The sequence below is a fragment of the Kitasatospora sp. NPDC036993 genome, assembly GCF_055607525.1.
The window spans coordinates 292,906-346,446 of record NZ_JBVJRP010000003.1; the positions used below are offsets into that span (position 1 = coordinate 292,906).

The window sequence follows — 53,541 nt, forward strand, 5'->3', positions numbered from 1 at the left end:
ACCCACAAAAAAACACCTCGAGGAGCCCGCCGCCCACAAACACGAAACCCCGCCAGGGGTCGCCAACCCCCTCCACCCCCCCCCCCGCCCCACTGCCGTTCCCGCGCTCCGTAGGATCCCGGCATGCACCGCACCCTGACCGACCTCGCCCGCTGCCTCTACGGCGACGAGTACGGCCCCACCCCCGCCTGCGAACTCAGCCGGGAGCACGAGGAGTTCCACTTCATCGAACGGCTGACCTTCGCCGACGCGGAGGAGATCCTCACGATGCCGCGCACGCTCTGCCCGCACCTCGTGGACGGCTACCTGCCTGTCCGGCTCCGCAATCTCGCCTACCGGCTGCTCCTGCTCCAGCGCCCCGACGATCCGGAGCTGATCCGCGAGGCGGCCGACAGCCTCCACCTGCACGGCCCGGACTGGGACGACATCGCCGAGGAGCTGAAGCAGCGCGCCGACGCACTTGAGGCGCAGTGAGCGTCAGGGGCGACGAACGGGACCGTGGTCACCCTCGGGCTCGCGGGTGAGGACGGCGAGCAGGGCCGGGTCCGCGTAGACCTCGGCGCTGTGCTTCCACTGGGTGAGCAGGAGCGCGATCGGGACGAGCTTGTCCGGGGTCACCGCGTTGCGCACCGCTTCGATCAGCTCCGCGAGCAGGGTTTCGATGTCCTCGTCGGGCAGAAAGCTGCTCCACGACAGGACTTCCGGAAGTGCTCGACGCAGGGCCACGGCATTCTCGACCCGGACCAAGTCCGCGAGCAGGCGGCAGTCGTGGACAGGAGGTGCCGGGCGATCCGGGTGGGATCGCCCGGCAGCCTTGCTCATCCGGACGGGTGCCCGGCGGCCTGCCGGAGCACCGCTCGCAGGAGAGCTTCCGCGCTGCCCGGGGTGGCCGCCCAGAGCCGCATCTCGGCGTGGGCGGCCTGGCGGCGCGGACTGATGGCGCGGACCGGACGGGAGAACTGGGCGCTGAGGCACCACCACATCTCGATACGGGCCCAGGTCAGGCGCAGCCCGGTCACGCGGGGTCCGCCACACGAAGATAGACCGGGTGGGCGGACTCGACGCCGATGTAGGCCATCGCGCGGACCGCGCCGAACTCGACCAGCTGGTGGGCGATCCGGGCGGCGGAGGCCTCGCTGAAGTAGTCGGCGAGGTATCCGGCCTGGTCGTCGTCCAGCGGGAGCCGGGCGAGGCCGGTGCGGATGGCACCGAGGGCGTCGGTGAGCCTGGTGAAGGTGGCGACTTCCGTGACGCCCTTGATCTCGGCCGAGATCGGGAAGGGGAGCTCGACGTTCACTTCGCGCCCCCTTCGATGAGCGCCCACATCGCCTTGCCGATACCACCCTCACGCGGGCAGCAGCCCCAGTCGGAGGCGAGGAGGGAGACGAGCAGGAGCCCGCGCCCGGTCTCCTCGAACTCCGCGGTGGAGTGCGAGAGGGAGGGCCGGCTGGCGTCGGCGTCGTGCACCTCGATCCGGAGCGATTCGGGCTGGAGGTCGAACCGGACGAGGACGAGCCGCCCCGGCGGGGTCTTGGCGTGGAGCACGGCGTTGGCGACGAGTTCGCCGAGCACCAACTCGCCGCTGTCGACGAACCGTTCGCTGCCGGGGTGTCCGGCGAGGAAGGTGCGGAGCAATCGGCGCGCGGCGCCGGCGGACTTGTACTGCTTGGGCAGCCACCACGAGCACTCGCCCGCGGGGATGGACGGCTTCTCCGGCATTTCGGGCACGACAGCGCCCCCTCCAACTTCGGCTCGCAGCGAACACGATGGCCCGGAAGTGGCATGGGAATGCCCGGGTGGCCACCCGTCACGATCGCCGTGCGCGAGCAACGGACTACTACCCGTAGTCTGCGCAGGGCTCTCCATAATCTGCAAGACTTCATTTTGGGGTATTCGAATGCATTCACTCGTCTGGTTGACGTTCATTGCGAAGCGAGCACGCAGGTGCTTTCATTTCGAGCGCTGACGGTGCTTCATACTGGATGCCAGGAAGGGGAAGGCCATGCCGGAGGGGTCAACTGGATCAACGGTGCCGCGCAGGCAACTCGGGCGGTACCTGCGTGATCTGCGCAACCGATCACGGCTCACCGTGCGGGCGGCAGCGCGCCGGCTGGAGTGGTCGGAAGCGAAGATGTGGCGCATCGAGACGGGGCAAACGTCCCTGCGAAGCCTCGATGTCGAGGCCATGTGCAAGGTCTACGGCGCGCCCGCCGAACTGACCGAGGCCCTGATGGGGCTGGCGAAGGAGACCAAGGCCCGGGGCTGGTGGCACGCCTACGGGGATGTGATCCCCGAGGGGTTCGATCTCTTCATCGGACTGGAGGAGGCGGCTTCGAAGATCGCCTGGTACGAGAGCGAGTTGATTCCCGGGCTGTTGCAGACCGAGGACTACTCGCGGGTGATCATGCGGGCAGGCCTGCCACACGAAGACGATGCCGAGATCGAACGGCGAGTTCACCTTCGTTCGACCCGCCAGGTTCTTCTCACCAGGTTCACCGATCCGCCGATCTTCGATGTCGCACTCAACGAGGCAGTACTGCGGCGTCCCGTCGGCGGCGGCGAGGTCATTGCCGCACAGCTCACCCATCTGCTGGAGATGGGCGAGCTTCCCAACGTCACCATCAAGGTCGTCCCGTTCAGCGCGGGGCTGCATCTGGGCGTCACGTCGGGCCCGTTCGGGATTCTGCGCTTCCCGCTCAACGGCGACGGCTCCGAGACGGAACCGCCGACCGTCTATGCGGACGGATTCACCGGCGACCTGTACCTGGACAAGCCCAACGAAGTGGAACGCTACGACGCCGCGTTCACGAACATCTGGGAGACAGCGCTCAGTGAGCAGGCGTCGAAGCTGCTGATCTCCGAAGTGGCAGGAAGCTATGAAAACGACTGACCTGACCGAAGCGGTGTGGTTCAAGTCCAGCCGCAGCAATGCACAATCCGCCTGCGTTGAGGTCGCCTTCCTCAACAACGGCATCATTCCCGTCCGCGACTCCAAGGACCCCGAGGGGCCGGCACTCGCCTTCCCCACCGACGCATGGGCGTCCTTCGTCACCGCCATCAAGACCGGCGAACTCCCCAGCACCTGACCGACACTGCGCGAGAAGTCGGCCCGGCCGACTTCTCGCGCACAGCACCGCAGCAAGCGAAGCGGTGCGTCGGAGAGGCATTCTTGACCGTGCCGACCGGGCGGCCGATAGTGGTCCGACGCCCACGCACCTGTTCGGATTCCACGTCAGACGGGAAGCGGTCATGCAGACGCCGGAACCATCCGCTCGGCCGAGCCGATTACCGTCGCTGACCGGCATGCGGTTCGTCGCGGCGTTCGCCGTCCTCGTGTCCCACCTGGCCGGCCAGCTCGTCGGATCGATCCACCCCGGCCTCCCCTACCTGATCACCACTCTCGGGCCGGTCGGAGTGGCGTTCTTCTTCGTGCTCAGCGGCTTCATCCTCACCTGGGTCGCCGACCCGGACGACACCGCCGTCCTGTTCTGGCGCCGACGCCTGGTGAAGATCTTCCCGAACCACCTGACGACCTTCGCGGCCGCCGTGGCGCTGATGGCCGCCGCGGGCATCCCCATCATGGCGATCAACACGATCCCGCCGCTCCTGCTGGTCGAGCCCTGGATCCCCAACTTCGACGCCCTCGGCGGGCTGACCGGTATCAACGTGCCGAGTTGGACCCTCGGCTGCGAGCTGGTCTTCTACTTCGCGTTCCCCTGGCTCATCCGCCTCATCAGGCGCATCCCACCGCCCCGGCTGTGGCCGTGGGCAACAGGCGTCGCCGCCGCGGTCATCGCCGTCCCGTTCGCCGCCCAGCTGCTGCCGGCGCGGCCGGCCACATCCTGGGACCCGGCGATCGCGGAGCTCCAGTCCTGGTTCGCCTACAGCCTGCCCTTCACCAGGATGCTCGAATTCGTCCTCGGCATCCTGACGGCCCGGATCGTGGTGTCGGGAAAGTGGATCCGCCTCGGCATGACACCGGCCTTCCTCCTCACCGTCGCCTGTGTGGTGCTCCAGTCCCACCTGCCCGGCGTGTTCCGGCTCTGCGCCGGACCGACCGCGTTCGCACTCGCCCTGGTGATCGCCGCCGGCGCCGCCGCCGACGTACGCACGGCACGCACGCCCTTCAGCGGACGGACCATGGTGTGGCTCGGCGAGATCTCCTTCGCCCTCTACCTCGTGCACTACCTCGTCATCCAGTACGGCCCGATCGATGCCGCGCACGCCACCGGCGGGACGGCGACCGCCTCCCCGGCGACGAGGCTGGCGCACATCCTGCTCACCGTCGCGATCAGCCTCGTCCTCGCGGCGGCCCTCTACACGCTGGTCGAACGCCCGGCGGTCCGGCGCTTCAGCCGGCCGCGAGGCCGCCGCACGGACCTCGCGGACCCCACGGACCTCGCGGACTCAGTGAACCCCGCGGGCCTCGCGGACCCCGCCCGGGTCCGCGAGGAGGGCCGGCCCCGTACGCCTCGGCGCGATGCGCCCTCCCACAGCCTCCCTGGAGCCGTCACCCATGACGAAACGCCGTCCTGATCCGGCGTCCGAATTACCCTGTTTCCCGGTCGCCCGGCCGGATTCCCGCCCCCTCGACCCCGACGAGACCTACGCCCGGCTGCGCGCCCACGCGCCCGTGTCACCGGTGCGCTGCCCGGCCGGGATGGATGCCTTGCTGGTCAGCCGGTACGAGGACATCCGCGCCGTGCTCGCGGATCCACGGCTGAGCTCCCGCGGCGCGGGGTCGATGCACATGCTGCCCTCCTACGACCGGCGCGACCCGCCTCCGGGCTCGATGATCCAGCTGGACGGGGAAGAGCACGCACGGCTGCGACGACTCCTGATCGGCGAGTTCACGGTGCGACGGGTCGAGGCGCTGCGACCGTCCGTCCAGCGGATCACCGACCGGCGCATCGACGCGATGCTCGCCGGGTCGAGCGCCGACCTGGTACGGGACTTCGCGCTGCCGATGTCGTCGCTGGTGATCTGCGAACTGCTCGGCGTGCCCTACGACGACCACGAGGCCTTCCAGCGCGACAGCGAGGTGCTGATCGGCTTCGAGGCCGACGAGGCCACCCGCGACGCGGCCACCCGCCGGCTGGAGGGCTACCTCGGTGAGCTGATCACCCGGCGCCTGGCCGAGCCGCAGGACGACCTGCTGAGCCGGCTGATCGTCCGCGGCCAGGAGAGCGAAAGGCCGCCGACCGTACCGGAGTTGGCCACGCTCGGCGTGCTGCTGCTGGTCGCCGGGCACGAGACGACCGCCAGCATGATCACGCTCAGCGCCCTGGTGCTGACGGCGGACCCGGACCGGACGGCCGCCCTGCGGGCCGCTCCGGAGACCATCGGCACCGCCGTGGAGGAGCTGCTGCGCTACCTGTCGGTGATCCAGTTCGGACTGTTGCGGTACGCCACCGAGGACGTCACCGTCGGCGGCACCCCGGTGGCGGCGGGCAGCTGGCTGGTCGCCGCGATCCCGTCCGGCAACCGGGACGAGGGCGTGTTCCCCGCCCCGGACACCGTCGACCTGCGCCGACCGTCCCGCGCCCACCTGGCGTTCGGATTCGGTCCGCACCAGTGCATCGGCCAGCAGCTGGCCCGGATGGAGCTCCGGGTCGCGCTCACCACACTGCTGCGCCGTCTGCCGGGGCTACGGCCGGCGGAGCCGTTGGCGCCGTCCGCGTTCAAGCACAACGACATCGTCTTCGGCCTGCGGAGCATGCCGGTCACCTGGTGACGTCCGGGGGCCGGAGGACGTCGGACTCCCCGACACCTGATCAGGTCCGCGTGAGAAGTCGGCCTGGCCGACTTCTCACGCGGTCACCGCCCCGGGCAGCCTCTTCGCGCGGGGCTCCGCGCCGGTTCGGCGGCCGTCGCAGCGGCGGCTGCTGCCAGGCAGGCGATCAGGCAGCGGGTGACGGGGTGGCGAACGGCGCGCAGCAGGGCGGCTGTTGCCTCGGGGCGGGTCATCGGGGCTCCTTCACGCGAGGGGGTACGGCCGTCGGGGGCCGCGTCGGTCGACGTGGCCCCCGACGGAACGGACGGGACGGTGGACGGCCTCACGCGGCCGGGGCCCCCGGCCGCGGGGTGCGCAGGGTGGCCACCGCGAGCAGTGCGCCGGCCACCGCGATCGCCGCGGCGCCGATGAAGGCCGCCGAGAACCCCGAGGTCAGGCCCTCGACGGTGGTGTCAGAGGTCCGCGCGCCGGCCAGGGCGGTCATCGCGGCCAGGCCGAGCGCCGAGCCGACCTGGTAGCCGGTGTTGACGATGCCGGAGGCGAGGCCGCCGTCCTCCGGGGGCGCGCTGGAGATCGCGGTGCCGAGGGAGGGGATGAAGGCGAGCGCCATGCCGATCGCGGCGAGCAGCGAGGCGGGCAGCACGTCGGTCCAGAAGTTGCCGTCCGGGCGGGCCAGCGAGAGCCCGGCCAGGCCGGCGCCGAGGGCCAGCATGCCGGTGACGACCAGGGCCTTGGGGCCGAAGCGGACGATCAGCCGGGGCGCCGCGGTGATCATGACGGCCATGATGGCGACGGTCATCGGCAGCAGGGCCGCGCCGCCGGCGAAGGCGCCGAGGTGGAGCACCTGCTGGAGGTAGAGGTTCAGGAAGAACCACATCGGCACCCAGGCCGCGGCCAGCAGGAACTGGGCGAGGTTGGCGGCCCCGAGGTTCGGCACCCGGAAGATGCCCAGCCGCATCAGCGGCTCGCGGCGCCGGCCCTGGATGACCAGGAAGGCCGCCAGCAGCAGGACCGCCCCGGCCAGCGTCAGCAGGGTCGGCGCCGAGGCCCAGCCGGCCTCCGGGGCACGGACGACGGCGTACACCGCGGCGGCCAGGCCGGCGGTGACGGTGAGCGCGCCGATGACGTCGATGCCGCCGCTGCGCCGGGGCGCGGAGGGCATCAGCGCGGGGGTGGCGAGCAGCGCGACCAGGGCGACCGGGATGTTGATGTAGAACACCCACGGCCAGCTGACGTACTGGGTGATCAGGCCTCCGAGAAAGACGCCCGCGGTGCCGCCGGCCGGGGCCGCCGCGCCGTACAGGGCGAAGGCCTTGGTCAGCTCCTTCGGGTTGCCGCCGAAGAGCGTCATCAGCAGGGTGAGCGCCGAGGGGGCGATCAGTGCGGCGCCGAGGCCCTGGACGCCGCGGCCGGCCAGTTCGGTCGGGACGTTCTGGGCGAGGCCCGCGAGCAGCGAGCCCGCGCCGAGGATCGCCCAGCCGGCGCTGAACAGGCGGCGGGCGCCGAGCAGGTCGGACAGGCGGCCGCCGAGGAGCAGCAGCCCGCCGAAGGCCACCACGTAGGCGTTGAACACCCAGGACAGGCCCTCCTGGCCGAAGCCGAGTTCGTCCTTCATCTTGGGCAGGGCCACCCCGATGATCGAGGTGTCCATGATCACGACGAACTGTGCGGCGGCGATCAGCGCGAGCGCGCGCCACCTCCGGGGGTTCGGCCCGGTGCTGTCGGTTGCCATCTCTTACTCCCTACCCGTTGGGGGTATAGGTCGAGGCCGGGGCGGCCTCGGCGCGATCGGTGGTCGTCAACTCCAGCACGGGCATGGCGAATGCACCCGGCGGGACGACCCCGGTGAGGACGCCCTGAACATACCCTAGGGGGGTAAGGTTTATCTATGAAGGGGCCGGCGGGAATTCCGTGCTCACCGAAGGGGTTTCACCGCGCGTCAGAGAGCCGCTCGCGGTGTCCGCCGGGGAACGGCTGCTGATCGCCGGTGCCGCCGGTGCGGTCGGCGGACTGGCCCCGCAGATCGCCCGGGCGCGGGGCGCCGAGGTCGACGCCCTGGTCTCCCGGGACGCCCAGATCGCCTTCGCCCGCGAGCACGGGGCGCAGCGCGTCTCCACCGACCCCGCCGACTTCCCGCGCCGCGGCTACGACGCGGTCTTCGACACCTTCGGGGCCTTCCTCACCGAGGCGGTCGCGGACGGCGGCCGGTACGCGTCGATCGCCACCCAGGCCGGCCCGTCCCCGACCTCTCCGCCCGGGGCGTGCGCACCACCGTCCACCAGGTGCGCGAGGACGGCGCCGGGCTGGCAGAACTCGCCGGGCTGGTCGACCCCGGCGCCCTGCGGCCGCGGGTGCACGCCGCGTACGGCCTCCAGGAGGTCCGGGCCGCCCACGAGCGATTCCGCGCGGGCGGCCTGGACGGGAAGATCGTCGTGACCTTCTGATCCTCTGCCCCGTGGGCCTTCCGGCTCCTTCGGGGCCGGGGTCAGCCGCCCGGCCGCTCCGGCGGGAGCTCACCGGCCCGGTCGACGGCGGCCTTGGCGAGGACCGCCGAGGTGCCGACCACCGTCCCGTCCGGCCCCGCGTCACCGGCCTCGGCGAGGACCGTGCGTTCGCCGAGGAACGCGTACGTGGTCCGGTCGAAGATCCACTGGGTCTGCTGCCCGTGCGCCGTACGGGCCACGGCGACGCCCTCGCGCCCGGCGGCGTCGACGGCCGAGGCGACCACCGTGACCCCCGGGATCCGCTCGGCGGCCCGGTAGAGCGCGGCACTGACCTGCGGCGGCGCCCAGGTCTCGGCAAGCAGGTCGCCGATCGCGGTGAACGCCCGCTGGTCCGGGTCCTGGCCCCCGCCGCGGGTCTGTTCCCCGATCAGCTTCAGCAGGGCGTCCGGGTCTGTGGGCAGTGAGGCGACGTACGCGTGGGTCGGATCACCGATCGACGGGCCGCTGCCGCGCGAGTCGTCCGGCCCGGTGGACTCCCCCGGCCGGCCGAGGTGGAGCACCGGTCCGCCGTCGCCGAGCCCGGTGTCGGGCCCGCCCTCCTCGCGCAGCAGACCGGGACGGCTGCCGTCGGCGGACAGCCAGACCCGCCGGGCGTGCACGGGAGCCATCGTCACGGGACCGCCTGCCGCGCTCTGCGCCGCGTAGGCGACCCTGCTCTCCACGTAGACGAACTGGTCGGCGCGGACCGCCGGCCGCTCCGCTCCGGCGGCGGCGAGCGCGATGCGGTCGAGGAGCAGCGCCGCCTCGGGCGCGCCGGTGGCACCGCCCCCGGCCACCGTGCGGTCGGGCCCGGCCGGTCCCGGGAGGTCCACCGTCACGGCGCCGACGATCGCCAGCGCGCAGGCGATCACCGGCACCACGATCCGGACCGGGCGCCGGTACCAGGCCGGAGGCCGGGCGACGCTCCGCCGCGGCTCGGCGGACGCGACCTTGCCCAGCAGTTCCTCCTTCAGCAGCCGGTGGCGATCCGCCCCCAGGCCCGGCACCGCCGGCGGCGGCAGCAGGCCGGTGAGTTCACGGCGTTCGGACTCCTCGGACGGGCACTGCGTTCCGCGCCGTGGGGTGGCGTTCATCCGTGGCTCTCCTGGATCGACGGGATGGACCGGACCGGTCGGACCGGCCGGGCCTGCTGGACCTGCTGAACCGACGGCAGCGACGGGAGCGACGGCCGGAGCGCGGACCTGCGGCCCGGCACGGGCGGGGCGGTGACGGCGGAGGGCGTCCGGCTCTCCGCCGCAGAGGACCTGCCGGTCCCGGCGTCCCGGTAACGCACCTGCACGGCCCCGGACTTGACCCCGGCCGCCGCCCTGGCCCCGGCCCCGGCCCCGGCCTTGGCCCCGGCTCCGGCCGCCGCCTCGGCCTCGGTGAGCTCGCGCAGCCGGGCCCGGGCCCGCGACAACCGCGAGCGCACGGTGCCGACCGGCGTACCGAGCGCCTCGGCCGCGCTCGCGTAGTCCAGCCCCGCCCACACCACCAGGGTGAACACCTCCCGGTCGCGGCGCCGCAGCCGGGCGAGCGCGCGGTGCGCGGCACGCAGTTCGTCGACGTCCGCGAGGTGCGCGACCAGGTCGTCGGCGAAGTCCGGGACGGAGCCCCGCTCCGGGATCCTGGCGAGCGCGACGTCACGCCGCCGCCGGGCCCGGGCGTTGCGGCGCATGACGTTCGTCGCGATCCCCAGCAGCCACGGGCGCAGCCCGTCCCCGTCGGGGTGCAGCTTCTCCCGGCCCCGCCAGGCCTCCAGGAAGGTCGTCGAGACGACGTCCTCGGCCTCCGCCCAGTCGCCCGTCACGCGCAGGGCGTAGCGGTACAACACCTGGGCGTGCTCGTCGTACAGCTCGCCCAGGGCGTCGCGGTCGCCGCGGCGAAGACGCGTTCTCATGAGTGCTTCCACACTCTGCCCTGCCCGGTCCGCCGCCCGGGTTCCGGTGACCTGCGCCACAGTAGCCGTCCCGCCCTCGATGTGGCCCTGATCACAGGAACGCCCCCGTCCGTCCGAACAGTACAGAGCATGAGCGCACCTTCCGCATCCCGTTCCGTCTCCCGCCGGAACGCCCTCCGGGCCCTGGCCGTCACCGCCGTACTGGTCGGCACCTCGACGCCGGCCCTCGGCGGCACAGCCCTCGGCGGCACGGCCCTCGGCGGCACCGCCTTCGCCGCCGAACCGGAGACGTACACCCTCACGATCAAGCACCTGGACCGGGCCGGCCAGCCGGTCCGGCCGTACCGTACCCATGTCGCCGGGATCTTCGAGGCCGGCCCCGAGCGGGTCTTCGCCGAAGAGGAGGTCGACGCCGCCGGCGTCACCACCGTACGGCTGCCCAAGGGCCGGTACCTGCTGGACAGCACCCTGAGCTCGGGCGGCCCGGGGACGGGTGCCCCGTACTGGACGGACTGGATCGTCCAGCCCCGCCTCGACCTCGACCGGGACACCACCGTCACCGTCGACGCGCGGACCACCGCCCCCGTCGACGTCCGGCCCCCGGACGGCGCCGCGCGCTTCCGGCAGAGCGCGATGTTCGTCAAGGTCGCCCACGGAGGTGTCAGCAGGACGGCCAACGTCGGCAACGGGTCGACCAACCTGCGCGTGGCCCACCTGGGGCCCGAGGCCGAAGCCGGCGCGGTGAAGCAGTGGTTCGACTCCAACTGGGAGACCGACGGCGGAGGCTACGTGCTCGGCCAGACCTTCACCGGCACCCGCGCCCTGACCGGCCTCACCCGGTACTACTCCGCGCGGGAGCTGGCCACCCTGACCATCCGCGGCGCCGCCGGACCGGGCGGCACCGGCGTCGGCCTGTACTACCTCCAGGCGACCGACGGCCCGACCATCGGCGTCAGCGGGAACATGAGGACGCCGGGCAGCGCCACCTTCCACGTCACGCCCGGGCGCGGCACCTGGGATCTCGGCTACACCGCCCCCGGCCCCGAGGGCACGGCGCCCCGCTACTACTCCGCCGACCGGCTCGCCGTACGGGCCGGGGCCACGACCACCCAGACCTTCGACGGCCCGGTCTTCGGCCCCGCGCTCACCGACCGCCCCGCCGTCTCCCGCGACGGCGACCGGATCACCGCGGACGTCCCGCTGCTCGCCGACGGCGACGGCCACGTGCCGTCCGCCCCGGCGTTCGACACCGCCTACACCTCGCTGTACCGCGACGGCGCGCTGGTCGGCGCCGCCTCCGGCACGCCAGGACGCGGCGAGTTCACCGTGCCTCCGGGCCAGGCCTCGTACCGCCTGGCCACCACGGTGACCCGCAGGAACGCGGCCGGCGCCACCACCCGGGTGACCGCGTCCTGGACCTTCGCCTCGGCCACCACGGCCGGCGCGGCCCCGGTCCCGGTGAGCGTCGTACGGTTCACACCCGAGTTCGGCCCTGACGGCACCGCGGCCGCCGGCAGCCCGATCCGGATCCCGGTCACCGTGCAGGGCGCCGCCGCCGACGGCCGCACCCGCTCGCTGACGGTCTCGGCCTCCACCGACGGCGGGGCATCGTGGACCCGCCTCCCGCTCGAAGCGGGCGCCGTCACGCTCCGGAACCCGGTGGCGGGCACCGGCCTCTCCCTGCGCGCCGAACTCACCGACACCGACGGCAACACCCTCGACCAGACCGTCACCGACGCCTACCGCACCCGGTGACGGCGGCGGACGCCTGAGGCCGGTCCCCTCCTGGAGGTCACCCGGCGGGTGGCCGGCCCTCTCCACTCTGCCCGGATACCCGCAACAGGACTGCCACAGAACGGTGTTGACCGCCACGAACCCCCGCCCACCCGGGCCACGGCGAACCCTCGCTATTACCCTGGGGGGGTATGGTATGTTCTGAAGTGAAGCAGCCGCCCGGGCAGTCCGGCCGGCGCCGGACCCTCACGACAGGAGCACACCCATGAGCGAGACCACCGTCACCGTCGAGTCCGCCGCCACCGAGGCCTCCTCCTGCTGCGGCTCGTGCGGCACTGACGCCGGCCCGGCGCCCGCCGCCGAGTCCGCCCTGACCTCGGTCTTCCAGGTGAAGGGCATGACCTGCGGCCACTGCGTCTCCTCGGTGACCGCCGAGCTGAAGCAGCTCGACGGCGTCACCGAGGTCGCCGTGGACCTCGCCACCGGCGAGGTCACCGTCGGCAGCACCCTGCCGCTCGCCGACTCCGACATCGCCGCCGCCATCGACGAGGCCGGCTACGAGCTGGTCGGCCGCCTCGCCGGCTGACCCCCCGAGTCGGCCCGGACGGGCGGGCACCATCCCGCCCGTCCGGGCCGACTCCCCCGTCCGCGCCGCCGGTAGAGTGAGGCCACTCCTCACCGCACAGGAACCGGAGGCGGCCATGGCCAGCTACAGCTCCCACAAGGACGACTTCCTCAAGCGGCTCCGCCGCATCGAGGGCCAGATCCGTGGTCTCCAGCGCATGGTCGAGCAGGACACCTACTGCATCGACATCCTCACCCAGGTCTCCGCCGCCAGTCGCGCCCTCCAGTCCTTCGCCCTCCAACTCCTGGACGAGCACATCGAATGCTGCGTCCGCGACGCGATCGCCGAGGGCGGCCAGGAGGCGGGCACCAAGATCCGCGAGGCCAACCAGGCCATCGCCCGCCTCGTCCGTTCCTGACCCCGGGACGACACGGCAGCCCGACCGCACGCCCGGGGCCCGGTGGACAACTCTGCTGGGCCCCGGGCGTCTTCGCCGCCCACGGGTACGGGTCGGGGGTATCCTCGCCCCTCACCGGCCACCCCGCCGAGGGCGCCCGCACCGACGGCGGAACCTCAGCCCCGGGCCCGCTCGTCCGCGTCGGCGAGCCACAAGTAGACCGCCCCCAGCCCGAGTTCGATCGCCATCAGCACCAGCTGGAACCAGTGCGGATGCCCGGCCACCACGATCGCCAGCACCCGCCCGAGGCCGCCCAGCAGGAACACCGCCGCCAGCCACCGCACCGCCCGGGCCGGCACCTGCGTCTGCCGGGCGGCCCGGGGCATCGAGGGCATCGAGGGCATATCATCGGCGCGTAACGGGAGAAGCAGCACAAGCGCCCAAAGTACTGTGAAAATAACACAATTGGATGCTCTGACTCTCCTCGCCCAGCCGGACCTCCGACCCCGCGAAGGGACCCATGGACTCCGCCGCAGCCGACACCAGGACCACCCTCCCCCCACTCCACCGGCTCCCCACCACCCCCGCCCAGCCTCCGCACCCCACCACCCTCCCGGACGGCACCCCCGCGTGGCTCGTCACCCGCTACCACGACGTCCGGCAGGTCCTCGGCGACCCCCGGGTCACCCGAGCCGACCTGCATGACGTCGGCACCGCGGGCGCCACCGCCGACGTGGCCGCCAACCCGGCGTCGCTGTTCAACCAGGACGGGCCCGCCCACCGCCGGCTGCGCGGCACCGTCCAACGGGCCTTCACCCCGCGCGCCATCGCCGGCTGGCAGCCCTGGGTCGCGGCCGCCGTCCAGCAGTCCGTGGACCGGCTGGTCGCCGCGGGCCCGCCCGCCGACCTGGTCCCCGCGTTCGCCCGGCCGGTACCGTTCGCCGTCACCACCCGGCTGATGGGGCTCGACGGGGACGGTCCTGACCACCTGGACGAGGACCGGCTGCTCCGCTGGACCCGCGCGCTGCTCGCCCAGGGCGGCGAACCGGCCGCGGACACCGAATCGCCCGCGGGCACCGCACCGGCCGCGGACGCCCAGTCCGAAGCCGAGCCCGACCACACCGACACCCTCGCCGAATTCGGTGCCTTCATGGGCGAGTTGGTGGCCCGTCGGCGCCGCGAGCCCGGCGACGACCTGGTCAGCCGGCTGGTCCTGGCCGCCGACCAGGACGGCGGCGTCCCCGAGGACTCTCTCGTCTTCCTGGTCGCCGGACTCACCGCCAGCGGCAACGAGAGCGTCGCCGGAGCCCTCGCCAACGCCCTGGTCTACGTGCTCGGCGAACGCCCCGGCCACTGGCCGCGGCTCGCCGACCCGGGCATCGCCGAGCGCACCGCCGAACGCCTGCTGCACTACATCCCGCTGGGCGACGACGAGGCCACCATCCGCCGTACCACCGCACCGGTCGAGGTCGGTGGCGTCACCATCCCGGCCGGCTCGGTGGTCGCCGTCAGCCTCGGCAGCGCCAACCGCGACCCGGCCGTCCACCCGGACGGTCTCGAAGCCGACCTCGGCCTCCCGCTCCCCGCCCCCACCCTCGCCTTCAGCGCGGGCCCGCACTACTGCATCGGCGCCTGGCGGGTCCGCCTGGAGATGCGCGAGTCACTGCTCCGTCTGGCCACCGCCCTCCCCGGCCTACGCCTCACCACCCCGGTCTCGGAGCTGACCTGGCAGCTCGGCGGCACCACCCGCAGCCCGGCCCGCCTCCCGGTGGACTGGTAGCCGCCCCCGCGAACGCGGTCAGCGCCCCGCCCGGCGTCAGCCGTCGGGCGGGGCGCCCCCGAAACCGCTGACGGACACCCCCGTCGCCGCTCGCGCACCCGGCGTCAGCCGTCCAGCAGCGCGCGCTCCCACGCCTCCCGACGCTCCTCGACGTACTCGGCGTCGGTGCGCCAGACCTCCCCGTGCCCCTCCGCCCACAACCTCGCCCAAGGCTGGACGCCACGGCCGGCCCGGTCCCGCAGGAAGTCGTGCATGGCCAGCGTCCGCGGCCCCAACAGGGGCACCAGGGCCCGCCGTTCGCCCTCGTCCAGCCCGTAGGCGTCGACGAAGACCCGCAGCCGGGCCGCCGCCACGGCATCGGTGCGCCGCAGGCCCGGCTGCGCCGACAGCGGCAGGAACCCGTGCAGCGCGTACGCGAGGTCCCAGAGCCGGGTGCCGGGGGCCGCCGTGTCCCAGTCGATGAAGGACCACCGGTGCCCATCCCCGCCCACCAGGTTCCACGGGGCCAGGTCGTTGTGGGCGATGATGTCGGCGGGGCCGTCGGGCGGCATCAGCACCTGCCAGCGGGCGTCCGGCGGGGGCGTGAAGTCCCGTACCGCGTCGTGGAACCCGCGGATCAGCCGGGCCACCCCGGCCAGCCGCTCGGCCGGGTCCAGCAGGTCGAAGCGGTCGGGCCAGACCACCCGGCCCGGCTGGTACGTCAGCACCTCGCGCCCCTGCCCGTCCAGGCCGAGCGGGCGCGGCGCCGCCCGGAACCCGGCCGCGTGCAGGTGCTCCAGCAGCGCGTGCACCGCGGGCGTCCACGGCCCGGCCGGGCGCCGCACGGTGTCCCCGACCCGGACCACTCCGGTGTTCATGTTCCCACCGCTCAGCGGCAGTTCGTCCTCGCGGCCCGCCCCGGCCGGCCCCTCTCCCCCGCTCATCCGAACAGACCCTCCCCCAGCGTCCCGCCCGCCGGCACGCCCGGCAGCACGTACGCCACCGCCGAGGCCGTGTGCTCGATGAAGGCGTTCAGGGAGTCGCGCGCGGCCAGCCGGTTCTGGACGCGGGTGAACTGGGCCGGGTCGCGCACGAAGGCGCAGAACAGCAGCCCTCGGTCGTCCGGGCCGTCGTCGTAGCTGTAGCCCCGCCGCAGCATCCGGGCGCCGCCGTCCAGCCGGGGGCTGGAGAGGCGGACGTGCGCGGTGGCCGGGAGGACGTACGAGCCGTCCGGGTTCTTGGTGTAGATGTCCGGCTCGTCGTGCTCCGCCGTACCGGTCAGCGGGGCGCCGTCGCCGAGACGGCGACCCATCACCTGCTCCTGCCGGTCTCCGGGGAGGGCGGCGAAGGCGGCGGTGTCCATCCGGATCCGGCGGTAGACCAGCACCGTTCCGTGCTCGTGCGGCCCGGGCGGGCCCCAGACCCACTGCCCGGCCTCCGGCTCGACCGGGTTCGCCGTGCCGTCCTTGAAGCCGAACAGGTTGCGCGGGGTGGCGCCCCCGGCCGTCCTGGGCAGGAAGCCGGACTGCGTCCACCGCACCGTCGCGCCCGCCGTACGGGCCGCCGCGACCGCCTGCTCGGCGGCCACGGACAGCGGCCAGCGGTCCGACGCGCACAGCTGGACCACCAGGTCGCCGCCGCCGCGCACCGGGTCCAGCCGGTCCCCGGGGAAGGCGGGCAGCTCGGTCAGCAGCCCTGCCGGAACGTTCAGCCCCAGCCGGGCGGCGAGCCCGGGACCGACCCCCAGCACGCTGTTGAACCCGGCGGGCCGCCCGTCCCGCAGCCGCGGATCCGCCACCCCGGCGCCCGCCGCGGCGGCCAGCACCCTGGTCAGCTCCCCGAGCAGGGCGCGCAGCGCGGCCCGGCCGTCCGAGGTCGCGGCGGGTGCCAGGTCGAGGGCCAGCAGCTGGGTGGCCGGCTGCTGCGGGGCGATCACCCCGGCCTGCCGCTCACCGTGGAACGGCACGATCGAGGGCTCCGACGGCGGCGGCGCCGCCCGGCCCGATCCGTCGCCCCTCGCGCTCCCGCCGCCCAGGGCCAGCGCGGCGGCCCCGGCGCCGAGCCCGGCGGCCGCCACCGCCCCGCCCGCGAGCAGTCCTCGGCGCCCCACCCCGCCCCCCGCGGTCGGTGGCTGGTCCGGCTCCTTTGCGGCTTCGGCATGCATGGAGCACATTGGAGACGATAGAACACGCCGTATGCAACTTTTGACCACACGTCACTTTCGTTCCGCCACGACGCCCTCACGCGGGACCCCGGCCGTCAAGCGCCTGCCCGTCCTGCTCGCCGCCGCCGTCCTCGCCCTCTCCGGCTGTTCCTCCGGCGGCTCGTCCTCCTCCGACGCCAGGCACCCCGGCGGCACGGTCGTCCGGGTCCCGCAGAACTTCCCGACCATCCAGCAGGCCGTGGACGTCGCCCGCGAGGGCGACACCGTCCTGGTCGACCCGGGCACGTACCGGGAGAGCGTGCGCCTCACCAAGCCCCGGGTCGTGCTGCGCGGCACCGACCGCAACACCGTCGTCCTGGACGGCGGCCTGAAGCTGGTCAACGGCATCACGGCCTCCGGCCCGGGCTCGGTGGTGGAGAACCTCACCGTCCACGGCTACCTCGCCAACGGCGTGCTGTTCACCGGCGTCACCGACGAGAAGCTCCAGCAGCACGGCGCGGGCGGCTCCGCCTACGACCCGCTGGACACCGTCCGCTTCCCGCCCCTCCAGGGCTTCCGCGCGGGCAACGTCACCGCGTACAACAACGGCCTGTACGGCATCTACGCCTTCGACGCCCGCGGCGGCGTCATCGAGGACTCGTACGCCTCCGGGGGCGCCGACTCCGGCATCTACGTCGGCCAGTGCAAGCCCTGCGACACCCTGGTGCGGAACAACACCGTCGAGCGCAACGCCGTCGGCGTCGAGATCACCAACGCCTCCGACAACCTCACCGTGGTCGGCAACCGGATCACCGGCAACCGGGTCGGCGTCACCGTCAACTCCAACGACCTCGAAGCCCTCGCCCCGCAGCACGGCGCGGTGATCGCGGGCAACGTCGTCACCGACAACAACGCCGCCGACACCCCCCAGCAGGCCGACGGCGCCTGGGGCATCGGCATCGGGATCGGCGGCGGCACCGCCAACCAGGTGCAGCGCAACCTGGTCCAGGGCAACCGCGCGGCCGGCGTCGCCGTCACCGACCCGCCCGGCCACCCGGCGAGCGGCAACCGGATCGAGGGCAACCGGGTCACCGGGAACGGCACCGACCTGGTGCTGGCCTCCGTCGACCCGGGCAACTGCTTCACCGGCAACCAGCCCGCCGTCCAGAGCCCGGACGGCCTGGAGACGCTGGCGGGCTGCGCCGTCCAGGGCCGGACCGCCCCGCCGTTCGGCCGTACCAGCCCCGTCCAGTCGCCGCCCGGCGTCCCGTTCAGCCAGGTCCCGGCGCCGCCCGCCCAGCCGTCGCTGCCGGATCCGAGCGCGCCGGGGCGGCCGGCCACCGACCTCCCCGGTCCGGTCGACGCCGGCGCCTACCCGCTGCCGGAGTCCGCAGACGCCCTGCCGAAGCACTGACGGGCACTGACGGGCACTGACGGGCATTGCCCGTGCCCACCCCGCAACCCGGCCGTGCGGCATGATCGGTGCGACCGTCGGACGATCCGGTCATCCGCCACGGGGAGGGGGCCGCATCAGATGTCCGAGGCCTGGACCACCGACCTCGTCCTGGGCTGCGCCGTCCTGCTCGGCGCCTCCGTCCAGCGACTCGCCGGCATCGGCTTCGCCCTGGTCGCCGCGCCCGTCCTGGTCCTGCTGCTCGGTCCCGGCGACGGCGTCACGCTGTCGAACCTCGCCGCCGGCGCCATCAGCGCCGCCGGGCTGCTGGGCAGTTGGCGGCAGGTCCGGCTGACGGCGATGCTGCCGCTGGTCCTCGCCGCGGCCTGCACGGTGCCGGCCGGAGCCTGGGTCGCGGCGCGGGTGCCGGCCCCCGCGCTGCTGATCGGCATCGGCGTCCTGGTCACCCTGGCCTCGGCGCTGGTGCTGCGCGGGGTGCGGGCGGCCGCGCTGCGCGGGGTGGGCGGGGCCCTGGTCGCGGGCGCCACCAGCGGGTTCATGAACTCGGCCGCCGGGGTGGGCGGCCCGGCCGTCTCCCTGTACGCCGTCAACACCGGCTGGACGGCCCGGGAGTTCCTGCCCAACGCCCAGTTCTACGGCGTACTGGTGAACGCCTTCTCGCTGGCCGCCAAGGACCTCCCGGCGCTGTCCGGGGCGGCCTGGTGGCTGGTGGCCGCGGCACTCGCGGGCGGCGCGGCGGCCGGCCGGCTGCTCGCCGCCCGGGTGCCGGAGACCCGCGCCCGGCAGGTGGTGCTGGGCCTGGCGCTCGCGGGCGGGCTGACCACCCTCGCCAAGGGCTTCTCCGGGCTCGGCTGACCGCGCCGGCCCGCGGCCGCCGGCATCCGCCGCCGCCGGCCCGTCCGCCCGGAAACCCGCCCGAACCGACCGAAACCCCACCCGACACTCCGGACGGCACCGGACGAGCCCGACACCCGTGCCGACACGGGCAGTTCGGGATACCAGCGACAGTTCGGAATCCGCCCGAACAGTACTCCGCGGACATGACATACTGCGTCGGTGACCTCAGCTGACCTGGCCGCAAAACCGTCCAAAAGCCGCCCTCAACTGGGTCGGAAGTTCCACCTGTTGTGGTCCGCGTCAGCGATCTCCTCGGTCGGCGACGGCATGCGCGACTCGGCCCTGCCGCTGCTGGCCGTCGCCGTCTCCGACTCCCCCGGCGCGGTCTCCGTGGTCTCCGTCGCGGCGTCCCTGCCCTTCCTGGTGATGTCGCTGTACGGCGGGGTGCTCGCCGACCGGGCCGACCGGCGGCGGCTGATGTGGACGATCGACGCCCTGCGCGCGGTCGTCGTCCTCGCCTTCGCCGGCTGGGTCCTCCTCGCCGACCCGCCACTGGTCGCGCTCGCCGCGCTGGCCTTCGTGCTCGGCTGCGGCGAGACGGTCTTCTCCAACGCCGCCACCTCGGCCGTCCCCGAACTGGTCCGCCCCGACCAGCTCGACGCCGCCAACGGCCGGATGCAGGCCAACATGCTGGTCGGCGGGAACCTGATCGGCCCGCTGCTCGGCTCGGCACTGTTCGCCGTCGCCGTCGCCTCTCCCTTCGCGGTGGACGGCCTCTCCTTCGCGCTCGCCGCCGTCCTGGTCGCCGCCACCGGCCGCTCCACCACCCCGCGCACCCGGACGGACCGCTCGGTGCTCACCGAGATCCGCGAGGGTGTCGACTGGCTGGCCCGCCACCGCGAGGTGCGGATGCTCGCCGTGCTCTCCACCCTCGGCGCGCTGACCTGCTTCATGGGCACCACGATGATGGTCCTGATGGTCACCAAGGTCATCCACGCCCCCGCCGCCTCCTACGGCATCGTCCTCGCGGCCGGCGCGATCGGCGGCACCGCCGCCAGCACCCTGGCGGGCCGGCTCAGCCGCCTGCTCGGCCGGGGCACCCGGATCGCCGTCGCCTTCCTGCTGATGGGCGTCTCACTGATCCTGATGGGCCTGAGCACCTCGGTGGCCGAGGTGGCCGCGCTGTACGGCGTGATCGGCTTCGGCATCGTCACCTGGAACATCCAGGCGATCTCGCTGCGCCAGCAGGCCGTGCCGAAGGAACTGCTCGGCCGGGTCAACAGCTGCTACATGCTGCTGACCCGCCTCGGCATCATGGCCGGCGCCGCCCTCAGCGGCTGGATCGCCTCCACCGTCAGCATCCGCACCCCGCTCTTCGTCGGTGGCGGCCTGCTGCTGGTCCTGCTGGTCGCGGTGCTGTTCCTGCTCCCGCGGATGACCGCGATGGAGGCCGCCCCGGCCGCCGCGCCGGAGGCCGCGCCGAAGGACGACTCCGCCGAGACCGGCTCCGCCGAGGGCCAGTAGGTCCCCGCCGCTCCGCTGGGGCCGCGTCTTCGGGCAGGCCGAACGGCCCCGCGCCGGAACCCGGTTGACCTCCGACCGCACTCCGACCCCACTCCGGGGCCCGGCACACCCGCCCCTCGAACTGACCATGGACAGCTCAAGCCACCGTCGGTAGCATCCTCTTGACGGACCGACAGATCCGGGCCCGCCGCCTCCGGCGCGGTCCCTGGCGGCCCGCACCGGGTGCCGCGGCGATGCCGCGCCCCCGCCCCCGAGCCGGGCGCCGGATCGCTCCCCCGTCGATCCGGCGCCCTTTCGCGTTCCCCCCCCGGCATCCCGCCGGCCGAACGGCTACCGCGCTCCGGGCACCGAGTGGTGGATCGCGGTGATCGTCGCTGCGGCGTCGAAGCCGAGCACCGGGTCGGGCCGGCCGGACAGGAGGCCCGCGTAGAGCGGGCGGTAGTGGGCGACCTTCCGCCCGGTCCGGCCGTCGGTGCCGAAGGTCGCCAGCAACTCCCCCTCCCGGGCGGCGAATCCGGTCATGGCCGTGTGGTCGATCCAGATCTCCACACCGGACCGGCCGAGCACCAGGCTGCTCTCCTTGCTGCTGGATCCCGTCAGCCAGCTGCTGCGCAGCCGGGCGGTGCCCGCCTCGCCCCGGGAGCGGAACCCCACGGTGCACCACGCGCTCGCACCGCCGTCCGTCTGGCTGAGGCCGGTGAGTCCGGTGAGTTCGACGAAGCGGGTGAGCATGCTCAGCTGGTTCACCCCCGAGTCCGTCCAGCTGGAGACGTACGAGGCGAAGGCCGCCTCGCTCCGCAGCACGTAGGGGTCGTAGAAGGCCGAGGTGATGGCCGTGACCGGCCCCCAGTCCGGGTTCGCGGCGATCAGCTCCGCCGCCCAGTCGACCTCCGGAGAGAACGCGAAGTGGTGGGCGGTGAACACCCTGCCCCGCACGTCGGCCCTGCCGTCCAGCGCGCGCAGCGCGCCGAGGGCGGCGCGATCGTGCACCAGCGGCTTCTCCACCAGCACCCGGGCCGTGGAGCGGAGCAGGGACAGCTCCGTCAGCTCGGCGTGCGTCTCGGTGGGTGTCGCGAGGACCAGCAGGTCCGGCTGGTGCTCGTCGAGCGCCGTGGCGAGGTGGCCGTAGTGGCGCGGCGCCGAGCCCCGGAACGCGACGGGCGTCACGGAGCGCGGATCGACCGTGAACTCCAGCTCCACGTCAGGCCGTTCGGCGAGGACGTCGAGATGGGTCCCGGCGATGACGCCGACCCCGACCAGGCCCACGCGTACCCGTTCGGTCATGAGTCCCTCTTCCCCTCGTCCGCTCCGGCCCCGCACCCCGGGGCTCCGGCGACTCGTCGTCGCGCCGCCACCTCGGCACACCGGGCCAACGATACGGCCGGGCCGTCGCCCCGCCCGCCCCGCGGGCCGTGCGCCACCGCCTCGCGGGCGGGGCCGTCAGGCGCCCGGCGGGGTTCCGCCGGGCACCGGTGGTGGGCCGGGCCCGGCCCGGGTCACGGGGTGCGTACCGTCACTGGGTCCGTTCCGTCACGGCGTCCGGCGCCGCGACGCCGCCGGCCGAGGCGGTCGCGAGGCGGCGCGCCGGTGTCGGTGCCGGTGCCGACGTCGCGGAGTCGGCGGCCGTCGGCGAGGGCCTGCCGACCGGCTTGGCCGGGCGCAGCAGGACCGCGCAGGCGAGGGCGGCGAGCAGGACGAGCGAGGCGGAGACGACGAGGCAGAGCCGCAGGCCGTCGAGGAAGGAGTCGCCGAGGGCGCCGAGGGCCGGTCCGGTGGCGGCGCCGAGGTCGAGTCCGGCGACGGCGCCGAGCCCCTGGTCGCGGGCGGTGCCGAGGACGAGGCTGCCGGTCTCGGCCGGGAGGCCGGCGTCCGCGAGGTGTCCGGGCAGGGCGTCGAGGGCGCGGGTGGTGAGGAGGGCGCCGAGGACGGCGGGGCCGAGGGCGCCGCCGACCTGGCGGAAGGCGTTGTTCCCGGCCGCCGCCATGCCGGCCAGGTGGTGGGGGACGGAGGAGACGGCGGAGGCGGTCATGGGGGCGAAGACGGCGCCGAGGCCGAGACCGAGCAGGACGAGTCGCCAGGCGAGGGAGCCGTACGAGGTGTGGGCGTCGAGGCTGGTCAGCGTGAGCAGCGCGGTCGCCGTCAGGACCAGGCCGGTGGTGATCAGGACGCGGGCGGAGACCCGGTGCATCAGCCGTCCGACGGGGATGCCGACCAGGAGGGAGGTCCCGGACACCAGGACCATCCGCAGTCCGGCTTCGAGCGTGCTCAGGTGCTGGACCAGGCCGAAGTACAGGCTCAGCACGAAGAAGAAGCCGATCAGCCCGAGGAAGCTGATCATGGCGACCAGGGCGGTGGCGGTGAAGGCCGGACTGCGGAACAGGGCCAGGTCGAGCATCGGGCTGGTGCTGCGGCGCTCGACGAGGACGAAGGCGACCGCGCCGAGCGCGCCGAGCACCAGGGCCGCCACCACGGCGGGCTCGCCGAAGCCTTCGGCGCCGCCCTCGATGACGCCGTACACGACGGCGGTGACCGCGACGGCCGCGGTGATCTGCCCGGGCCAGTCGAGCCGGCGGCCGTGCGGCGCGCGCGAGTCGGGCAGCAGGAACGCCGCGACGACCAGCACGGTCAACGACACCGGGATGGGCAGCAGGTAGATCCAGCGCCAGGCGACGTGGTCGAGCAGCACGCCGGCGATCAGCGGACCGACGGCGAGCGAGGCCAGCAGGGACGTCGCCCACAGCCCGATGAACCTGCCCCGCTCCCGGTGGTCCGGCACCGCGTGGCTGATCAGGGCGAGCGTGGTGGGCAGCAGCGCCGCCGCCCCCAGGCCGGAGAGCGCCTGCCCGGCCCACACCACCTGCACCGAGTCCGCGGTCAGCGCGATCGCCGCGCCGAGCGCGCAGAAGGCCATGCCGGCCTGGAAGACCCGCTTGCGGCCGTGGACGTCGCCCCACACGCCGGTGGTCAGGATGAGCGCGGCCATCGGCAGGACGAACGCGTCCGGCACCCAGGACAGTTGGGCCGTCGTGGCGCCCAGGGCCCGCTGGATCGCCGGCAGGCTCACCGACACGGTAGTCACGGGAAGGTAGGCGACGAAGACGCCCAGGCAGGCCAGGACGAGCGTGACGGCCCGTCCGGCCCTGGGGTCCTGCACCGTTGCGGAGTTCACGAGGACGTTCCTTCGGCTGCGGAGGGTGCCGCGCGGGCACCCCTGTGCTGGATGAGCGCCGCCGTCCGGCGCGCGCCCTGCTCCGGGAGCGGGCACACCGGCGGAGCCGCCGCTGTCCGCGCCGTCCACCGATCACCCGCGGAGCCGCCGACCAGCTTCGCCCCGGGGCCGCCGAACCCCCCAGGCGATCCGGCCCGGCGTTGCCAAGCCTCCATCCGGCCGGTACACCGTGGCAGGATTCCTCCATGCCCGACGATCTGGACCGCAAAATCATCCACGGACTCCACTGCGCCCCGCGCGTCTCCTTCCGCCGCCTCGGCGAGGTCGTCGGGGTGTCCGAGCAGACCGTGGCGCGCCGCTACAACGCCCTGCGCCGCAGCGGCGTCCTGCGGGTCGTCGGGCTGGGCAACCCGGCCGCCCACGGCCAGGCCGAGTGGATCGCCCGGCTGCGCTGCCGCCCGGACGCCGTGGGCCCTCTCGCGGAATCCCTCGCCCGCAGGCCCGAGGTCGCCTACGTCGGCGTCGTCTCCGGCGGGGAGATCGTCTGCATCATCCGCTCACCCGCGGGCACCGCCCGCGACGACATCCTCCTGCGGCAGCTCCCCAGGGCCGCCTCCGTCCTCGACCTGAGCGTCGACCTCGTCGTCCACGCCTTCGGCAGCCCGGACACGGCAGGCTGGACCGGCGCGGAAGGCTCCCTCACCGACGACCAGGTACGACGGCTGACCGAGGACCGCCCCGTCCCCGGCAGGCCCCCGCTCGCCCCGGGCGACGAGGACCTCCCCCTCCTCGAAGCCCTGGCGGAGGACGGCCGGGCCTCGCACACCCGCCTGGCCGAGCTCACCGGCTGGTCCAAGCCGCGCGTCGCCCGACGGCTGGAGGCGCTGGAAGCCACCGGCTCCCTCACCTACGACGTCGACGCGATGCCCGAACGCCTCGGCTACGAGCTCAACGCCGCCCTGTGGCTCCAGGTCGACTTGTCGCAGCTGCACCGCATCGGCGAGGAGATCAGCCGGCACGTGGAGTGCGCCTGCGCCTTCGCCGTCAGCGGCCGGCACAACATCATGGCCATCGTCATCTGCAAGGACACCCCCGACTTCTACCGCTACCTCAGCAGCCGCGTCGCCCGCATCGAGGGCATCAGGGGCTACGAGATCAGCATCCGGGTGCGCCGCCTCAAGCAGTCCGTCTCACTCATCCACCACGGCCGCCTCGTCCACCCCACCCACGCCTGACCCCGCCGCACTCCGCCACCACCTGGCCGCCACCCCAGGACGACCCCGAGCGAGCCGTCATCCCCTCCCCCGCCCAGGTCCGGGACATACGCACCGCCGGCGACGACACCTTCCGCCTCGTCACCGACCTGATGAGCGGCTGCGGCATACGCAACGGCGAGGCCCTCGCCGTCAGCATCGACAACATCGTCGCCGACGACGTCTTCCTCTCACCACGCACCGTCTCGACCCACCCGTACCAGCCCTGCCACTGGCGCATACGGCCGGCACGGCCTTCGGCACGACGGCAGACCGGTCGCCGCCCTGGCCGCCGCCCTCGGGTACTCCTCGGAGAACGCCTTCGGCAACGCCTTCAAGCGCGTCACCGGAAATGGCCCCGCTCCACTGCCGCCGCGTGATCCGAGAGGGTGCCGCCGAACCGTCATCGCCCTTCGGGCCGTAGCCCCTTCGCGCCCGGTCCGGCGGTGCGCCGAAGCACTTCGACCCGCGACCGCCCCGCCCTTGCGGACGTCATCCACCGATGGTGGCCCCGGCCACCGGACCGTCAGGCGCCGGCCGGTCGGACAGCTCCGTCCACAGGTCGAGAAAGGCCCGCAGCGGCAGGCTGGGCCGGGTACCGGCTCGCCACACGAACACCTTTCGCAACCGGATGGCGGGCTCCAGCGGCACCACGGTGAAGCGCCGGTCGGCGGCGAGGACCGGACTCGCCCTGGAGGTCAGGGCGATGCCGATCCCCTCGGCGACCAGGGCGAGCTGGAGGGCGACATCGTTCGTCGCGCAGGCGATGTCCAGCCGCAGCCCCGCCGTGGCGAACGCCTCGCGGACGAACGCGTGCGCTCCGCTGTCGGGACCGTAGCTGATGACCGGGCCGCCGACCGCCTCGCAGAGGGCCATCGGACGGTTCGAGGGCCGGCTCCCGGCGGGGAGGACCGCGACGATCCGGTCCTCCAGAAGCACCCGCGGGGCCACCCCTGCGGGTTCGCCGTCCGGCGGTCCCGCGACCACGGCCGCGTCGATCTCCCCATCACGGACCTTCGGATGCGCGTGGTGCCGGTTGTGGTCGTCCACCCGCCATCCGCAGCTCATCCCGACCACGAGGTTCCCCAGCAGGATGCCCGCCAGATCGGCCGCCCGGCGGCCGGCGAACACCGCGCGATGGGCGACATCGTGCCCGAGCAACGCCAACTGGCCCAGCACGAAGGCGAACAGGGGCGCGAGGAGCAGCTGCCACCAGCTCGCGCCGATCATCGCGAACCACACCAGCAGCAGCCGGTGGTCCCGCGGCGCCCGCCGGATGGTGGTGGCCCGGCTGTTCGCCCTGCCGGGCCCGGGTGGGGTCGGCAGGGTGAACTACCGGGCCGCGCACGGCATCGGCGGCAACGTCCGGCCGCAGCGTGCCCTGGAAGGGATCGCTCCCCCGTGAACGACCGCCCCTGCCGCGCTCGTCCTTCGCTCCGCCGGCCTGTGGATTCCTCGCCTGGCTCGGTGCCGCCACCGCGATCGTCACGGCGGTGTCCGATCAGGATCCGGACGCCGCCGCAACTGGACCCCGGAGGTTAGGCGGCCGTCACCGATGCGAGGCCGCACGCCGCGATGGGAGCTTTCGATTCGACGAGGGCCGGCCGGCCTTTCGGGGAACCCGCGATACCGGAGACTCACATGGCAGCCAATGGCATCACCTACACCGGCCTGGACGCACTGCTCGCGCCCGAGAGGTCGGTCCTCCTGCTGATCGACCACCAGGGCGCGCAGTTCGCCGGGACGCACAGCATGGACCCCAACCTCGTGGTCAACAACGTGACCGCTCTGGCGAAGGGCGCCAAGCTGTTCGACGTACCGACGATCCTGACCACGGTCGTCGAGGACCGCGGTGGCCGGATCATCCGGCAGATCCAGGACGTGTTCCCCGAGCAGAAGCCGATCGACCGCACCACGATCAACACCTGGGAGGACCAGCGGGTGGTGGACGCCGTCGCCGCCACCGGCCGCAAGGACCTCCTCATAGCCGGCCTGTGGACGGACATCTGTCTCGCCTTCCCCGCGATCCACGCCATGGCCGACGGCTACCGGGTGTTCGCGGTGACGGACGCGTCCGGCGCGACGACGGTCGAGGCGCATGAACGCGGCGTGCAGCGCATGATCCAGGCGGGCGTCATCCCGACGACCGCCGGGACCGTCCTCGGGGAGTGGCAGCGCGACTGGGCGCGCGAGGCGACCGTCCCCGGCATCAGCCAGATCATGTTCGACCACGGCGGCAGCTTCGGCACCAGCCTGGCCTGGGAGCTTCAGCTCCTCGGCAAGGACTGACGACTCACACGTGGACGCGGTGGGCGGCGCCGAGGTACCGCCCACCACGCCCACGTGGTCATGTGGTCATGTGGTCAGCGGCAGATCGCGCAGTTGGCGGCGAGAGGTGATGCCGAGCTTGCGGAAGATGTTCCGCAGATGGGCGTCGATGGTGCGCGGGCTCAGGAAGAGCGCCGTGCCCACCTCCTTCGATGTCGCCCCCGTGGCGACCAGCCGGGCGATCTGGAACTCCTGAGCAGTGAGGCGGGTCGGCGCGTCACCGACCCGCTTCCGCGCGCGGGCGCCGGTCGCGGCGAGCTCACGGGCGGCCCGCCCCGCGAACGCCGCCGCCCCGAGCACGGACAACTGCTCGTACGCCGCCTGTAGCTCCACCCGCGCTTCGGACCGTCGGCCTTCGCGGCGCAGCCATTCACCGTAGACCAGTCGGGCTCGCGCGACATGCGGGGCGCCGTCGCAGCGGCCGAGACGCTCGATCGCCTCCTGGTACAGCTTCTCGGCGGTCGGCCCCTTGGTGAGCAGGGCCCGTGAGCGCAGCTCGGTCCCGAGCGCCCACTCGGAGCCGCTCGCGGCCGTGCGCTCGGACAGAAGCTCCATGACGGGCTCCGCGAGATCAGGGCGTCCGGCGTGCGTCGCGGCCTCGATGAACTCCACGGGTATCCAGGAGTGGAAGCTGATCTCATCGAGGTCGGCTGCTGCTCGGCACGCCTCCAGGGCAGCGTCGTAGCGGCCCAGGCCGTTGAGCAGTACGGTCCGGGCGTACTCAGTGGCGCTGAGGAGCCGTCCCTCGCCGCGCGTTTCGGCGTCACGGGCGGCGATGTCGGCAAGCCGGGCGGTGCGCCTCTCGTCGCCGCGCCAGGCCGCCACGGTGACGTCGACGTGGATCACGGCCGGGGTGCCGAGTTCCGCCGCGATCGCGTGCGCCTCGTCGACCAGCGCGGCGGCGTTGGCGAACTCGCCCGCGTGGACATGCGCGAGGGCCCGGTAGCTCAAGGCCACGGGCAGTTCGGCGAGCATGCCCGCGCTGCGCACCAGTTCGAGCTGACGGGAGGCCAGCTCCCGCCATGCCGCGTCGTCCCACAAGTCCATCGCGGGACCGCAGGCCGCCCACAACTGGCCCACGTCGTACGCGTCGCGTCCCGCACCGCGCCGGTAGATGTCCACGGCCTGGCGCAGTTCGGGAACCGCCTCCGTGTACCCGTCCCTGACCTGGGTGGTCAATCCGTCGAGCAGCCGGTCGAGCGGGCGCGGATCCGATGGGGTGGGGCTCATGGCACGGGCGGTCTCGGCGATGTCGAGCATACGGTCAGCGGTGGTGAACCGGCCGACGAACACCGCTGCCGCAAGGGACTCGAGGAATACCTCGCGGGCCGACAAGGTGTCGAGCGGTGCCATGAACCTGGCCGCTCGAAGCAGCTTCTCGACCGCGGCGTCGTCCCGGTTCCTGTCGAACGCCATCCGCGCGCGCAGCATGGCCACCGTGGCACGCTGGAGGCCGTCGAGCGGTCCGGCTTCCGCCATGGACAGCAGGGACAACGCGGAGTCCGCGGCGCCGCTGTCACGCTTGGCACACGCGGCGACGACGGCTCGCACAGCGCGGCGGGCGGGATCCGGCGTCAGATTCGCGGCCTTCTCCAGGAAGGCCGCCGCGGCGGCGACGCCGCCGCGGGCCCGGGCCCGGTCGGCCGATCGTTCCAGCGCCGCGGCGACGTCCTCGTCCGGCCTGCACGCAGCCTGCGCGCAGTGCCACGCCTTGCGGTCGGGCTCGGTGTCCGTGATGGCCTCGGCCAACGCACGATGTACCGTGCGGCGCTCGTCGAGGGCAGCGGACCGGTAGACAGTCGAACGCGCCAGCGGATGGTGGAATCGCACCCGGCCGCCGATGGCCACCAGGCCGGACTCCTCGGCGTGCGTCACCGCGTCATCGGGTACGCCGAGTTGCTCCGCCGCCGCGTCCAGAAGCACCGGGCTGCCGGTCGGATCGGCCGCCGCGATCAACAGCAGGGTCCGTGTCCCGGCCGGGAGTTCGGCCAGTCTCGCCCGGTAGCTCGCCTCGACCTTCCCCGAGGTGGGCGACGCCGCGGGCAGCGCGAACCCACCGGCGAGCTCGGCGGTGCGGGGCAGTTCGAGGAGGGCGAGCGGATTGCCGCGCGCCTCGGCGATGATGCGGTCGCACACGGCACCGTCGAGAGGCGCGTGGATCTGCGACGCGAGGAGCCGGCGGGCGTCGTCGTCGGCCAGTCCGCGGAGCGTCAGTTCGGGCAGGCCCGCGAGTTCGTGGCGTTCGCTCGCGTCGCGCTCGGCGAACAACAGTGCCACGGGTTCGTCCTGGAGCCGGCGCGCGACGAAGGCCAGGGCCTGCGCGGATGCCTGGTCGAGCCAGTGCGCGTCGTCGACGACGCACAGCACAGGCTGCTCGGCCGCGGCCTCGGAGAGGAGGTTGAGCACCGCCAAGCCCACGTGGAAGCGGTTGGGTACGCAGTCCGTGGACCGTCCGAACGCCCCGTCGAGTGCCTCGCGTTGCGGCGCGGGCAGCCGTTCCTGCCAGTGCAGAGCCGGCTTGCAGAGCTGGTGAAGCGCGGCGAACGCGAGTTCCGACTCGAATTCGGCGCCGACGGCGCGCAACACCTTCAGGCCCGGTGCCGTCGGGGCATGGTCGATGAGCGCGGTCTTCCCGATGCCCGGCTCTCCCCGCACCACCAAGGCGCCGCCGCGCCGGGACCGAACGCCGTCGAGCAGCCGATCCAAGGCGTCCGACTCGCCGCGTCGGCCGAGGAGCCCCGGATGGCCGATTCCCGGGCGGGATCCCCTCATCAGAGGGCCCGTTCGGTGCACACGTCGATGTCGGCCGACGGCGCAACCGACGGTGTACACGTCCTCTCGGCCCAGGTGCCGACACGTACCGGTGCAGCACGGTGTCGGCCGTCCAAGTGGGTTCTGCCGACGCGAACACGGGCTCCGCCTGCGGGTTTGGCCATAGAACTCCCTTTCGCTCCCGAATGCGACGCGAGCCGACGCGAGCCGACGCGTCTTGAGAGTCCCACCGGTCTTGTTGACATGTCAACAAGTAGCGATGGCCCTGCCTGTGCCTAGCCCCACAGACGCTCCGGCATCCCGTGCCCCGCTCCGAAGACCCACACCCCGGCTACCGGGCCAGGGCCGCCCAGCCCATCTCCAGGAGAACCGATGACGCCACCCGCACCCCGCGAACCCCAGACCACGAACCCCGGCCCGCCGCCGCCCTTCGACCCCGAGCTCGCCCCGGCGCTCGCGCCTCTGGCGGCGGTCCTGCCGCCGGCGATCCTGCCGTCCATGATCTCCTCCGTGCGTCATTCCATCGCCGGCCGGCGGCCGTCGGACGAAGACCTGGCGCGCGGCGGAGCGATCGAGGTGCGGGAGCACCGGATCCCGGGCCCGCCCGGCGCACCTGACGTCTCACCGCTGATCTGCCGCCCGCGTACCGCCGACTTCCCCAGACCGGCCGTGTACTTCACCCACCTGTGGCCGGGCGGATTCCATGGCTTCGACGCCATGGCGCCGGAAGCGGCACTGTCCCAAACCGCCCGCGCGGCCCGGCTGCGCCGGGTCCTGTAGACGTGCTCCGGTCCGGCCGGCCCTTCCCTCGGACACCGCGCGAAGCCGCTTGAGGGCCTCCGGCTACGATTTCCGAACCAGTGGACACACACCCAGAAGAGTGACCTCATGAACGAACCACGCTGGCTCGACGTGCGTGAGGCGGCTGTCTGGAAGAAGTACCGGGACCTTCAGCGCCAACTGCAGAGCGCTCTGGACCGGCAGCTCGCCCACGACTCCGTGTTGTCCGGAGCCGACTACGCGGTGCTCGTCCCCCTGTCCGAGTCGCCGGGCGACGTCCTACGGGCCCGGGAGCTCCAGGTCGAGCTGGGCTGGGAACGGAGTCGGCTGTCGCATCAGATAAGCCGCATGGAGACGCGCGGCATGGTCGCCCGCGAGCCGTGCGAGAACGACGCACGCGGCTCGATGGTGCGGATGACCGCCCAGGGCCGGGCCGCGATCGAGGCCGCCGCGCCGCAGCACGTCGAGACCGTCCGCCGCTACTTCTTCGACCCGCTCTCCCACGACGAAGTCGAAACGCTGGGCGTACTCCTCGACCGGCTCCTCGGCTCACTTTCACGCGAGGCGGACTGACGTTCCTCCGGCCGCCCCCTCACCTGGCTGATCACGACGCGGTTCCCGCACACGCCGCACGGCGCCGCACCGGATCGCGCCGCCGGCAGAGCCCGCGCAACCCCGCCGCATAGGCGACCGTCACCGATGCGAGTCGGCCGGGACACTGCGAGGATCGGCTGTGACAGACCTGAGTGAGGAGTCGGGATGAGGATCACCGTTGTGGGGCGAGGCCGTGTCGGAGGCGGCCTGGCCAGTCTGTGGGAGAAGGCCGGCCATGAGGTGACCGGTCTTGGCCGCGCCGGCGGCGACGCGGCCGGTGCCGACGTCCTGGTGGTCGCGGTGCCGGGCTCGGCGATCACCGACGCGCTGGCGCGGGTGTCGGGGCTGGCCGGGCAGGTGACCATCGACGCCTGCAACCTCTACGGTCCGCGGGACGACTCCTTCCCTTCTCTGTCCCACCAGGTGAAGTCGATCGTCGGCGGACCGACCGCGAAGTCGTTCTCGACGAACTTCGCCTCGATGTACGACCGGATCGAGGCGCAGCGCGTTCGCCCGGGCAACCTCTACGCCGCCGAAGCGTCCGCGCGGGAGACGACCGAGCAGTTGATCCGGGATGCCGGCTACGACCCCGTCTTCGTCGGCGACCTCGATCCCGGCGCCCGCCTGCTCGAAGACAGCTCAGCACTCACCCGTGCGCTGGCCGGACAGCTGGGCCCCTTCTTCTACCGCTACGGACGTTCCGGCGAGCTGTGAACCATCGCCTTCCGCGACACGTGTCCAAGGGGCAAACCACCCCGTGGCCACCGCCGCGATCACCGGCAGCACCACCTCCGGCCTCCCGGAGCGACCTCGGTCGGGCCTAGCCACACAGCTCATCGCAGCCTGCCCCGTTTCCTGAGCAACGATCGGTCGCCCGCCTCGTCCTTGTCCTGGTGCATTCCCAGGCGGGCCTGGGCGTCGTAATGGTTCACCAGCGCGGTGTCGGGCGGGTACGAGGCGGCCGTGGCCGTGTCGTACCCGGCGGCCCGAAGGCGCTGCGTCGCAGACGGACCATCCAGTCGGGGAACGCGAGGACACGGGCGCCGTTCACGTCGGTGGCCTGCCGCGTGTACCGGTACGGCTGCCAGTGCCAGCCCAGGCATGCGGTGCGCACGGACATCTGGTGGCCGCGGACCGTCGCGGCGCGCAGGGGGACCGGGCCTCGCACCCACTCGTGGAACCGGTCCGTGATCCACTTCTGCTCTCCCATGGGCAGCCGGTTCGGGATGTGGGTGGCGCCCGGGGCGATGTCTCCGGCCCCTCCGTTCGCCTCGGTGCCGCTCATGCCGCGGCCTCCAGGTCCAGCAGCGCGGTCTTGGCCTCGACTCCGCCGATGTAGCCGCCGAGGGTGCCGTCGGTGCGCAGCACGCGGTGGCACGGGACGACGATCGGCAGCGGGTTGGTCGCACAGGCCGTGCCCACCGCCCGGACGGCCTTGGGGTTGCCGACGAGTTCGGCCATGTCGCGGTAGCTGCGGGTCTGCCCGTACCCGATCTCGGGCAGATGCGTCTGCACCAGGCGCCGGAACCCGCGCGACAGGGACAGGTCCAGCGGCACGTCGAAGACCCGGCGGCTGCGGGAGAAGTACTCGTCGATCTCGCGAGCCGCCCTCTCCAGCCGCCTGGGCGCGCGCAGGATCCGCGGGCTGAGCTTGTGGCTGAGGGCTTCCAGAACCTGGTCGTGGTCCTCACCGTCGAACGCCACGCGGACCAGCCCCTTCGGGGTGGCGGCGAGCAGCAGCCTGCCGACGGGCGAGTCGATGGTCGTGTAGGCGACATCGATCAGGTCGGCCTGCTCGGCGGCCTGCTCCAGACGGAGGTGGAGTCGGCGAAGAGCGTCGGCGTCCACGGGTGTCGCCAGCAGGACGGCCGTGTCGTCATCGTTGCGCATGTCGCTCACGACGATGCTCCTTTCGTGATCGCTCCCGGATAGTGTTTCCTGAGATTCTTCAGCCCGTCCGCAGCGGCCCTGCGAGCCGCCTCGACGGTGCCGCCGAGGATCTCCGCGATCTCGGCGTACGCCAGCCCCGCCACATACCGGTAGGCGATGGCCTGACGCTGCTTGCCGGGCAGTTCCTTCACCGCGGCCCACAGGCCGGTGTCCTCGGCATCCGGGACGCCCTGTCCTCCCGACGCTTCCGGTACCTCCTCGACCGGCAGGGGGTTCCGCTTCGCGGCGCGCAGCACGTCGATCGCCTTGCGGTGCGCGATCGTCACGAGCCACGCCTCCACGTTCGCCGTCTCCGGCAGATCGGGATAGGCACGCATGGCGGCCAGGAAGGTCTCCGACCACGCGTCGTCCGCATCGTGCGGGCCGAGGACGACCCGGCAGACGCGCAGCACGGTCGCGCCATGCCGCACAACCACGCTCTCGAACGGTTGTTTCATGTCCATCCCAGTGAAGACGTACGTGAGGTGATAATCGTGAGATTCCGCTTCAGAACAATCGTCCGGCGTCGCCCGCGGGCGGCTCCTCGAGCTCCAGCAGCGCCTGCTTGCGCTTCAGCCCGCCGGCGTACCCGGTCAGAGCCCCGGTGGAGCCGACGACGCGGTGGCACGGGACGAAGATGCACAGCGGGTTCGCGCCCACGGCCTGTCCGACCTGCTGCGCGAGACCACGGCCCCCGACCTGCTCGGCGATACGGCCGTAGGTGGTCGTGTCGCCGCACTGGATGCTCTTCACGATGTCCCAGACGGCGTGCTGGAACGAGTCGCCCTCGGCCGCGAGCGGAAGATCGAACTGCCTGCGGCGCCCCGCCAGGTAGTCGCCCAGCTGACGGACCGCTTCGTTCAGCAACGGGTCCGTCGCGTCACCGACCTCGGGGCCGAACGCCTCCTGCGGGGGCCGGCGCATGTGCTGCCCGAAGTACAGGCCGGTGACCGCCTCGAACCTGGCGACGATCGTGATCGGCCCAAGGTACGTCTCGATCTCGACATGCCGAGTATTCATCTGCCTCTCCCTTCTCCTGGCAGGTAGACGCACGGCACCCGCAGAACGTGAGATCGCATCCGGATCCGTCCAAGCCAGGGCGGTGTGCTGGTCAAGCAGCGCGCGGGCCTGGCCGTAGGAGATCTTCAAGGCCCGCCGCGGGCCGCCGCAGGCTGCTGCCGACTGTGGTTTGCGGGTTCAGTTCGCTTGGCGGGGCCAGCACGTCATCATCTGATGGGGCACTACACCACCGAGATCCTCCCCGGCCCCAGCTAGCCGACAGCGTTCAGCCGGACACCACCCGTACCACGTCTCCGCAGGTCAGCGCACTCTCCCCCGCGCCTTCAGCGGGATGTCGGGCAGCGCCGGGGCCGCCAGCCGGTCGCCGGCGTAGCCGTGCACCTCGCCGAAGCGGGTGCCGGACTCCCAGTCCTCCCGCGCCCGCGCGATGTCCTCGGTGGAGCGCCCGATGAAGTTCCACCACATGACGATCTTCTCGTCGAAGGGCTCGCCGCCGAGCAGCAGGACGGCGGCGTCGCCGTGGGCGCGGAGGGGGAGGTCGGGGCGGCCGCAGCCGAGGTAGAGCATGGAGCCGGGTTCGACCGGGACGCCGTCGGCGTCGACGCGGCCGGTCATGGCGAGGACGGCGTACTCGAAGTCGGGGACGAGCGGGAGGCGGAGCTCGGCGCCGTCGGTGAGGGCGAGGTCGGCGCCGACCAGCGGGGTGTGGGTGGTGCCCGGCGAGGTGGCGGTGTCGAGGGTGCCGAGGATGACGGTGGCGCGCAGGCCCGGGCGGGTGAGCACGGGCAGGTCGGGGTGGTGCTCGAAGGCGGGGGCGGTGTGCCGGCTGCCCTCCGGGAGGGCGACCCAGAGCTGGGCGCCGTGCAGGTGGCGGGCGTGCGGGCGCGGGGACTCCTCGGAGTGCGAGATGGCCCGGCCCGAGGTCATCAGGCCCAGTTCGTACGGCCGGACGGTCTGGAGGCTGCCGAGGCTGTCGCGGTGCAGCACCTCGCCCTGGTGGAGCCAGCTGACCGTCTGGAGGCCCATGTGGGGGTGCGGCGGGACCTGCATGCCCGGCTCGTCGGCGATGTCGTCGGGTCCGTAGTGGTCCACGAAGCACCAGGCGCCGACCATCCGGCGACCCAGGTTGGGCAGCAGCCGGCGGACCACCGTGCTCCCACCGAGCGGGAACTGACGGGCCGTCAGCAGATCACGGACCGGGCCGGTGCTGGCCTCGCGGCCGCAGCTGGTCGGGGCGGGCTCGAGGTCGAGGTTGCTCATCGCGGTTCCACCACCGTACGGAGAGGGCCGGGCGGGGCCCCGGAGGGCGCCGCCACCGATCATCCGTCACGGTGCGGTGTTCCTCCACCCGCGCCCGGCCATCCGGCGGCACCGGCACACCGGGGCGGCAGCCGGGGCCGGCGGACGGGCCTCAGTGCCCGCAGGCCCACCAGGCGTCCGCCGCCGCCTTGTCGGCGAGTTCCCGCAGGTTGCGGACCGCCTCGGCCGGGTCCTCGGCCCCGTACACCGCCGAGCCGGCCACGAACACGTCCGCGCCCGCCTCCGCGCAGCGCTCGATCGTGCCGGCCGAGACGCCGCCGTCCACCTGGAGCCACAGTTCCAGGTCGTGCCTGGCGATCAGCTCCCGGGTGCGGCGGATCTTCGGCAGCATGATGTCCAGGAACGCCTGGCCGCCGAAGCCGGGCTCGACGGTCATGATCAGCACCATGTCGAGCTCGGGCAGCAGGTCCTCGTAGGGCTCGATCGGGGTGCCGGGCTTGAGCGCCATCGAGGCGCGGGCGCCCTTGGCGCGGATCTCGCGGGCGAGCCGGACGGGCGCGGCGGCGGCCTCGACGTGGAAGGTGACGGAGCCCGCGCCGGCCTCGACGTACTGCGGGGCCCAGCGGTCCGGGTCCTCGATCATCAGGTGGCAGTCGAGCGGGATGTCGGTGGCGCGGGCGAGCGACTCGACCACCGGGACGCCGAGGGTGAGGTTGGGCACGAAGTGGTTGTCCATGACGTCCACGTGCAGCCAGTCGGAACCCCGGGCGGCCTCGGCCTCGTCGGCGAGCCGGGCGAAGTCGGCGGACAGGATGCTGGGGTTGATCTGGGCCATGGCCGACTACCTTCGTGCGTGGGCTTGCGAGGGCTGGGCGCCCCGGAGCGGGCACCTCATCCCATCATCCCGCGCCGCACCGCCGCCGACCGCACTCCGCGGCTGCCACGTGACCGTCGTCACACCCGTTTCGGGGTTACCGGGGCCGTCGCCGTGGTCATCAGCCCTGGAGCGGTCCACGCACCCACCCCGGCGGCCCGAGTACGTCCCGGCACGTCCGAGTTCGTCCCGGTATCTCCAGGGCACCCGGGCACTTCCGAGGGCGGGGACTCGCCGCCGCGGCGCCTGCCGGAGGCCGTCCCGACCAGTCGAGTTCCCGCCCCGCCGGGAGCTCCGTCCGAGGAAGGTCTCCCGATGGCCGATCTCGTCCATCCCGCCCGCGCGCTGTGGTGGCTCTTCGAGCCGGTGCACACCGTCACCTACTTCCTGCCCGAGGGCCGCGCCGCCTTCGAGGAGGCCGGTCTGCACGGCCGCCTGCACGGCTACTTCGCCAGCCGCGCGGCCCCGCTCGGCGCGGTGGACGCCCCGCCGGTGACCGCCGCGTTCTTCAGCTTCTCCCCGTCGATGGTCGAGCGCGCCCTGCCGGAGGTGTGGAACCACGCGAGCCCGGACGAGGCGCTGGCCGCCCGGCTGAAGGGCTCGGCGGCGATCCTGGGCGGGCTGCTGGAGCACGTGGACAGGGACCAGGTCGAACTGGTCGCCGGGACGCTGGAGCAGGCCGCCGCCCGGCTGGACTGCGCCGGCCGGGTGCTGGCCGCGGCCAACGCGGCGCTGCCCCGCCCGAGCGGCCTGTACGAGCGGCTCTGGCAGAGCGCCACCGTGATGCGCGAGCACCGCGGCGACGGCCACGTGGCCGCGCTGGTGGCGGCCGGGCTGGACGGCTGCGAGGCGCTGGTGGTCCGCTGCGCGATGGACCTGCGGCGCGAGGACCTCCAGCCGCTGCGCGGATGGAGGGACGCCGAGTGGGAGGCGGCCGCCGAGCGCCTGGTCGAGCGCGGCTGGCTGACCGCCGAAGGTGCGGTCACCGAGCTCGGCCGGATCGGCCACCAGGCCCTGGAGGCCGCCACCGACCTGGCCGCCGCCCGGGTCTGGGAGGACTACCCGCGGACCGAACTCGACCGGCTGGCGGCCGCGTTGAAGCCGATCTCGGCACTCTGTCGCAGCCGGCTGCCGATCAACCCGATGGGACTGCCGGACAACCAGTGACCGGTCGGCCGGTGACCGGACCCCGGTGACCGGCCGGCGAGGTCAACCGGCAAGGTCAGTCGGGCGAGGTCAGCCGGCCGGGGACGCCCCGGGCGGGCCGAGCACGATCCCCCGCCCGGCGTAGAACCGCCCGAACGACCGCCACGGCACGCGCGCGAAGGCCTGCGACTCCCCCGGGAAACCGGACGGGTTGTGGATCAGCAGCGCCGTGTCCGTGGCGCCCACCGCCAGCACCAGGTGCCCGCCGCGCCGCACCGGCTCCGGCCCGTGCGGCTCCCGGATCGACGGGTGCACCGACACCATCACCAGCCGCCCGCCGGCCACCTCCGCCGACACCTCCGCGGGCGTCAACTCCCTTGCGTCCGCCGCCAGTCCCCAGCGGCTCCGGACGTAGGAGGCGAACGGTGCGTGGATCAGCCCGCGCAGGCCGTCGCCGTCCCGTACGTACCCGCCGGCCGCCACGCACTCGGCGGCGAGCGCCATCGCCGCCGGGGCCACGCCCCACCAGTGCTCCAGCGCCATCCGCAGGCAGGCCACCCCGCACAGCCGCCAGGACCACCACGCGTACTCCTCCGGGGTGGCCGCGCCGGACTGGCCCCAGCGCGGGTCGGCGGAGGCGTCCAGCCGCCCGTCGACGATCTCCCGCACCAGCTCCGCCGACTCCCACTGCGCCCGGTACGGCACCTCGTGCACCACCCGCAGCGGCCGTACCGGCGCCTCCGGCCGCGCCCCGCCCTGATCCACCATCCCCCGAAGCTCTCACGGCACGGGGACCCGGACAACTCGCGACACTCCCGTGCCGCCGCCCCGTCCGCCCCGCCTACCCGCCTGCCTCGTCCGCCCCGCCGCCACCCGGCTCCCGGTGGGCCAGCCGCTGCGCCGCGCGCCGGCCGCGCGCCTCCACCGGCAGCGAGCCGGTGGCGCCGGCCAGGCCGAACGGCGGCATGTCGAAGTAGATCGACTCGTACCCGCCCTCCGGCACGATGTACGTCTCGTGCCAGAGCCCGACGTGCCCGCGCGCCTTGCCCTCCCGCAGTTTGCGGTTGGCGATGCCCCACACGGTGTGGTGGAAGCCGTCCGGCGCACTCGCGTAGCCGTACAGCTTCTCCTTGGACTCCCAGTACTGGACGACGTAGTAGGTGCGCGGCGAGGCGGTCAGCAGGATGCGGCCGCGCAGGCCGCGTTCGGGGGCCCGGCGCAGCTCGTACAGCATCCGGAACATCGCGAACATCACCGGGCCCCAGTGGTGCACGGCCCAGAACCGGTTGATCCGCATGCCGATCAGCAGCACCACCGTGTCGCCGGTGGCGGCGGCGGTGGTGTAGCCCGGCTGCGGCCTGGCGAACAAGGACATCCCTGCCTCCCCGCACCCATGCTCATGTAAGCGGTGATTACATCAGCGCCGGATGACCCGGTCAAGGCGCGCGGCAACCACAATTCGGTTACCGCGCAGGCCGGTTGGCGACGCCCTGGCCGAAGGTGTCGAGCACCTGCCCGGCCAGCTCCTCCGCCCTCCCGGCCGGCAGGTAGCCGTCCACGATCATCTGCGCCAGCCCGTACACCAGCGCCTGCCCGGCCAGCCCGACCAGCGCCGGATCCCCCGGGCGCAGCCGGCCCGCCTCCTGGTCGGCGACGATCAGGTCCATCAACGCCCGGTCGATGCCGTCCAGTTGCTCGCGCAGCTCGGGTTCCCTGACGGCCGTGAACACCCGCGAGCGCACCAGCTCGAACCGGCGCGGATGGTGCAGCGCGTACCGGACGAACCCCAGCCCGATCGCCCGCATGCCCGAGCCGCCGTCCGGCCCGGCGGCCGCCAGCTGCGCCTCCTGCCAGCCCACGAGGTCGGCCAGCACCCGGTCCGCCAGTGCGGTCAACAGCGCCTGCCGGTCGGCGAAGTGGCGGAACGGCGCCCCCGCCGACACCCCCGCCCGGCGCGCCACCTCCCGCACGCTCACCTTCTCCTGCCCCTGCTCGTCCAGCACCTCGAACGCCGCCGCCACCAGCGCCTCCGGCAGCGCCCCGTGGTGGTACGCCCCCCGGCCCCCGCCACGCTCCCCGCCCCGCACCCGCGCCTGCTCCCGCTCCCTCATGCCTGCCTTGCTACCACAGCGGGGCGATTCCCCATCCGCGTCACACCCCTCGAACGGAGCCCGATGTCCACTCCCGCTTCCCGCCCCTCCCGCCCCGCCGGCCGCGCCGCGACCTTCGCCGCCGCCTACGTCCTGCTCCGCAGTTCGGCCGACCTCGCCGACCACTGGATCCAGACCGACCACCAGGCCGGCACCAAGGCCGACCGCTCCCCGCACGGCCGCCGCGCCTGCGCCGCCCACGTCGCGACCTACACCGCGGTCCAGGCGGCCGCCCTGGTCCTCGGCGGCCGTGCCCTCGGCCTGCGCCCGAAGCCGCGCCGGGTCATCGCCGCGCTCGCCCTGTCCGCCTCCACCCACTACCTCGCCGACCGCCGGGAACCCCTGCGGCGGGCGGCCGAAGCCACCCGCCGCGGGAACTTCCTGCGCCTCGCCGACCACGGCATGAACGGGGGCTACATCCTCGACCAGGCCTTCCACCACGTCGTCGAGACCTGTGCCGCCCTCATCGTCGCCCGCTGACGCCGCCCGCCGGCCTCACCCGGCCTGCGGGTGCCACCCCCCGAGCCGCGCCGCGGCGACGCGCAGGGCAGCCGGGTCGGTGACCACGAGGCTGCCCCCGCGCCCCTTCGGCCAGCCCCCGAAGGGAGGATCGGAGGTGAGCCGCCGCACCGTGTCCCGCCCGAGGCCGAGGCACTCGGCCACCTCGTGCTGGGTGATCCTGAGGCACATCGGCCCGTCCGGCTGCCCCGCCGCCTCCGCGTGGTCCAGCAGCGGCAGGACGAGACGGGCCACCCGGGCCGCGCCGTCGCCGGACCGCAGGATCATCGCCCCCTCCCGCCCCCGGCCGGAGACGTACGGCAGGAGGTCGTTCCACCACTCGCGGCGGAACTCGGCGCTCCTGAACCGTTCGCCGGAGATCATCACCACCTCGCACTCGGTGCGCGCCCGCACGGTGGCCGTACGGGAGGTCAGTTCGAGCGCCGCCATTTCGCCGAGGAGGTCGCCGGCCCCCCGGATGGTGATCAGCTGTTCGGCTTCCCAGTCCCGGCCGCCCCCGCTCTGCCACACGTCCACCAGACCGCCCAGCAGGGCGAACACGTCGGCCCCCGGGTCGCCCTCACGCATCGGCGTCCACCCCGCCGGACGCGTCATCCGCGGAAGACCCCTGAGGAACGCGACCCACCGCTCCTCACCCACGCGCTGACGGAACGTCCAGTGCGGCCCGGGCGAGGCCCCGGGCCCGGGCCGCCGAGCCGTCCGGTTGGCAGCCGTCGGCGAACCCGCCGAGAAGTTGTGGCAGTTTTTCATGCCGGGAGATTAGAGGCCGCTGCGCCCAACGAGCCGCGACCATCCGACAGTTGGAGCAATGTCCAGGACTCCCCCCGGTTACCTGCTACCCTCCCGCGCCGCCTGCCGCCCGCGGGATCCACTGTGGCGCGGGTCACAGGATTTCGGACCTGCCAAGCCATTGCCCGCCACGCCCGGCGCCCAGACTCGTGACCGCCACCGCGCAGCAGGCCGGCCACCCGCCCCCTCATCCCGCCAGGAGAACGCCATGCCCGAACCCCCGCAGCTCCCCGGCGCCTCCAGCCGGCCCCTGCCGCCCTACCAGGGGCTACTCGGGCTGGACGTACGGCGCTACACCGACCTGCCGGGCGTGGTGCAGGCACCGGTCAGCGCCTACCTCGAACCGCTCCTCGACGCGGCGCTCACCGCCGCCGGGCTCGACGAGCTGAGGACGGCGAAGCGCTTCCTGTCGCACTCGGGAGACGGGCTGGCCCTCGGGTTCGCCTCCGAGCTGATGCCCCACGTCATCCACCCCGGGCTCGGCTGCCTCAGCAACGAACTCGCCCGGCACAACGCGGCACCGAACCGCGTCCGGCTCCGGATGCGGGCCAGCCTCCACGCCGGCCACGTGACCGCGGAGGGGTCCCCCGGCGAAGGCAACGGTCCGGCCCGGAACGAACTCCACCGGCTGCTCGACTCCGAGCAGGTCAAGGAAGTCCTGGCGCACGCCAGCCCGGCGACCACCCACCTGGTGGCGATCCTCTCCGACCACGTCTACCGGGAATCGGTCCGGGAGCTCTACACCGGACTGCCCCCGCGGCTCTTCAAGCGCGTCCGGGCGACCGTGCCCGGACGCGACTACAGCGAGTGGGCGTGGATCTACGACCCCGCGCACGCCGAGAACCCGCTCTTCCTGCCCGATTGCGAACGCCTCCACGTACCGAAGTGGACCACGTTCGTGGACACGATCGACCGCCTGCACTCCACGATCCGACGCCTCCTCGACCGCTACTGACTCCGCCCAACGGAAGGAACGCACCCGTGGCCCTGATCACCTACCACGGCATCTTCGACGTCATCCACGCGCGGGTGACCGGCGCCGCCCACCTCCGACCGGCGTTCCTCGCCGTCGAGTTCGAAGGCGAGACCCTCCGCCTCGAACCCGCCGAGGCGCGCGCGGCGCTCTGGGAGGAGCCGGAGGACACCGGGCTGCGCGGCCGGATCTGGTGCCGGGCCGTCGCGTTGGCCCAGCACGACACCCTGTCGACGGCCATCGGCTCGACCGAGGTCACGGGCTGGGTCGAGGCCCTGGTCTGGCTTGCCGCACCACGGCTCGAACGGTTCGTGCGCCAGTCCTCGCCCCGGACCCGGGCCGACCGGCAGGACCTGGAGTCCGAACTGCTGGCCGCCTTCGTCGAGGAGTTGGCCGAGGTCTCACCGGACGACCCGGAGGTCGGTGACCGGCTGCTGCGCGCCGCCGTCCGGCGGGGCCGGAAGTTCACCCGGGGCTCGGCCGACGAGTACCCGAACGAGCACGTCGTCGTGATCGCCGACGCCCGCGACGCCAGGGCTGCCGACAACGGCCGGGTGCCCGCGAGCACCGCGGCCGCGGACACCGGCGGCGCGGTGGTCGTACCGGACCCCGGTTCCCCCGCGGAGGTCGAAGCGGTTCGGCTCGCGGAACTCACCGACCACCTGGGGCTGCGGGAGGTGGTGCGCCGCACGCACCGTCCCGCGCGCGGGTCGCGGGTCGGCAGCCTTTCGCTGCGCGCGGCGGGAACGGCCCGTTGACCGCCCCGCGCCCGAGCGGGCCGCTGACCTTTCCCGAACTGTTCGGCCTCCCGCTGGCCGTCGACATGCGCACCGCCGCCCGGGCCTTCGGGATCTGCCGGCAGACGGCCTACCGGCTCGTCCGGCGGCAGGCCTTCCCCTGCCCGGTGGTCCGCGCCGGGCACCGCTACCGAGTACCCACGGCGGGCCTGCTCACCGCGCTGGGCATCGAGGAACTCCCGCTGTACGCCGACGAGTCGGAGACGTGGGTGAGCGAGCCGCCGCTGCCCGGGCTCGGCTGGAAGGACCTCTCGTGAAGACGACGCCGACGACCGCCCGGCACGATGACCCCCGGCCGGCGGGCCGGAGGGAGCCGACGACGTGCTTCGTGATCGGCCCCGTCGGGGGCCGGCACACGGGGGCCGACGACACCGGCCGGGCCTCCGGCCAAGCGCACCTCCACCTCCTGGAGTCGGTCATCCTGCCGGCGTGCGCGGCCTTGGGAATCGAACCGCTGCACGCGGACGGGATCCGGAACGACGGGGAGTTCACCGAGCGGATCTGGCGGCACGTGCTCCAGTCCGACATCGTGATCGCCGACCTGACCGACGGAGAGCCGAACGTCCTGTACCAGCTCGGCCTGCGCCACACCACCGGCCGTCCGACCGTCCACCTCGCAGAGCGCGGCCGACTCCCCTTCGACGCCTCACCCGGCCGGACGATCCTGTACGAACGCTCCCCCGACGGTCTCGCGGACGCCCGCGAGAGGCTCCGGACCGCACTGGACCGGGCCCTGACCGAGGGCTACTCCCCGCTCGCACCGGCCCGGATCCTGCTCGGCCTGCGGTCACGGGACCACGACGCCGCTCTCGGTCCTCCCGACTCCGGCCCGAAGGACCGGGAGGACCGGGCGGACCGGGAGCGCCTGGAGCACAGAGAGCACGGGGAGCACCAGGCCGACCAGGAAGACGGGCCAGGCCTGATCGACCGCTTCGCCGCCGTCGAGGCGGAGATGCGGGTCGTGACCCAGGGCATCGAAACCATGACGGACCTGGTGAACACCATCGCCACCCTGGCCGAGGACTTCGGGCCCGTCCCGCAGGGCCCCTCCGGTACGGGGAGCACCCCGGCGGCGACGGCACCCGCCGCGCTCCGGGGACTGGCCGTCTCCCTGGCCGGCCCAGCGTCCGAGCTCAGGGGCCGCGCCGCCGAGGTCGCCTCGCGGGTGTCGGGTGTGGACCCGACGGTGCACCGGTCGCTCGCCCTCTTCGAGGCGGCGCCGCACCTGTGGGAGGGATCGCCGGCCCACGACTCCCTGCTCCGGCTCATCGGCATGTCCCACTCCGCGTGGGAGGTCCTGAAGACCCTCCGGCTCTTCCGGATGACGATGGAGTGGCTCCTCTCCGCCCGCCCCGGCCTCCAGGGCCCGGCCGAGGACATCATCGCGGCGCTCGACCTCCTCACCGAGACCATGGCCCGCATCGAAAGCTGGGACCGGCGGGCCCGCGCCCTGGTCTGACCCGCCGCCTGCCGGTGGCACTCGGGAAGGCCCCTGGCCCCGAGCGCCACCGGCCACCGGCCGCCGCCCACCGGAACACTCTCGAAAGGAACCGCATGCCCCTCGGCGTGGACCTCGACCGGCTCAGGACCGACCTCGGCGCCACTCCGGCTCAGATGTTCGAGTCGCTCTGCGTCCATCTCTTCCCGGCGATCCTGGACCACGACTTCGGCCCCGTCTTGGACGGCACGCTGTTGGCGCTCCGGCCGCCGGACGGCGGGCTGGAGGCGTGCGCCAGGACCGCCGACGGACGCGTGGTCGGAATCCAGGTCAAGCACCACGCGGCACTGAAGTCGGCGCTGCGTTCCATGGACGAGTCCGTCGGTTCCGCCCTCGCCCACCATCCCGACCTCACCGACATGCTGGTCTTCCTGCCCCAGGACTTCACCGCCGGCGGCACCGGCACGCCCGGCACCCGCCAGTGGAGTACCGCTTCGAGCCGCTGGGCCGCGATGGTCCGCCGTGTCCGGCCCGGCCACCCGGTCGTCTTCCACCCCTACACCAAGAGCCTGATCGAGCGGGCGGTGGTGTCGTTCGCGGAGGAGGCCGTGCCGGCCTACTTCGACGCCCGGTACCTCCGGTTGTCGGACCTCCACCGGCACGCGGCCGCGGCCGCCCGTACCGTCCGTCGCCGCCCGTGGCCGGCCGGCCCGCAACCACCGCAGCTCACCACGTTCCTCTCCGAGGCCCTGGCCGGACTCGACGACCCTTCGCCGCTCGTCTCGCGGCTGACCGAGACGGCGTCAGGGCTCCGGCTGTGGGCCGGATGGCGTCCGGCCGCCGACGGCCTCCCCGTTCCGTCCGTCGTGCCCGTCTCGGCGGCATCCGAACGCTGGACCGCCTCCTCCGGCCGTCGGGCGGAGTGCGCCGACGGGCTGGACGGCATCGCGCGGCTCCTCGGTGAGGAGGACCGCACCGACCCCGGGATCCTGCGCCGCCGGATCTCGCAGGCGCTCCGGCTCTGCGGCCGGGTCGCCGTCGAGGTCCGGGAGGTACACGACGAACTACTGGACGCCGTACGGGCGTCGCAGCCGTACGAGGCGCTGCCGGGCCCCGGACGTGGCGCGCTCGGCCGCCTGCTGGCCGTCCTCAAGGACCTGCTGGCCTGCGCCCGCACCCTGTACACGACGTGCGCCGATCCCGCCCTGGCCACCCGCCAGACCGGCACGCTGCTCGTCGGCGGCGGTTGGGGCACGGGAAAGTCCTACGGCCTGGGAGGCTGGGTGCGGGGGCGCATCGCGGTCGGAGCGCCCACCGCGTTCGTCTGCGGCCACGAGTTCGGCCCGGACGAGCCGTTCGAAGCGCAGCTGCCCCGCCTCGTCGCCCCCGGCACCCGGGCACACGGGCTGCGCGACCTGCTGGCGGCCCTCCAGCAGCAGGCCCTGCTGACCGGCCGCCGGGCGGTCCTCGCGGTCGACGCGCTGAACGAGGTCCGGTGCCTGCGCGGGGACTTCCGGGTGGCCTTCGAGTCCCTGGCCGAGGTGGTCGGCCGCTACCCGCTGGTGACCCTGGTCGGCACCGTCCGGATGGACGCCAGGCCGGCCGTTCCCGAGCAGGTCGCCCACACCGTGAGCACCCGGGGGCACGGGTTCCTGTGGAACCCGGGAGTCGCTTCGCCGGACCGGTCCTGGCGGATCTACCAGGACATGTACGGGCTGCCGGAGCTGCTGCTGCCGCCGGACGTCTCCGAACTGCGGCGGCCGCTGATGCTCGCCGTCCTGGCCTGGTGCCTGCACCGCACGCCGCGGCCGCCCGGCGAGGCGATCGTCCCGCCCACCGTCGGCGACCTGTTCCAGACCTGGCTGGCGATCCTCAACGATGACCACGCCGCCTACCTCGACCGGGTCCACGACCTGCGCTCAGCTCCGTCCGCGGCCCCGCCGCCCCTGGTCACCCTCGCCTGCCGGGCACTCGCGGACGCGATGGGCGTGCGGGGATCGCTCGACTACGGGACCGCCGGCCGCGTGCTCTCCGGTGTGCCGGGAGCGGCCCGGCCCGCGGTCGTGCTGCGCTGGCTGGAGAGCGCGGGCGTGCTCGCCCTGGATCCGGACACCCGAAGGGTCCGGTTCGCCGTCCAGCGGTTCGCCGAGCACGTCCGTGCCGTGAACCTGCTCAACCACCGCCGCCGCTCGGCCGCCGTCACCCGCCTGGTCAAGGAGTTCGAGCGGCTGCGCGCCGCCGAACCGGAGTCCGCCCGGCTCACGGACCGCCGTCGGATGCTGGAGGCGCTCGCCGGGGCCGCGCCGCACGCGGCCAGAGCCGCCGAACTGGCGGATCTGGTACCCCGCCGGTACCGCTCGGCCGTCTCCGGCATGGTGCTGGAGTCGTTGGAGGGGCGCGCCGCCCCACGCGTCAGCCGGTCCTCCCGCGCGTTGCTGGCCCGCTGGCTCCGTACCCCGGACACCGCCCAGGCCGCACTGCTCGCCGTCCTGGTGAACGCCACCTGCCCCCGGCACCCGCTGGGAGTGGGGTTCCTGGACGCTCAGCTGTCCGCCTGGAGCCGGGGCCGCTACGCCCGCTGGTTCGCCGATCCGGTCCTGGAGATCCTCGACGACGAGGACCTGGTCCTCCTGCTCCGCCGCCTCGTCAAGGCGGCCGGGGCCGCCGGGGCGAGGGGCGACGAGGCCGTCGCCGAGGCCGGCATCCTGCTGCTGTGGCTCTCCGGCGTGGGCCACCACGGCCTGCGCGACGCCTGTGTGCGCACCCTCGCGGACCTGTGGACCGACCGGCCCGCGGCGATCGCCCGGCTCCTCGACAGGTTCGGCGGCCACCGGGACGAACTCGTCACGGAGGCGTACTGGCTGGCCGCCTACGGGGCACTGGCCCGCAGTACGGAACTGCCGTCCGCCCCGCTGTTCCGCGGTGCCGTCGACCGTGCGCTGACACGGCCGCACCTGCGGATCCACGACGCCGTCCTCGCGGTACGGGGCCTCCTCGGCCCGGAGCCCGGGGCCGCCGGAACCTTCCCCGCGGTCCCCCTCCGCCGCCCCCGTCTGCTGGCCCCGTTCTGCGGCGGCCTGATCGCCGAGGAGGCCGTCTCGCTGTCCTGGTGCCCGTTCGAGGAGACCGATCCGAGGCCCCGCCAGGCCTGGCTGGCCCGCCGGGCCCAGTTGCTCGCCCTCGGCGCTCCGCGGCACCCGGTCCGGGTGCGCGGCGGATCCGCCTTCGACGCGGCCGACGTGTCGGTGGCCAAGGCGCTCCAGCGCGCGCAGCAGGAGTGGTACGCCGAACAGGCCACCCTGGTCAGGGATTCGCGGCCCGTCCCGGTGCCAGGCGAGCACGGCGCGGCCCGGTACCACCAGCGAACCATCGATCCGACCCTGGGGGCCCGATGGCCCACCCGTCTCAACACCTCCTCCCGACCGGGGAACTGGTGGACCCCGCCGTTCACGGCTGCCGGGCTGCGAGGGTCCCCGACCGGCCCGCCGACCAGCCTGACGTCGGTTCTGACGAAGCCGGACCCGTCCGGAACGCCGTGGCTGCTGATGAACGCGCTCCACCACCTGCTCGACGAGGGCGACGAGGGGGACGAGCAGGACGAGCGGCCCGTGCCAGGCCTCCCCCTCCTGCACGACCCGAGGAGCGGCATCCTCCGCCTCTCCGACACCTGGCGGGCCGCCTCCCCGGCCCACCGGACGCAACGGCTTCCTCCGGTCCTGCGGGTCGAGTCCTTCGTGGTCCCCCGCTCGGACCTGGCCTCCGCGTTCCCCGCACCGGCCGCCCTCCAGCGGTTGCGGCCGGCCCTGCGCTGGCCCGGACAGGCCTACCTCTCGGAGTACTACGGCCGTCCCGAGTTCGCCCACGCCCCCGGGAAGCCGTCGGGGCCCGAGCCCACGGCGGTCACCTCCCAGGACATCGGTGTCCCGCCACCGGCCGTCGGCCGCTTCTTCGGCGCCCGTGACCGCCCGGTCCCCACCCGCCGGCTGACCGACCGGCTGGACGTCCGCTGGACCGGCCGACAGCTCGACTTCGCCGACCGGTCCAGCGGGGAACTCGTGCTCACCGACCCGGGGTTCGCCGGCGAGGGCCCGGAGAGCATCCTGCTCCGGCAGAGGGCCGTCGACCGCCTGCTCGGCCAGGACGACGTCCTGCTCTGGGCCGTCACCCTCGTCGAACCCGTCGCGGCGTGGTCGGTGGGCTGGTCGGCCTACTGCGTGCTCGACTCCGGCACCCTGTGCCACCTTCCCGGTGTCGGGCCTTCGACCGGCCATCGGCTCCCGCCCGTCCTCTGGCCCCGGCCCGGGGTGCCCGCGTGGCGGCCGGACCCGGGCGGCTGACCGGCCCCGGCGCCGTTCGGCGGCCGGGGCCGGGGCCGGGTGCCGGCGGCCTACCAGGCGTAGTCCTCCGGGGCGGGCTTGTGGCCGGGGAAGAGCTCGTCGAGGTGGTCGAGGGTCTTCTGGTCGAGCGTGAGGTCGAGCGCCGCGAGGGCGCCGTCGAGGTGGTCCGCGGTGCGCGGGCCGACGATGGGGGCGGTGACGGCGGGGCGGGAGAGCAGCCAGGCGAGGGCGAGGACGGCCGGGTCGGCGCCGAGTTCGTCGGCGAAGTCCTCGTAGGCCTGGATCCGGTCGCGGTGCCTGTCCAGGAGTTCGCTCGCGTAGGGCAGCGCGCTGCGGTCCCGGGTGCCCTCGCGCTCCTTGCGCAGGATGCCGCCGAGCAGGCCGCCGCGCAGCGGGGACCACGGGATCAGGCCGACGCCGTAGTGCCGGAGGGCGGGGATCACTTCGAGTTCGATCGTGCGGTCGAGCAGGTTGTAGAGGGACTGCTCGCTGACCAGGCCGAGGAGGTTCCGGGAGCGGGCGGTCTCCTGGGCCTGGGCGATGTGCCAGCCGGCGAAGTTGCTGGAGCCGACGTAGACGACCTTGCCCTGGGCGACCAGGACCTCCATCGCCTGCCAGACCTCCTCCCAGGGCGTGTCCCGGTCGATGTGGTGCATCTGGTACAGGTCGATGTGGTCGGTCTGGAGGCGGCGCAGGCTGGCCTCGACGGCCTTGCGGACGGCGAGCGCGGAGAGCCTGCCCTCGTTGGGCCAGTCGCCCATGTCGCCGTAGACCTTGGTGGCGAGGACGGTGCGCTCGCGGCGGCCGCCGCCCTTGGCGAACCAGCGGCCGATGATCTCCTCGGTGCGCCCCCGCTGCCGGCCTTCGCTGTCGCGGCCGTAGACGTTGGCGGTGTCGAAGAAGTTGATGCCGCGCTCGTGGGCGGTGTCCATGAGGCGGTGGGCCTCGGCTTCCTCGGTGTGGCGGCCGAAGTTCATGGTGCCGAGGCAGAGGCGGGAGACGGTCAGGCCGGTGCGGCCGAGGTGGGTGTACTCCATGGCGCCCCACCCAAGACCACACCGGCGTCACTGTCCAGCACATTTCACGGGTGTGCCGGAGCCCTGCGGATCACTGCCGGCAGTCCCGCTGGTCACCGCTCACAGCCCCGCCGCTCACCGCCCGTGGGTGGCGAACTTCCGTACGGCGAGCGGCACGCAGACCGCGAGCAGCAGGGCGCTCCAGAGCAGCGCGGCCAGGGTGGCGTGCTGCGTCGGCCAGGCGGAACCGGCCGCCGAGGGGTTGCCGAAGAGCTCCCGGCAGGCCTGGACGACGGAGCTGACCGGGTTCCAGTCGGCGAGGACGCGCAGCCAGCCGGGCATGCCGCCGGTCGGCACGTAGGCGTTGGTGACCATCGCCAGCGGGAAGACCGCGACGGAGAGCTGTCCGGCCGCCTCCTCCTTGCCGACGGCCAGGCCGAGCAGGGTGCCGACCCAGGTCATCACGAAGCGGAAGAGCAGCAGCAGGGCGAACGCCCCGGCGGTGTCGGCGAGTCCGTGCCGGGCGCGCCAGCCGGTGAGGAGTCCGACCAGCGCCATCAGGGCCAGGACGGCCACGCTGACCAGCAGGTCGGCGAGGGCCTGGCCGAGCAGCAGCCCGGTGCGGGAGACCGGCATGGAGCGCAGCCGGTCGGTGACCCCGCGCCCGACGTCGCGGGCGGCGCCGACCATGGTGGGCATGATGCCGTTGGTGGCCACCATGGCGAACAGCCCGGGCATCAGGAACTCCCGGTAGTCACCGCCACCCGGCACCTGCATGGCGCTGCCGAGGACGTATCCGAAGACCACCACCATCACCACCGGCACGCCCAGCGAGGCGGCCAACAGGCCTGGCGAGTGGCGGTAGTTGAGCAGGACGCGGAGCATCGACGTCCAGGTGCCGGTGGCGAGCCGGCCGAGGGCGGACGGACGGGCAGGCGAACGGGCGGGCGGACGCTCGGACGGGCGGGCGGCGAGGTGCGCGGTGGTGGCCATCAGGCGGCCCTCCCCTCGGCCGCCGGTCCGTCCGCGTGCTCCCGGGTGAGCGCGAGGAACACGTCGTCCAGCGAGGGCTCCCGCACCGCGACGTCCCGCGCGGTCACCGCCATGCCGTCCAACTCCCGTACCAGCGAGGGCAGCAGGACGGGGACGCCCGGCGCCGTCAGCACCGTGACCGTCCGCTCGGCCACGTCCACCTGGGCGTCGCCGCCGGTCAGCGAGGACAACACCACGGCGGTGGCGGCGAGTTGCGCGGGGTCGGCCAGGGTGACGGAGACCTGGCTGCCGATCGCGGCCTTGAGCCCGGCCGGCGGTCCGGTGGCGATGGCGGCGCCGCGGTCGACGACCACGATGTCGTCGGCGAGCCGGTCGGCCTCCTCCAGGTACTGGGTGGTGAGCAGCACGGTGGTGCCGCCGTCGGCCAGTTCCCTGACGGTGTCCCAGATCGCCTGCCGGCTGCGCGGGTCGAGCCCGGTGGTGGGTTCGTCCAGGAAGAGTACCGACGGGCTGGTGACCAGGCTGGCGACGAGGTCGAGGCGTCGGCGCATGCCGCCGGAGTAGGTGCGCACGAGCCGGTCGGCGGCGTCGGCGAGGCCGAAGCGGGTGAGCAGTTCGTCGGCGCGCTCCCGGGCCCGGCGGGCGCCGAGGTTGTGCAGCCGGCCGAACAGGTGGAGGTTGTCGCGGCCGGTGATGCCCTCGTCCACGGCGGCGTGCTGTCCGGCGAGGCCGATGGCGCGCCGGACGTCCTCGGCTTCGCGGACGACGTCGTGTCCGGCGACCCGGGCGGTGCCGCGGTCGGGGGCGACCAGGGTGGCGAGAACACGGACGGCGGTGGTCTTGCCGGCGCCGTTGGGGCCCAGCAGGCCGCAGACGGTGCCGGCCGGGACGGCGAGGTCGAGGCCGCGCAGGGCCTCGGTGGCGCCGAAGCGTTTCTCCACGCCGGCCATCTCGATGGCGGCTCGTGCGGTGTCGGACATGGCTCCGGCCTCTCTCCAGGTACATCGTACGTAGAAGCGCGCTCGGGCGCCATCGTACTACGTACGGCGTACGTATCTACGATGGGTGGGCGAGGTGATCTTCCAGTGCCGTCCAGCAACTCCCCCACCGGCTCCGAGCAGCCGGAACAGCCGACCCGAGCAGCACGGGCAGAACAGGCCGAACAGGCCGAACAGCCGGACCAGCCCGGCAGGCCCACGCCCCCCGAGGCCCCCGAGCTGATCTGGCTGCGCCCCGAGCGCACCGGCCGCGGCCCGCGCCCGGCCCACAGCCGCGACTCGATCGCCGCGGCGGCCATCGGGATCGCCGACGCCGAGGGCCTGGACGCGGCCTCCATGCGGCGGGTGGCGGCGGCGCTCGGCGCGGGCACCATGTCGCTCTACAACTACGTGCCGAAGAAGGAGCACCTGCTCGACCTGATGCTCGACGCGGCCACCGGCGAGTACCGGCTGCCGGCCGAGCCGAGCGGCGACGTCCGGGCCGACCTCGCCGCCCTCGCCCACCAGCAGCTGGCCATCCTCCGCCGCCACCCCTGGCTGCCCACCCTGGTGCTGGCCCGGCCCGGCATCGGCCCCAACGCGCTGCGCTACACCGAACACTTCCTCGCCGTCACCGCCCCCACCGGCCTCGACGGCGGCGCCCGGATGGAGGCGATGTCGCTGTTCAACGGCTTCGTCTGCCAGTTCGCGCAGTACGAGCAGACGGCCGCGGCGGGCGCCAAGTGGCAGGCGGAGCTGGTCGGTTACCTCGGCCGGGCCGCGGCGAGCGGCGCATACCCGCACCTGGCGCGGGCGTTCGCCACGGCCGGGCCTCCGGGTGACCCGGACCAGGTCTTCGACCGCAGCCTGGCCCGGGTGATCTCGGCCATCCTGGCGCCCCTGCCCGGGAGTTAGCGGAGAACCTCGCGCGGCAGCACCGCCGCCACCCGGCCGTCCACCAGCACCATCAGCGCCCGGTGGGTGCGGCCGAGCAGCGCCCGCGCCTCGGCCGCCGACTGCCCGACGCCGACCGTCGGCAGCGCCGGCCCGACCAGCCCGCCCAACCCGTCCTCCGGCTTGGCGGCGCCTTCGGCGAGCGCCGCCGCCAGCGCGGCCCGGGACACCGAGCCGACCACCTCCGTGGCGGCCACCCCGTACGGGCGCGCCGCCCGCACCAGGACGACCGGCGCCACCGGCGCACCGCCCAGCGCCTCCAGCGCCGCACCCACGGTGGCGTCGGCGGCCACCGTCACCAGCGGGTCGCTGGCCTCCAGCAGCGGCCGCAGGCCGTCCGCGCCTTCGCCCTCGTCCTCCAGGAAGCCCCACTCCCGCATCCACATGTCGCTGTGCACCTTGGACAGGTAGGAGCGCCCCGAGTCCGGCAGCAGCACCACGACCAGGTCGTCCGGGCCGAGCCCGGCCGCCACCCGCAGCGCGGCCGCCACCGCCGCGCCCGAGGACGGTCCGGCCAGGATGCCCTCCTCCCGGGCCAGCCGACGTGCCGCCAGCAGCGACTCACGGTCCGGGACGCGCTGGTAGGAGTCGATCACCTCCGGGCGCAGCGCCAGCGGCTGGCGGTCCTCGACGGTTTCGGGGTGGAGGTAGTGCCCGATGCTCTCGACGTACCACGGGCTGCCGTCGCCGCCCCCGTACGTCGAGGACTCCGGGTCCGCGCCGACCACCGTCACGGAGCCGCCGGACACCTCCTTCAGGTGGGTGCCCGTCCCCGTGATGGTGCCGCCGGTGCCGACGCCCGCGACGAAGTGGGTCACCCGGCCACCGGTCTGCTCCCAGATCTCGGGGCCGGTGGTGCGGAGATGGGCCTCGGGATTGGCCAGGTTGTCGTACTGGTTGGCGAGCCAGGCTCCGGGGATCTCCTCGGTCAGCCGCTCCATCACCTTGAACAGGTGCCGCGGGTCCTCGGCGGGCACGGCGGT

Annotated in this window: 56 protein-coding genes (1 of these 56 only partly in view); 26 read left to right on the forward strand and 30 right to left on the reverse strand. The window is 73.6% G+C overall.

Features of this window, described 5'->3' with window-relative positions; all coding sequences use genetic code 11:
* The first annotated feature begins 123 nt into the window (after positions 1-123).
* On the forward strand, positions 124-474 hold the full coding sequence (locus tag ACZ7C5_RS07480; RefSeq protein ID WP_470322211.1) for a hypothetical protein: 351 nt from the start codon (positions 124-126) through the stop codon (positions 472-474).
* Between the two features lie 3 nt (positions 475-477).
* Here ACZ7C5_RS07480 and ACZ7C5_RS07485 read toward each other — a convergent pair whose 3' ends face one another.
* The 4 genes from ACZ7C5_RS07485 to ACZ7C5_RS07500 all read right to left on the reverse strand — a co-directional run bounded on the left by ACZ7C5_RS07485 (position 478) and on the right by ACZ7C5_RS07500 (position 1,719).
* The gene (locus tag ACZ7C5_RS07485; protein ID WP_401087273.1) at positions 478-726 is read right to left on the reverse strand and encodes a hypothetical protein; all 249 of its coding nucleotides are present in this window, start codon (positions 724-726) and stop codon (positions 478-480) included.
* Between the two features lie 92 nt (positions 727-818).
* A complete protein-coding gene (locus ACZ7C5_RS07490) occupies positions 819-1,019 on the reverse strand; it encodes a hypothetical protein (protein WP_401087275.1) in 201 nt (66 codons plus the stop codon).
* Complete coding sequence (locus ACZ7C5_RS07495) at positions 1,016-1,297, reverse strand: hypothetical protein (protein WP_401087277.1); 282 nt, start codon at positions 1,295-1,297, stop codon at positions 1,016-1,018. The genes ACZ7C5_RS07490 and ACZ7C5_RS07495 overlap by 4 nt, the downstream gene beginning before the upstream one ends.
* Entirely contained in the window at positions 1,294-1,719 is a 426-nt protein-coding gene (locus ACZ7C5_RS07500) for an ATP-binding protein (protein WP_401087732.1), read from the reverse strand. The genes ACZ7C5_RS07495 and ACZ7C5_RS07500 overlap by 4 nt, the downstream gene beginning before the upstream one ends.
* A 283-nt stretch (positions 1,720-2,002) precedes the next feature.
* Here ACZ7C5_RS07500 and ACZ7C5_RS07505 point away from each other — a divergent pair, with 283 nt between their 5' ends.
* The 4 genes from ACZ7C5_RS07505 (at position 2,003) to ACZ7C5_RS07520 (ending at position 5,734) form a co-directional block, all read left to right on the forward strand.
* Positions 2,003-2,890, forward strand: coding sequence for a helix-turn-helix domain-containing protein (locus ACZ7C5_RS07505; RefSeq protein WP_401087278.1), 888 nt, complete (start codon positions 2,003-2,005; stop codon positions 2,888-2,890).
* Positions 2,877-3,086, forward strand: a complete 210-nt coding sequence (locus tag ACZ7C5_RS07510; RefSeq protein ID WP_401087279.1) for a DUF397 domain-containing protein — start codon at positions 2,877-2,879, stop codon at positions 3,084-3,086. The genes ACZ7C5_RS07505 and ACZ7C5_RS07510 overlap by 14 nt, the downstream gene beginning before the upstream one ends.
* A 217-nt stretch (positions 3,087-3,303) precedes the next feature.
* Complete coding sequence (locus ACZ7C5_RS07515) at positions 3,304-4,536, forward strand: acyltransferase family protein (protein WP_401087281.1); 1,233 nt, start codon at positions 3,304-3,306, stop codon at positions 4,534-4,536.
* On the forward strand, positions 4,517-5,734 hold the full coding sequence (locus tag ACZ7C5_RS07520) for a cytochrome P450 (protein WP_401087283.1): 1,218 nt from the start codon (positions 4,517-4,519) through the stop codon (positions 5,732-5,734). The genes ACZ7C5_RS07515 and ACZ7C5_RS07520 overlap by 20 nt, the downstream gene beginning before the upstream one ends.
* Before the next feature lie 83 nt (positions 5,735-5,817).
* Here the strand turns inward: ACZ7C5_RS07520 and ACZ7C5_RS07525 are convergent, their stop codons facing one another.
* From ACZ7C5_RS07525 to ACZ7C5_RS07535, 3 genes are all read right to left on the reverse strand, one after another.
* Complete coding sequence (locus ACZ7C5_RS07525; RefSeq protein WP_401087284.1) at positions 5,818-5,967, reverse strand: hypothetical protein; 150 nt, start codon at positions 5,965-5,967, stop codon at positions 5,818-5,820.
* Between the two features lie 89 nt (positions 5,968-6,056).
* Positions 6,057-7,466, reverse strand: coding sequence for an MFS transporter (locus tag ACZ7C5_RS07530; protein ID WP_401087286.1), 1,410 nt, complete (start codon positions 7,464-7,466; stop codon positions 6,057-6,059).
* A 197-nt stretch (positions 7,467-7,663) separates the two neighbouring features.
* Positions 7,664-7,831: a hypothetical protein gene (locus tag ACZ7C5_RS07535; RefSeq protein WP_401087288.1), complete on the reverse strand. Its 168-nt coding sequence runs from the start codon at positions 7,829-7,831 to the stop codon at positions 7,664-7,666.
* Between the two features lie 164 nt (positions 7,832-7,995).
* On the opposite strand from ACZ7C5_RS07535, the gene ACZ7C5_RS07540 reads away from it, so the two are divergent.
* Positions 7,996-8,178, forward strand: coding sequence for a zinc-binding dehydrogenase (locus ACZ7C5_RS07540; protein ID WP_470322212.1), 183 nt, complete (start codon positions 7,996-7,998; stop codon positions 8,176-8,178).
* A gap of 41 nt (positions 8,179-8,219) precedes the next feature.
* On the opposite strand, the gene ACZ7C5_RS07545 is transcribed toward ACZ7C5_RS07540, so the two are convergent.
* Entirely contained in the window at positions 8,220-9,311 is a 1,092-nt protein-coding gene (locus tag ACZ7C5_RS07545; RefSeq protein WP_470322213.1) for a CU044_5270 family protein, read from the reverse strand.
* Positions 9,308-10,117: an RNA polymerase sigma factor gene (locus ACZ7C5_RS07550; protein ID WP_470322214.1), complete on the reverse strand. Its 810-nt coding sequence runs from the start codon at positions 10,115-10,117 to the stop codon at positions 9,308-9,310. The genes ACZ7C5_RS07545 and ACZ7C5_RS07550 overlap by 4 nt, the downstream gene beginning before the upstream one ends.
* 129 nt (positions 10,118-10,246) lie before the next feature.
* Between ACZ7C5_RS07550 and ACZ7C5_RS07555 the strand changes: the two genes are divergently transcribed.
* The 3 genes from ACZ7C5_RS07555 (at position 10,247) to ACZ7C5_RS07565 (ending at position 12,834) form a co-directional block, all read left to right on the forward strand.
* On the forward strand, positions 10,247-11,872 hold the full coding sequence (locus ACZ7C5_RS07555) for a serine protease (protein WP_470322215.1): 1,626 nt from the start codon (positions 10,247-10,249) through the stop codon (positions 11,870-11,872).
* 244 nt (positions 11,873-12,116) lie between these two features.
* On the forward strand, positions 12,117-12,437 hold the full coding sequence (locus ACZ7C5_RS07560) for a heavy-metal-associated domain-containing protein (protein WP_401087294.1): 321 nt from the start codon (positions 12,117-12,119) through the stop codon (positions 12,435-12,437).
* Between the two features lie 76 nt (positions 12,438-12,513).
* Complete coding sequence (locus ACZ7C5_RS07565) at positions 12,514-12,834, forward strand: metal-sensitive transcriptional regulator (RefSeq protein ID WP_470322216.1); 321 nt, start codon at positions 12,514-12,516, stop codon at positions 12,832-12,834.
* A gap of 155 nt (positions 12,835-12,989) precedes the next feature.
* Here the strand turns inward: ACZ7C5_RS07565 and ACZ7C5_RS07570 are convergent, their stop codons facing one another.
* Entirely contained in the window at positions 12,990-13,208 is a 219-nt protein-coding gene (locus ACZ7C5_RS07570) for a DUF4345 domain-containing protein (protein WP_470322217.1), read from the reverse strand.
* 125 nt (positions 13,209-13,333) lie between these two features.
* Between ACZ7C5_RS07570 and ACZ7C5_RS07575 the strand changes: the two genes are divergently transcribed.
* A complete protein-coding gene (locus tag ACZ7C5_RS07575) occupies positions 13,334-14,593 on the forward strand; it encodes a cytochrome P450 (protein ID WP_470322218.1) in 1,260 nt (419 codons plus the stop codon).
* Between the two features lie 104 nt (positions 14,594-14,697).
* On the opposite strand, the gene ACZ7C5_RS07580 is transcribed toward ACZ7C5_RS07575, so the two are convergent.
* Positions 14,698-15,516, reverse strand: a complete 819-nt coding sequence (locus ACZ7C5_RS07580; protein ID WP_401087299.1) for a phosphotransferase enzyme family protein — start codon at positions 15,514-15,516, stop codon at positions 14,698-14,700.
* Positions 15,513-16,736, reverse strand: a complete 1,224-nt coding sequence (locus ACZ7C5_RS07585; RefSeq protein ID WP_470322219.1) for a Dyp-type peroxidase — start codon at positions 16,734-16,736, stop codon at positions 15,513-15,515. Before ACZ7C5_RS07585 ends, ACZ7C5_RS07580 begins: the two co-directional genes overlap by 4 nt.
* A 40-nt stretch (positions 16,737-16,776) precedes the next feature.
* On the opposite strand from ACZ7C5_RS07585, the gene ACZ7C5_RS07590 reads away from it, so the two are divergent.
* The 3 genes from ACZ7C5_RS07590 to ACZ7C5_RS07600 all read left to right on the forward strand — a co-directional run bounded on the left by ACZ7C5_RS07590 (position 16,777) and on the right by ACZ7C5_RS07600 (position 20,490).
* The gene (locus ACZ7C5_RS07590) at positions 16,777-18,129 is read left to right on the forward strand and encodes a right-handed parallel beta-helix repeat-containing protein (protein WP_470322220.1); all 1,353 of its coding nucleotides are present in this window, start codon (positions 16,777-16,779) and stop codon (positions 18,127-18,129) included.
* Between the two features lie 120 nt (positions 18,130-18,249).
* Positions 18,250-18,984: a TSUP family transporter gene (locus tag ACZ7C5_RS07595; RefSeq protein WP_470322221.1), complete on the forward strand. Its 735-nt coding sequence runs from the start codon at positions 18,250-18,252 to the stop codon at positions 18,982-18,984.
* 270 nt (positions 18,985-19,254) lie between these two features.
* Entirely contained in the window at positions 19,255-20,490 is a 1,236-nt protein-coding gene (locus ACZ7C5_RS07600; RefSeq protein ID WP_401087306.1) for an MFS transporter, read from the forward strand.
* 330 nt (positions 20,491-20,820) lie between these two features.
* On the opposite strand, the gene ACZ7C5_RS07605 is transcribed toward ACZ7C5_RS07600, so the two are convergent.
* Together ACZ7C5_RS07605 and ACZ7C5_RS07610 are read right to left on the reverse strand one after the other, a co-directional pair.
* Entirely contained in the window at positions 20,821-21,774 is a 954-nt protein-coding gene (locus ACZ7C5_RS07605) for a Gfo/Idh/MocA family oxidoreductase (RefSeq protein ID WP_401087308.1), read from the reverse strand.
* A gap of 229 nt (positions 21,775-22,003) precedes the next feature.
* Complete coding sequence (locus tag ACZ7C5_RS07610) at positions 22,004-23,659, reverse strand: MFS transporter (protein WP_470322222.1); 1,656 nt, start codon at positions 23,657-23,659, stop codon at positions 22,004-22,006.
* A 245-nt stretch (positions 23,660-23,904) separates the two neighbouring features.
* On the opposite strand from ACZ7C5_RS07610, the gene ACZ7C5_RS07615 reads away from it, so the two are divergent.
* Positions 23,905-24,894, forward strand: coding sequence for an Lrp/AsnC family transcriptional regulator (locus ACZ7C5_RS07615; RefSeq protein ID WP_401087312.1), 990 nt, complete (start codon positions 23,905-23,907; stop codon positions 24,892-24,894).
* A gap of 510 nt (positions 24,895-25,404) precedes the next feature.
* Here ACZ7C5_RS07615 and ACZ7C5_RS07620 read toward each other — a convergent pair.
* On the reverse strand, positions 25,405-26,142 hold the full coding sequence (locus tag ACZ7C5_RS07620) for a LysR family transcriptional regulator substrate-binding protein (RefSeq protein ID WP_470322223.1): 738 nt from the start codon (positions 26,140-26,142) through the stop codon (positions 25,405-25,407).
* Between the two features lie 411 nt (positions 26,143-26,553).
* On the opposite strand from ACZ7C5_RS07620, the gene ACZ7C5_RS07625 reads away from it, so the two are divergent.
* Positions 26,554-27,201 (forward strand): hydrolase, encoded by a 648-nt coding sequence (locus tag ACZ7C5_RS07625; RefSeq protein ID WP_401087316.1) that lies wholly within the window; start codon positions 26,554-26,556, stop codon positions 27,199-27,201.
* Between the two features lie 66 nt (positions 27,202-27,267).
* Here the strand turns inward: ACZ7C5_RS07625 and ACZ7C5_RS07630 are convergent, their stop codons facing one another.
* A complete protein-coding gene (locus tag ACZ7C5_RS07630; RefSeq protein ID WP_470322224.1) occupies positions 27,268-30,012 on the reverse strand; it encodes a helix-turn-helix transcriptional regulator in 2,745 nt (914 codons plus the stop codon).
* 372 nt (positions 30,013-30,384) lie between these two features.
* Between ACZ7C5_RS07630 and ACZ7C5_RS07635 the strand changes: the two genes are divergently transcribed.
* The 3 genes from ACZ7C5_RS07635 to ACZ7C5_RS07645 all read left to right on the forward strand — a co-directional run bounded on the left by ACZ7C5_RS07635 (position 30,385) and on the right by ACZ7C5_RS07645 (position 32,100).
* Positions 30,385-30,792, forward strand: coding sequence for a hypothetical protein (locus tag ACZ7C5_RS07635; RefSeq protein ID WP_401087319.1), 408 nt, complete (start codon positions 30,385-30,387; stop codon positions 30,790-30,792).
* A gap of 108 nt (positions 30,793-30,900) precedes the next feature.
* Positions 30,901-31,365 (forward strand): MarR family winged helix-turn-helix transcriptional regulator, encoded by a 465-nt coding sequence (locus ACZ7C5_RS07640; RefSeq protein ID WP_401087321.1) that lies wholly within the window; start codon positions 30,901-30,903, stop codon positions 31,363-31,365.
* Positions 31,366-31,551: 186 nt separating this feature from the next.
* On the forward strand, positions 31,552-32,100 hold the full coding sequence (locus ACZ7C5_RS07645) for an NAD(P)-binding domain-containing protein (RefSeq protein ID WP_470322225.1): 549 nt from the start codon (positions 31,552-31,554) through the stop codon (positions 32,098-32,100).
* A gap of 119 nt (positions 32,101-32,219) precedes the next feature.
* Here the strand turns inward: ACZ7C5_RS07645 and ACZ7C5_RS07650 are convergent, their stop codons facing one another.
* The 6 genes from ACZ7C5_RS07650 to rpe all read right to left on the reverse strand — a co-directional run bounded on the left by ACZ7C5_RS07650 (position 32,220) and on the right by rpe (position 36,430).
* Positions 32,220-32,489, reverse strand: coding sequence for an alpha-ketoglutarate-dependent dioxygenase AlkB (locus ACZ7C5_RS07650; protein WP_401087325.1), 270 nt, complete (start codon positions 32,487-32,489; stop codon positions 32,220-32,222).
* 178 nt (positions 32,490-32,667) lie between these two features.
* Complete coding sequence (locus tag ACZ7C5_RS07655; RefSeq protein WP_401087734.1) at positions 32,668-33,276, reverse strand: methylated-DNA--[protein]-cysteine S-methyltransferase; 609 nt, start codon at positions 33,274-33,276, stop codon at positions 32,668-32,670.
* A gap of 5 nt (positions 33,277-33,281) precedes the next feature.
* Positions 33,282-33,773, reverse strand: a complete 492-nt coding sequence (locus ACZ7C5_RS07660) for an RNA polymerase sigma factor (protein ID WP_401087327.1) — start codon at positions 33,771-33,773, stop codon at positions 33,282-33,284.
* A gap of 49 nt (positions 33,774-33,822) precedes the next feature.
* Positions 33,823-34,464 (reverse strand): methylated-DNA--[protein]-cysteine S-methyltransferase, encoded by a 642-nt coding sequence (locus ACZ7C5_RS07665; protein WP_401087329.1) that lies wholly within the window; start codon positions 34,462-34,464, stop codon positions 33,823-33,825.
* Between the two features lie 171 nt (positions 34,465-34,635).
* Positions 34,636-35,595, reverse strand: coding sequence for a pirin family protein (locus ACZ7C5_RS07670; RefSeq protein ID WP_401087331.1), 960 nt, complete (start codon positions 35,593-35,595; stop codon positions 34,636-34,638).
* Positions 35,596-35,746: 151 nt separating this feature from the next.
* The gene (gene rpe / locus ACZ7C5_RS07675; protein WP_401087333.1) at positions 35,747-36,430 is read right to left on the reverse strand and encodes a ribulose-phosphate 3-epimerase; all 684 of its coding nucleotides are present in this window, start codon (positions 36,428-36,430) and stop codon (positions 35,747-35,749) included.
* A 354-nt stretch (positions 36,431-36,784) separates the two neighbouring features.
* On the opposite strand from rpe, the gene ACZ7C5_RS07680 reads away from it, so the two are divergent.
* Positions 36,785-37,636 (forward strand): SCO6745 family protein, encoded by an 852-nt coding sequence (locus tag ACZ7C5_RS07680; protein WP_401087335.1) that lies wholly within the window; start codon positions 36,785-36,787, stop codon positions 37,634-37,636.
* A gap of 69 nt (positions 37,637-37,705) precedes the next feature.
* Here ACZ7C5_RS07680 and ACZ7C5_RS07685 read toward each other — a convergent pair whose 3' ends face one another.
* From ACZ7C5_RS07685 to ACZ7C5_RS07695, 3 genes are all read right to left on the reverse strand, one after another.
* A complete protein-coding gene (locus ACZ7C5_RS07685; RefSeq protein WP_401087337.1) occupies positions 37,706-38,383 on the reverse strand; it encodes a C39 family peptidase in 678 nt (225 codons plus the stop codon).
* Between the two features lie 73 nt (positions 38,384-38,456).
* On the reverse strand, positions 38,457-38,990 hold the full coding sequence (locus ACZ7C5_RS07690) for a DUF4188 domain-containing protein (RefSeq protein ID WP_401087339.1): 534 nt from the start codon (positions 38,988-38,990) through the stop codon (positions 38,457-38,459).
* An 88-nt stretch (positions 38,991-39,078) separates the two neighbouring features.
* Complete coding sequence (locus tag ACZ7C5_RS07695; protein WP_401087341.1) at positions 39,079-39,726, reverse strand: TetR/AcrR family transcriptional regulator; 648 nt, start codon at positions 39,724-39,726, stop codon at positions 39,079-39,081.
* Positions 39,727-39,789: 63 nt separating this feature from the next.
* Here ACZ7C5_RS07695 and ACZ7C5_RS07700 point away from each other — a divergent pair, with 63 nt between their 5' ends.
* Positions 39,790-40,245 carry a hypothetical protein gene (locus tag ACZ7C5_RS07700; RefSeq protein ID WP_401087343.1) on the forward strand — a complete coding sequence of 152 codons (456 nt, stop codon included), beginning with the start codon at positions 39,790-39,792 and terminating at the stop codon, positions 40,243-40,245.
* A 15-nt stretch (positions 40,246-40,260) separates the two neighbouring features.
* Here ACZ7C5_RS07700 and ACZ7C5_RS07705 read toward each other — a convergent pair whose 3' ends face one another.
* Entirely contained in the window at positions 40,261-41,034 is a 774-nt protein-coding gene (locus ACZ7C5_RS07705) for a Crp/Fnr family transcriptional regulator (RefSeq protein WP_401087345.1), read from the reverse strand.
* Between the two features lie 247 nt (positions 41,035-41,281).
* On the opposite strand from ACZ7C5_RS07705, the gene ACZ7C5_RS07710 reads away from it, so the two are divergent.
* The 5 genes from ACZ7C5_RS07710 to ACZ7C5_RS07730 all read left to right on the forward strand — a co-directional run bounded on the left by ACZ7C5_RS07710 (position 41,282) and on the right by ACZ7C5_RS07730 (position 48,618).
* Positions 41,282-42,028 (forward strand): hypothetical protein, encoded by a 747-nt coding sequence (locus tag ACZ7C5_RS07710; protein WP_401087347.1) that lies wholly within the window; start codon positions 41,282-41,284, stop codon positions 42,026-42,028.
* A gap of 26 nt (positions 42,029-42,054) precedes the next feature.
* Positions 42,055-42,804, forward strand: a complete 750-nt coding sequence (locus ACZ7C5_RS07715) for a hypothetical protein (RefSeq protein ID WP_401087349.1) — start codon at positions 42,055-42,057, stop codon at positions 42,802-42,804.
* Positions 42,801-43,100, forward strand: coding sequence for a helix-turn-helix domain-containing protein (locus tag ACZ7C5_RS07720; protein ID WP_401087351.1), 300 nt, complete (start codon positions 42,801-42,803; stop codon positions 43,098-43,100). Before ACZ7C5_RS07715 ends, ACZ7C5_RS07720 begins: the two co-directional genes overlap by 4 nt.
* A 182-nt stretch (positions 43,101-43,282) precedes the next feature.
* Positions 43,283-44,302: a hypothetical protein gene (locus tag ACZ7C5_RS07725; RefSeq protein ID WP_470322226.1), complete on the forward strand. Its 1,020-nt coding sequence runs from the start codon at positions 43,283-43,285 to the stop codon at positions 44,300-44,302.
* A 95-nt stretch (positions 44,303-44,397) separates the two neighbouring features.
* On the forward strand, positions 44,398-48,618 hold the full coding sequence (locus ACZ7C5_RS07730; protein ID WP_470322227.1) for a hypothetical protein: 4,221 nt from the start codon (positions 44,398-44,400) through the stop codon (positions 48,616-48,618).
* Positions 48,619-48,668: 50 nt separating this feature from the next.
* Here ACZ7C5_RS07730 and ACZ7C5_RS07735 read toward each other — a convergent pair whose 3' ends face one another.
* The 3 genes from ACZ7C5_RS07735 to ACZ7C5_RS07745 all read right to left on the reverse strand — a co-directional run bounded on the left by ACZ7C5_RS07735 (position 48,669) and on the right by ACZ7C5_RS07745 (position 51,607).
* Complete coding sequence (locus ACZ7C5_RS07735; RefSeq protein WP_401087357.1) at positions 48,669-49,655, reverse strand: aldo/keto reductase; 987 nt, start codon at positions 49,653-49,655, stop codon at positions 48,669-48,671.
* A gap of 114 nt (positions 49,656-49,769) precedes the next feature.
* Entirely contained in the window at positions 49,770-50,627 is an 858-nt protein-coding gene (locus ACZ7C5_RS07740) for an ABC transporter permease (RefSeq protein WP_470322228.1), read from the reverse strand.
* On the reverse strand, positions 50,627-51,607 hold the full coding sequence (locus tag ACZ7C5_RS07745; protein WP_470322229.1) for an ATP-binding cassette domain-containing protein: 981 nt from the start codon (positions 51,605-51,607) through the stop codon (positions 50,627-50,629). Before ACZ7C5_RS07745 ends, ACZ7C5_RS07740 begins: the two co-directional genes overlap by 1 nt.
* A gap of 105 nt (positions 51,608-51,712) precedes the next feature.
* Here ACZ7C5_RS07745 and ACZ7C5_RS07750 point away from each other — a divergent pair, with 105 nt between their 5' ends.
* On the forward strand, positions 51,713-52,519 hold the full coding sequence (locus ACZ7C5_RS07750; protein ID WP_401087362.1) for a TetR/AcrR family transcriptional regulator C-terminal domain-containing protein: 807 nt from the start codon (positions 51,713-51,715) through the stop codon (positions 52,517-52,519).
* Here ACZ7C5_RS07750 and ACZ7C5_RS07755 read toward each other — a convergent pair.
* Positions 52,516-53,541 carry the 3' portion of a pyridoxal-phosphate dependent enzyme gene (locus ACZ7C5_RS07755; RefSeq protein WP_470322230.1) on the reverse strand. 354 nt of this gene lie beyond the right edge of the window, so the window shows 1,026 of its 1,380 coding nt (coding positions 355-1,380); its start codon lies beyond the right edge, outside the window — the gene reads right to left on this strand; it ends in the stop codon at positions 52,516-52,518. The two genes, ACZ7C5_RS07750 and ACZ7C5_RS07755, sit on opposite strands and share 4 nt — an antisense overlap.

What these genes read in the sequence shown, in the direction of transcription:
- ACZ7C5_RS07580 (WP_401087299.1), bottom strand. Translation starts at nt 15,516, where the DNA reads ATGAGCGGGGGAGAGGGGCCGGCCGGGGCGGGCCGCGAGGACGAACTG.
- ACZ7C5_RS07685 (WP_401087337.1), bottom strand. Translation starts at nt 38,383, where the DNA reads ATGGTGGATCAGGGCGGGGCGCGGCCGGAGGCGCCGGTACGGCCGCTG.
- ACZ7C5_RS07625 (WP_401087316.1), top strand. Translation starts at nt 26,554, where the DNA reads ATGGCAGCCAATGGCATCACCTACACCGGCCTGGACGCACTGCTCGCG.
- ACZ7C5_RS07635 (WP_401087319.1), top strand. Translation starts at nt 30,385, where the DNA reads ATGACGCCACCCGCACCCCGCGAACCCCAGACCACGAACCCCGGCCCG.
- ACZ7C5_RS07680 (WP_401087335.1), top strand. Translation starts at nt 36,785, where the DNA reads ATGGCCGATCTCGTCCATCCCGCCCGCGCGCTGTGGTGGCTCTTCGAG.
- ACZ7C5_RS07620 (WP_470322223.1), bottom strand. Translation starts at nt 26,142, where the DNA reads ATGATCGGCGCGAGCTGGTGGCAGCTGCTCCTCGCGCCCCTGTTCGCC.
- rpe (WP_401087333.1), bottom strand. Translation starts at nt 36,430, where the DNA reads ATGGCCCAGATCAACCCCAGCATCCTGTCCGCCGACTTCGCCCGGCTC.
- ACZ7C5_RS07705 (WP_401087345.1), bottom strand. Translation starts at nt 41,034, where the DNA reads ATGAAAAACTGCCACAACTTCTCGGCGGGTTCGCCGACGGCTGCCAAC.
- ACZ7C5_RS07605 (WP_401087308.1), bottom strand. Translation starts at nt 21,774, where the DNA reads ATGACCGAACGGGTACGCGTGGGCCTGGTCGGGGTCGGCGTCATCGCC.
- ACZ7C5_RS07505 (WP_401087278.1), top strand. Translation starts at nt 2,003, where the DNA reads ATGCCGGAGGGGTCAACTGGATCAACGGTGCCGCGCAGGCAACTCGGG.
- ACZ7C5_RS07510 (WP_401087279.1), top strand. Translation starts at nt 2,877, where the DNA reads ATGAAAACGACTGACCTGACCGAAGCGGTGTGGTTCAAGTCCAGCCGC.
- ACZ7C5_RS07545 (WP_470322213.1), bottom strand. Translation starts at nt 9,311, where the DNA reads ATGAACGCCACCCCACGGCGCGGAACGCAGTGCCCGTCCGAGGAGTCC.
- ACZ7C5_RS07520 (WP_401087283.1), top strand. Translation starts at nt 4,517, where the DNA reads ATGACGAAACGCCGTCCTGATCCGGCGTCCGAATTACCCTGTTTCCCG.
- ACZ7C5_RS07555 (WP_470322215.1), top strand. Translation starts at nt 10,247, where the DNA reads ATGAGCGCACCTTCCGCATCCCGTTCCGTCTCCCGCCGGAACGCCCTC.
- ACZ7C5_RS07700 (WP_401087343.1), top strand. Translation starts at nt 39,790, where the DNA reads ATGTCCACTCCCGCTTCCCGCCCCTCCCGCCCCGCCGGCCGCGCCGCG.
- ACZ7C5_RS07660 (WP_401087327.1), bottom strand. Translation starts at nt 33,773, where the DNA reads ATGAAACAACCGTTCGAGAGCGTGGTTGTGCGGCATGGCGCGACCGTG.
- ACZ7C5_RS07585 (WP_470322219.1), bottom strand. Translation starts at nt 16,736, where the DNA reads ATGCATGCCGAAGCCGCAAAGGAGCCGGACCAGCCACCGACCGCGGGG.
- ACZ7C5_RS07515 (WP_401087281.1), top strand. Translation starts at nt 3,304, where the DNA reads ATGCGGTTCGTCGCGGCGTTCGCCGTCCTCGTGTCCCACCTGGCCGGC.
- ACZ7C5_RS07640 (WP_401087321.1), top strand. Translation starts at nt 30,901, where the DNA reads ATGAACGAACCACGCTGGCTCGACGTGCGTGAGGCGGCTGTCTGGAAG.
- ACZ7C5_RS07500 (WP_401087732.1), bottom strand. Translation starts at nt 1,719, where the DNA reads ATGCCGGAGAAGCCGTCCATCCCCGCGGGCGAGTGCTCGTGGTGGCTG.
- ACZ7C5_RS07735 (WP_401087357.1), bottom strand. Translation starts at nt 49,655, where the DNA reads ATGGAGTACACCCACCTCGGCCGCACCGGCCTGACCGTCTCCCGCCTC.
- ACZ7C5_RS07525 (WP_401087284.1), bottom strand. Translation starts at nt 5,967, where the DNA reads ATGACCCGCCCCGAGGCAACAGCCGCCCTGCTGCGCGCCGTTCGCCAC.
- ACZ7C5_RS07740 (WP_470322228.1), bottom strand. Translation starts at nt 50,627, where the DNA reads ATGGCCACCACCGCGCACCTCGCCGCCCGCCCGTCCGAGCGTCCGCCC.
- ACZ7C5_RS07480 (WP_470322211.1), top strand. Translation starts at nt 124, where the DNA reads ATGCACCGCACCCTGACCGACCTCGCCCGCTGCCTCTACGGCGACGAG.
- ACZ7C5_RS07530 (WP_401087286.1), bottom strand. Translation starts at nt 7,466, where the DNA reads ATGGCAACCGACAGCACCGGGCCGAACCCCCGGAGGTGGCGCGCGCTC.
- ACZ7C5_RS07615 (WP_401087312.1), top strand. Translation starts at nt 23,905, where the DNA reads ATGCCCGACGATCTGGACCGCAAAATCATCCACGGACTCCACTGCGCC.
- ACZ7C5_RS07670 (WP_401087331.1), bottom strand. Translation starts at nt 35,595, where the DNA reads ATGAGCAACCTCGACCTCGAGCCCGCCCCGACCAGCTGCGGCCGCGAG.
- ACZ7C5_RS07655 (WP_401087734.1), bottom strand. Translation starts at nt 33,276, where the DNA reads ATGCGCAACGATGACGACACGGCCGTCCTGCTGGCGACACCCGTGGAC.
- ACZ7C5_RS07630 (WP_470322224.1), bottom strand. Translation starts at nt 30,012, where the DNA reads ATGAGGGGATCCCGCCCGGGAATCGGCCATCCGGGGCTCCTCGGCCGA.
- ACZ7C5_RS07690 (WP_401087339.1), bottom strand. Translation starts at nt 38,990, where the DNA reads ATGTCCTTGTTCGCCAGGCCGCAGCCGGGCTACACCACCGCCGCCGCC.
- ACZ7C5_RS07650 (WP_401087325.1), bottom strand. Translation starts at nt 32,489, where the DNA reads ATGCCTGGGCTGGCACTGGCAGCCGTACCGGTACACGCGGCAGGCCAC.
- ACZ7C5_RS07645 (WP_470322225.1), top strand. Translation starts at nt 31,552, where the DNA reads ATGAGGATCACCGTTGTGGGGCGAGGCCGTGTCGGAGGCGGCCTGGCC.
- ACZ7C5_RS07595 (WP_470322221.1), top strand. Translation starts at nt 18,250, where the DNA reads ATGTCCGAGGCCTGGACCACCGACCTCGTCCTGGGCTGCGCCGTCCTG.
- ACZ7C5_RS07575 (WP_470322218.1), top strand. Translation starts at nt 13,334, where the DNA reads ATGGACTCCGCCGCAGCCGACACCAGGACCACCCTCCCCCCACTCCAC.
- ACZ7C5_RS07560 (WP_401087294.1), top strand. Translation starts at nt 12,117, where the DNA reads ATGAGCGAGACCACCGTCACCGTCGAGTCCGCCGCCACCGAGGCCTCC.
- ACZ7C5_RS07570 (WP_470322217.1), bottom strand. Translation starts at nt 13,208, where the DNA reads ATGCCCTCGATGCCCCGGGCCGCCCGGCAGACGCAGGTGCCGGCCCGG.
- ACZ7C5_RS07550 (WP_470322214.1), bottom strand. Translation starts at nt 10,117, where the DNA reads ATGAGAACGCGTCTTCGCCGCGGCGACCGCGACGCCCTGGGCGAGCTG.
- ACZ7C5_RS07730 (WP_470322227.1), top strand. Translation starts at nt 44,398, where the DNA reads ATGCCCCTCGGCGTGGACCTCGACCGGCTCAGGACCGACCTCGGCGCC.
- ACZ7C5_RS07745 (WP_470322229.1), bottom strand. Translation starts at nt 51,607, where the DNA reads ATGTCCGACACCGCACGAGCCGCCATCGAGATGGCCGGCGTGGAGAAA.
- ACZ7C5_RS07710 (WP_401087347.1), top strand. Translation starts at nt 41,282, where the DNA reads ATGCCCGAACCCCCGCAGCTCCCCGGCGCCTCCAGCCGGCCCCTGCCG.
- ACZ7C5_RS07695 (WP_401087341.1), bottom strand. Translation starts at nt 39,726, where the DNA reads ATGAGGGAGCGGGAGCAGGCGCGGGTGCGGGGCGGGGAGCGTGGCGGG.